Source organism: Nostoc sp. FACHB-280, from assembly GCF_014697615.1.
Lineage (GTDB): Bacteria > Cyanobacteriota > Cyanobacteriia > Cyanobacteriales > Nostocaceae > Nostoc_B.
Genome location: NZ_JACJSD010000023.1, coordinates 57,672 through 102,255, shown reverse-complemented (window position 1 = coordinate 102,255; position 44,584 = coordinate 57,672). Strand labels below are relative to the sequence as shown.

Sequence of the window (44,584 nt, the reverse complement as noted above, 5' to 3'; positions counted from 1 at the left end):
TCCAGTTTTAAGGCTTTTTGTAGTTTCTCTATTTGCTGAGAAGTTAAATGATTTTTTGCTGGCATTATTCCTTTTTTTTACTTAATTCAGCTTTCTATTATACACAATTTAAATGCTGAACAGCTTATCTCCTCGCCTGCTGAGATTCTAATTTATCTGCTATTAATTATTTTTGTCTGTACCTCACTGAGCTTATAAGCATAAGTAATACTACGTTAAGTCGAGCGATATACAGTTATTTGGTAGAATATTTACACAAATCAGCAGTAAACACAATATATAAAAATATGTCTACTGGTAAAACTCTGACTCTGACACAAAATTTGTACGAGTATCTTTTGTCTGTCTCGCTACGTGAACCAGAAGTACTTTTGCAGTTACGACAAGAAACGGCTCAACATCCCCGTGCAAATATGCAAGTTGCACCGGAACAAGGACAGTTTTTAGCGTTCTTGGTAAAGTTAATTGGTGCTAAAAAAACTTTAGAAGTAGGTGTTTTTACTGGCTATAGTTCTTTGAGTGTTGCTTTAGCATTACCACCTGATGGCAAAATTATCGCCTGTGATGTGAGTGAAGAGTTTACATCTGTGGCTCGGCGTTATTGGGAGAAAGTCGGTGTAGCAGATAAAATTGACTTGCGACTTGCGCCAGCGACGGAAACTTTAGAGTATCTTTTAGCACAAGGTCAAGCGGAAACTTTTGACTTTGCCTTTATTGATGCTGATAAAGAAAACTATTATCGCTATTACGAATTGGCGTTACAGTTAGTCCGACCTGGTGGTTTAATTGCGATTGACAATGTGTTGTGGTCGGGAAGGGTTCTGCAACCAGAACTACAAGATTCATCTACTACAGCTATTCGTGAGTTTAATAGCAAGTTAGCACAAGACGATCGCATCGATGTCAGTTTGATTGCGATCGCAGATGGGCTAACATTAGCACGCAAGCGTCATTAATTATCTCAATTGTTGCAAGACTTGGATATTCAATTCCAGCTTATTTCCCAACCATAAAGCATGGGCTGTATGATCTGTTACATCATCACCAGTCTCAGGATGAACGAGAACATCTAAACCCCCACGGTTCAACATTAACCAGGGTACAACTTGCGAAAATTGATCTGGCGCAAAAGCCACTTGATACATAGATTTGGGATGTGGCCCAACTGGCTGATCCCGCCAACGTCCCAAAATTACTTCAAATTTTACACCTAACTCTTCGCGGATTTGAGCAGCAACATCACGAGTTTCAGGATCATAGTAAATATGAGCATGAAACCCAATGATGCTGCTATTTTCTTTTATGGGCTGACTCAGATTATTTTGTGTCATATTCATCAAAATTGTTTCAACCAAGCGTTAAGCTCATCGATAAAATAAAGTTGATGTGCAGTGCTAACTACATTCAACAAGTAGCCAGATGATTAAACTCGACCAGTTTTTAAAGTTTCTAGGTATCGCCCCAACTGGCGGACAAGCCAAACTGATGATTATTAATGGTGATGTAAAAGTTAATGGGGTAGTCGAAACCCGTCGCGGACGGAAATTAGTTTCCAGCGACCAAGTAACAGTAGACGGCAAAGTTTTTACAGTTGAGGATGTACTTGAGTAGCAGGGTTATCATCTGGGGACAAAGAAGACAAGGGAGATAGAGGTTGATTGGATAACTTATTTTTTGGGATTACCTTGATGGTGTAAAATGAGCGATCGCTCACTTCTTCCAAGGTAACTTTGTCCCCATCTCGGTCAAGGCCGAGAAAATTAAATATATAATTAGCACCCCAGCACTGAGCAAAAAAATTACAATATCGTTATTCATAGTTTATCATTTTTGATTTTGTGATTTAAATCTACCAGCAACAAATTCTCGTTTATTTAAATGTTTAGTTTTGCGTTGAGTTACTCGTTCTCGCCACATCCGAAAACTAGATGGTTTCATGTGCTGACGCATTAAGGCAATTACCTGCTTTTCTTGCAGTCCAAACTGTGCCTCAATAGCCTCAAATGGGGTTCTATCTTCCCAAGCCATTTCAATAATTCGATCTATTGTTTGGAGTTCAAGATTTGGTAGTTTCATTCTTTTGCTAAGAATTTTTACTGCGGGTTAAATTTATTTTACTTTTTGATTCAGACTAATTTCCATCGCAACAATCACGAAAATTGCTCGCCTAAATCAGTTAGCTTTTTCTTCGCCAACTCCCGCACCTGTTCATCGGGGTCATTGGTGGCGCGATCGCGTAACAATGGTAATGTCTGCGGATAGTGGGGATATTGTTCGGTAATGGCTTCTAGTGCGACTTGGCGGGGATTATCTTGAAAACTATATTCTCGTGTAAAGGGGTCGTTAACAGCACAGTTATAAAATAATTCAAATAAATCAAGTTGGTCTTGAAAACCCCTGGCTAACTCCTGTACAGCCACTTGTCGCACATTCGATGATTTATCAACAATGGCGCGTTTCTTGAGAATTACCAGCGTCTCAGGGTCGTTTTTAAAACGTCTGGCTAATTCTTGCAAAGCAGCTTGGCGGACATCTGCATATTTATCAGCTGTCGCGTGTTTTTTTAAAATTGGCAGAATATCAGGGTCATTGGTGAAATTTTTGGCGAGTTTTTGCAATGCTGTGCGGCGGACATATTCATTCTCATCGGTGGTGGCGCTTTGTTTGAGAATGAGTAAGGTATCGGGATGATTTGTGAACCCTCTCGCTAATTCTTGCACAGCCGCACGCCGGACATCAGAATATTGATCTGCGATCGCTCTTTGTTGCAAAATAGACAGAGTTTCGCCATCATCTTTAAATCCCCTGGCTAATTCCTGCACAGCCGCACGTCTGACATACTGGTCATTATCCGCCGTCGTACGCTGTTTTAGCCAAGGTAAAATTTCTGGTTCATCTTTAAACCCCCGCGCCAATTCCTCAACGGCTGTTTGACGCACTCCAGAATATTGATCAGTTATGGCGCATTGTTGGAGGATGGAGAAAGTATCAGCATCGTCTTTGAAGCTTCTGGCTAATTCTTGCACAGCCGCTTGGCGGACATATTCATTCTCATCATGAATGGCGCGTTGTTTGAGTATCGAAAGAGTATCAGCATCATCTTTAAAACTTCTGGCTAATTCTTGCACAGCTGCTTGACGCACAGTCCAGTCATCATCTGTGGTGCGTTGTTTTAACCAAGGTAAAGTTGCTAAATCATCTTTAAACCCCCGTGCTAATTCTTGCACTGCTACTTGGCGCACAGTTCCAGAATTATCGGCTGTCACACGCTGTTTTAGCCAGTGTAAGATATCGGGTTTGTCTTTAAAACCCCTGGCTAATTCCTGCACAGCCGCTTGACGCACATATTCATTTTCATCACTGGTGGCGCGTGTTTGCAGCAGTGGGAGTATTTCTAAATCATCTTTGAAATTCCGTACAAGTTCTTGCAGTGCTACTTGTCTGACTGTCCAATCATTATCTGCGATCGCCCGTTGTTTTAACCATACCAAAGTATCAACATGATCTCGAAAACTTCTCGCTAATTCTTGGACAGAAATCCGGCGGACATCTTCATGTTCATCAGCATTAGCCAGTTGTTTCAACCAAACTAAAGTATCAGCATCATCTTTCCAAGTTGTCGCCACAGATGTCACTGCTTTAGTCCGAATTTCTTGGACTAATTTTGTTTCTTCCTCATCTCGATAAGGTTGATAATAATAACCAAGGTCATATTTAGTTAAATCTTTCAGCCGATTTAATAATTTATTCGCCGTTGTTGTGACTAACAAGCGATTCCGTACTTCTGCAAGACACTTAGCCGCTAAAAACAAATTAATAAACTTTTCCCCTTCTCCATCTTGCGCCATTAAATATTCGAGAATTTCGCACACAAACCTCGGCTCAATCATTCCAGTAATCAGGCGCAAAACCTCATGCCAAGTTTCATAACGCCAATGTTTACCAAACACCTCATTATTTAATTCTTTAATGGATAGTGTTTGGGTTTCCTTAAACTGCCAGACAAACTCCCAAGCACAAAAATATTCTAAAAAAGTCCGATGCACAAAAGCATAATAATCTGCGCCTAAAAAACACAACATAAAATTGCGAGTCCGTAATTGGTTAATCATCACCCGCGCCACTTTAGTTGGGTTTTCAAATTCGATATTTTTTAAATAGCGAATCAAAATCTTTTCTAAATCATGCACACTAATTAAATTGCCAGTTAAACCTTTAGCACTAGTTTGCATGTGATAAGCAACTTGACGCAACATCGCCTGCTTATCTTTATAGTCAATCGTTTTCGGATCTAGCCGCGAATCTTCTACTAAAGCGCGTTCTACATCCCATTGATGTAGCAATACTCGTGATGCTTGTTCATAAAGTGTGGCGCGATCGCGGGGCAATTCTTGGTTACGATTAAGAATTGCCATCATCGTTAATAACAGTGGATTTCCTGCCAATTCAGCTATCGATTTTGAAGTATCAATCGCTCTTTGTAACCGTTCCCGTTTCCGTAACTTATCTTCTTCATCATGAAAAGTTAATTCATGCCAACGATAGATAAAATCTTGAATTTGTTCATGCTCCAAATCTTGCAACATAAAATGCCGAAATTCGGCATCCCGCAACCTTTGTGGTTTATAGCCAATTACCCGCGAAGTTACAATTACTCGCACATTAGGATATACATTCGTAAACCGATGAATATCTGTAATCACATCTTCACGTTTTCCCAACTCAAAAACTTCATCTAAGCCATCAAACATCACCAAAGCATTTCCCGCTTTTAAATGTTCATGGAGTTGATTTTGATTCAGATGATGAACTATACCACTACATTTATGAAAAAATTCTAAGAAATTACTACACTCATTATTCTCGCGCCTTCTAATATAAGTGCGTAACTCAATCAATAAAGGAATCGGTTGAAAAACAATATTGTTCAGAGGTGTTTCTGCCCAATTCAAAGCTAAAAATTGCAATAATGTCGATTTACCCGAACCAGGATCACCTAAAATAACTATATATTTATAAACCGGATCATTAATAACATCTAATACAGAAACAATTGGTTGTTCAAAATAAACTCGGCGGTAGCCTTCTAACTCTTCTAGTAAAATTTCCGCTTCTACTTGATTGCTGTCTCGCTGCTTTTTGAGATGTTCTTTAGGTAGTTCATGTAGTTGGGGTAAAACTTGATGCACTTCCCGCACATTTTGAGCAATAAACATCCGCCATAACTTCAATTCATTATAAGCATACCCAGTCGTATCTAAACTATCTAATTTCAGATTTCCGTAACGCTCATATAGTCCTTCTTGATACTTCTGTAAATCAAAATCTGTAGGAATCCCACCTATATATTTCAAACTGCTATTTATTTCTTCTAAATTTTGGCTATCTAAAAGAGAGCGTAACTTATCTGACTCACGAATCAGAGCTTTAACTTTTTTGATATATCTTTTAGTTAATCTTTCCCATTCAAACTCCTGGGGTAAACTCGGTAAATTCATTTCATACCAAATACGGAAAAGTACTTGAGCATCTAAAGAATAACATTCTGCTTGAAAAGGATAACCAAGAATCTCCCTGAGAAACTGGTTACTAATAAACTCTTTCAGAGCTTTAGTATATTGTTGCAGTGCTATTTCTTCTATATCTACATCTTCTAATTCCTGCTGAATTAATTCTAAAAATTCCTTTAATGCTTTGCCAGCCGTAATTTCTATTTCTTCCTTTTTGAACTGCTGTAAAATGTTCTTAGGTATACATTTTAATATATCTTTAGCCCAGTCCTTTGCTACATCTTTGGCTAATTCCTCAAGAATCGGTTTAAAAGCAAATCCGACAGCTTGAGTTACGCCCCAAACAGCCAACCAATCTATTATCATAATCGCATTTACCCAAGTTTAAATTTACAAGATATGCAATCGTTACAAGGGTGAGCTAAGGCAGGTAAAAGATTATGAGCATTTTTCTCTAAAAAGTACTTTATATTTAATTGTAACTAATTAATTTTCTCGTGGAGAATGTACAAATAAATTTAGTGATGGCATTGTGCCTCAAGTAATAGATAATCTTTAATACCTGTATATATTTGATTTTTGATTATTAGTAATAACCGTAAATGAACTGATTTACACGAACAGGTAATAATTATTGAATACAAGAGACAAGGAAGACAATTACTACCTCTGGTATTTTACTAAAAATGTTTCTTAACTAAGAGTTATAAGTTTATCCGGATTAGTTAGAATTTACCGAGAACAGTTTATTGGTAGATGCACCTTGATCTTCAACTCCCCTAGCTGTTTAACATGGCTGGGGGTTTTTTTGAAAATTTTTCCGGTTAGAGACAGCCGCCAACAGAAGAACTAATTGGTAGATGCACCCTGATAACTAATTCCCCTAGCTGGTTTACACCAACTGGGGGATTTTTTTACGTATTTCAATTGTTTAAGTCAACTATTATACTTGTGACAACCAAACCAATCTTGGTGAAATAGACTAACTATTAATGCTGGTTTTGGTTATGCTTAAAACTTGCATTTGAGTATTTCTTATGTTAGAAAAGCAATCGTTTCTACTTTTTTGATATTATTGGCAAGGTTAGAGGCGCTTACGCTGGTTTAGATTATTTTCCATACTTTGTCCAAAAATATAAAGCAGAGGTCTTGTTTTGCTGATACTTTTGAGTGATGACCAAAGATTGCTGATTGCCCACCAAAGTCTAATTTTCAGATATAACCTGAATTTGGTAGTAACAAAGTTTCGAGATTAGGAAAACTCAACAATAGCTCATCTTTGAATTCATTTCATCTATACGAATATGTCTAACCAATTCTGCTTTTGTACCTTGGCTGTGGGTGAAAGGTATCGTAACCATGCAAGAATGATGGCTCAAGATATTCAACAACACATACCTGCTACCACCTTATTAATTCTCACAGATCAGCCAGAATTTTTTCAAGAATTTCCTCATGTTCTGGCATTCAAGCATCGTCTTCAAAGTGTCAAAGGATATCATGACAAACGCTTCGTCTTAGAAAAAGCTCTTTCACTATTTGAAAGCTGCATGTTTTTAGACTCTGATGTCAGAATTCTTGATGGTGTAATCGGACAGATGAATTGGTGTAGTGGAATTACAGCAAGAGCCGGTGGTAGTTTGCAGCAGCATCTGGCCGAGATGAAGAATCCCCAACAAATTCAAGTTGTAGAAGAAATAGCACAGAAACTGAATATTAATCTTCAACAAGTACAGTGGTTACATGAATTTATGTTTGCTATGAGAAGACAGTCAGGAGTAGAAAGAAAGTTTTTTCAGCTTTGGCAGACAATTTCTTACTTATTTGAACTGCGGGGAATTTATCATGGAGAAGGCTGTGCTATGGGACTAGCTGCCGCTAAAGTTGGTATGACAATCAGATTTGAACGTGAAGATAAATTTCCATTTTTTAAAGACAATATAGAGCAAGTAAGAATCAAAAAACAACAATCCAACTTAGAAGATAAAAAAATCTATATGGATGTTCACAAAAATATTGAATATCCACAGCGTTCAATTTTTAGAAAGCTCGTTGAGAAATTAATTAAAAAAATTGTGTTTTTTTATCGATTATTGCGTCTGAGAAAGTTTGCCAAAAATGATCCTGATTTTGCCAGAATTTTTGACATCACATCTCCAGGATTGATGCACAGTCCCCAGAAACTTGTAGACGCGCCAGCTGCTACCGACCAAATACCACAGAGGCATAGAGATCACGGAGAAATTAGAGTGTGAGAGTTTTTTTGCAAAATTCCAGAATCAGAAAATTTTATCCGGCTAGGGGTATCCTTCAACAGAACAAGTAATTGGTAGATGCACCCTGATAACTAATTCCCCTAGCTGGTTTTCACCAACTGGGGGATTTTTTTGTGTAATTCTAGAATCAGAAAAATTTTATCCGGTTAGAGCCAGCCGTCAACAGAACAATTAATTGGTAGATGCACCCTGATAACTAATTCCCCCAGAGGCTGCCACCACTGGGGGATTTTTTTATTGATTGCAAACATCATTGCTGCGAGTCTGATTTCCAAGGTGCAGAGATAAAAACGCAGTTGATTTGTGATAACACTCCTCAGTTATTTACCAAGAAAAAATAATAGTAAATATTCAAATTCTCACAAATCAAGCAGATTTATCTTTGCCAACCTACTAAACCCACAATTTCTAATGCTTCAGCCACTTGTGGATGCAATGTGCAGTACCAAACATCCTCAAAACTCCACTCAACCAAAATGGCAGTCGGAAATGGCGAACCATCAGAGTGAGTCGGTAAAACACAATTTAAATGTTTTGCCAGCAAATAGCCAAGCCTAGCATATTGCAAATTCACAGCCCCGTAATGGTCATAACTAGCTGCTTTGGCTAATTCCGAAGTTGTCGTAGTCCGGTTAGGGAAATGATAATGCGCCACTAACATAGCTCGGTGTCCCGGCGTAAGGCTGGCTTCAATAGTAGTAAAAGCTTCAGCATATTCTTCAGCCGAGGGGAGAAATTTATCAATGTGAGAGTCAGGAGTATCAATTACCTCTTCCATATCATCCAACGCCGCCGCAATCAGTTCGCTGCAAAAGGCGCTTTTTGTGTATCCCATCAATTGCGCCAGTTTTTCTAGGCGGGAGTGGTCTGTAGGTAAGAGTGTTACAGAAAACCTCACTGACTCTTCCTGGCACTGCAACATCTTGTGTGCTAATCTTTGAACCTTAGTCATAATGGCAAAATGCACCAAAAATAATTCATCATTTTTAACACCAGTATTTACGGTGGTCAAATTCTGGTGACATATATTTCGCAACTAGTTCCAATAGTTTTTCTGCTCTGATACCAATTCACGAAATTACTAATACAAATAACTTCCTCTGCTCACACCAGTTGCTACAACGGAGGGAAGCTCCGCAACGATTTGTATCACACTTAAAGTGAAATGGTATTACACCCATTCTTCACAGACAATCTTTGTGTGTTGCCCTATGATGGAAAAAGCCCCCCATTTTGAACTACGGGAGGCTTTTCTGAGAAATCTGCTGAGATTAACTTAATTCTTCACTGCTAATTTCAGTATTTGGGCGATCACTCCTAAGCTGTCTTCTAACAAATTCTCACGTCCCCAGCGTTGTACTTGCTGACTCAGCAGTACTTCGGCTTTTTGTTCTGAGAGTGAGCTAACTTGTTGAACTAAACCAGAAGTTTGAGCGCCACCGTGGGTTTCCATCCGCATACAACCGCCGGTTTCTGTACAAATTAAGGTGCTACAGTCGGCTTTGGGATTGGTGGAACTGAGACGTAATGCGATTAAGTCTCCGGGAATTTCGCCTACATCAGCAACGGGAACTCCGGCTAATTCGGCTTCTATTTGTTTTTGGTCTTGTGCGACAAAGCGAATCCGCAGAATATCATAGTCATCGCTTTGTTTTTGGCAGGAAATTGGCATCCATTCTAGGCGACTAGCCAGCCAACCCAAAAACAACAAGGCTTGGGCAGAGTTGCCTTTTTCATAATCCAGCATGACGCGGTCAATATCTTTTAATGCAGCACGACGGTGTGGTGGGTCGTAAGCTTCTGCTGTCAACTCTTGCCAGGCTGAGATCCGTCGCCAGTTCAGGTCAGCTAAAGGTACGTTGGTTTCGACCAATTCTTGTAAGCTGAGTAAATCGTGTTCTGGCTCGTTAAAGTTGCAGGAATCGACTATGACGTTGTTGCAAACTGCCGCCAGTCGCTTAAATAAGGTGTTGTTGGGGTCGGGAGTAGCTTTCCACCACAAAAATTTCGGTAGACCACCGATAAGTAATGCAGGAATCATCCCACCAATTCTTTCTAAAGCGGAGGTGGTACCGGAGAGGGTGATGTATTCGCAACAAACCAAGGTACTGGAAGACTGCTTCTGAATCGGGCAGTAAGCTGAAACTTGGGCCTTTACACCTTCATCTTCGCCTGCGATCGGGCAGAGGGCAATGATGCGGCAGGGGTTACGCAAAGCAATTTCATCAGCAATTTTGGGGCTGGTGACACTGAAGTTATAGGAACCGTTACCATTTTCTGTAACGACTCCATTACCTTGACGTTTGCTGTATTCTTCCCGTAGTTTGGCTAAGGTTTCTGGTGTAGTGGTGCCTGTTTCGGGCAGTTGATATTTTTGTTGCGCCAACCGCAGGGCGATGTCAGTTTGTGGCCCTAAAATCCCATCAATGGGGCCGTTATAAAATCCCAGAGATGCCAATAGATATTGAGTTTCTTCTGGTTCGTAAACCACTAAAGTAAAGGTTGTGGCACGAGTAGCGGCGGGTAGTGCGCCATCTTCACCAGTGATACCGTAACTTTGCCAAATTTGATTCAGTTCCGCTTCAATTTCTGTAAGCGAAATGTCTTTAGGGGCTTGGAGTGAAAAAATGGTAGGAGCTTGGGTCATAGTAATTTTGGATTTTGGATTTTGTCATTTGTCATTTGTCATTTGTCATTTGTTCTTACTAAGGATTAATGACCAATAACTAATGACCAGTTTTTACAGTCTGCGCCAGCGACGGCCGTCTTGGTTAATCAAAAATTCGGCTTCTGCGGGTTCCCAGGTACCTGCTTCGTACTTAGGAATGGTGGCTGGGTCTGAGGGCGCATCCCAAACGGAAAGGGCAGGAGTAACTATTTGCCAAGCTGCTTCCACTTCATCAGCCCTGGTGAATAATGTTTGGTCGCCCATCATACAATCTAAGAAGAGGCGATCGTAAGCATCGGAAGTGCCGGAAATTCCGAAGGAACCGTAGCTAAAGTCCATATCTACGGAACGGGTGCGGAATTCTGCTCCTGGCATTTTCACATCAAAACGCAAGGAAATGCCTTCGTTGGGTTGAATCCGCATTGCCAGGACGTTGGCGTTTCTTTGTTGGGCGGCGGACTGGAACATCCGTGAAGGTACTTCGCGGAAATGGATGGAAATTTCGCTGACTTTTTTCGGCATTCGTTTGCCTGTCCGCAGGTAGAAGGGTACACCTTGCCAACGCCAGTTATCTACCATAAATTTCATGGCTACATAAGTGGGTGTACCAGAGTTGGGGTCAACTCCTGGTTCTTGGTGATACCCTGGTACTGGTTGTCCTTTCATCCAACCGGCGCTGTATTGACCACGGATGGCAGAACGGGACAAGTTGTGGATATCGGCTAGACGGGTAGCTTGGAGTACTTTAACTTTTTCTGTCCGAATACTGTTAGCATCCATTGAGTTGGGTGCTTCCATTGCTGTTAAGCAATAAAGTTGCATTAAGTGGTTTTGCAACATATCGCGGAGTGCGCCGGCTTTTTCATAGTAACCAGCCCGGTCTTCTACACCTACGGTTTCAGCAACGGTGATTTGTACGTGGTCAACAAATTGACGGTTCCACAGTGGTTCAAAAATCGCATTGGCGAAGCGGAAGACTAGTAGGTTTTGAACGGTTTCTTTACCTAAGTAGTGGTCAATGCGATAGACTTGGTTTTCTTTACAATATTTCTGGACAACAACGTTGAGGCTCTGGGCGGAAGCTAAGTCTCGACCAAAGGGTTTTTCAATTACGAGGCGGTGTTTCTCTGGATTATCCAGCATTCCACCTTCTCCTAGTTGCTTGATGGCTTCGGGGAAGAAGTTGGGAGCGACGGAGAGGTAGAACATCCGATTCCCGCGTGTGCCGCGTTTCTCGTCTAATTCGTTTAATAAGGTTTTGAGTTTTTGGTAACTTTCTGGGTTATCTATATCACCGGGACAATAGAACAAACCCTGAGAAAAGTCTTGCCAAAGTTCTTCTAGTTCAACACCACCGTGTGCTTCTTCCATGCCTTTACGCATTTGTTCACGGAAGTATTCGTGGCTCCATTCCCGGCGGGCTACACCAACAATAGTGATTTCTGGTGGCACTCGCCGTTCCCGCCGTAGTTTGTATAATGCTGGAACTAGTTTGCGCCAGGTAAGATCACCAGAAGCGCCAAAGATAACTATAATTTGGGGTTCGGGCATCCCTTGCTGTTGTAGGCCAACGCGCAAGGGATTTTCTAGCAGACTGACCATAACAATTTTTCGATCTTGGAGTTGAGATTTGGATGGGTAGAAATTAAGAGTAAAAAGGGAAAAGAGTATATTTGTTTTTACTTTTGCCCTTCGGGTTCGCCATTTGCTTTATGCCGGGAAACCCGTCCACCGCAATGGCTCACCTTTTTACTTTTTACTTCTCAGACCCTACACAGGTGACAATAGCTTGACTTTGTTTTCTAAAGAGTTCATCAAGGACTTGAAAGGTTGAACGAATTTATCAATACCTTCAACTAACAGTTCATCCATTACGGTATTGATATCGATGTTGATGTCTGGATCTTTCAAGCTTTCGATGAGTTGATAAGCTTCTTTAACTTTGGTTTCCACGCGATCGCCTACATCGCAGTGGTCGGCACAAGCTGCTATTGTCGAGGGTGGTAAGGTGTTAACAGTATCGCGGCCAATTAACTCATCAACATACATCACGTCGCTGTAGTGCGGGTCTTTGGTGCTGGTACTCGCCCAAAGTAACCGTTGTACTTTTGCTCCTTTGGCTGCAAGGGCTTGCCAGCGATCGCTTTCAATAATTTTTTTGTATTCTTGATAAGCTATCTTGGCATTCGCGATCGCTACTTTGCCTTTTACGGCTGTGAGTTTGGCTTCTAGGTTAATATCATCAACGCCACGCTGCAATTTTGCATCGATTTTTGCGTCAATGTTACTATCAATGCGACTGAGGAAAAAACTGGCGACAGAAGCAATTTTGCTAATGTCTTTACCCTCAGCTACACGTTTTTCTAAGCCTCGAATATATGCCCAAGCTGTATTGATATAGCTTTGTACAGAAAATAACAAAGTAATATTGACGTTGATGCCGTCGGCTATTACCTGTTCTACGGCTGGTAAACCTGATCCTGTACCGGGAATTTTAATCATGATATTTTCCCGGCCAATTTCTTGAAAATAACGGCGGGCTTCGTTAATTGTGGCTTGAGTATCATGAGCAATAGTCGGTGGTACTTCGATACTCACATAACCATCAAGTCCATTCGAGGCTTCATATACAGGCCGCAGAATATCAGCGGCGTTACGGATATCTGCAAAAACTAAAGATTCGTAAATTTTGTAGGTTGGTAATTGAGCGCGAACACCTGCTTCTATGTCCGCATCATAAATGGCATTATTGGCGATCGCTTTTTCAAAAATCGCTGGGTTCGAGGTAATCCCGGAGATTCCTTGATTTTCTACCAGATTTTTCAATTCCCCTGATTGAATAATGTCCCGCGTCAAATTATCCATCCAGATACTTTGACCGTATTGTTGAATCTCCTGTAGATGATTGGTGGCCATAGCGATAGTTCCCTCCGTTTAATGATGTCTCCAAGTGAACTTGGCAATCCATCCAAATGATGGTGACTTTTGCATTTTGGCTTTGCCAACCACTTATTGCATCGACCAGCTGAAATAATCCCTACTTCTGTTTTTAGTAGCGAGATTTTCTCTTCCTCATCCCAAGCAGACACTAGTACAATAAGGCAAAAGGAAAAAGGCAAAAGGAAAAAGAAATAATAACGATACCACAAGCCTTTTAGCAATTTCTTCTGGTCTGTTTATTTCTGCCGACCTGTACTAGTAAACCCCGACAAAAATAACTTCACAGTAAGAAACAGTTAAAAATGAATGGTCAATGGTCAACAGTTATCAGTAAATAAACTTTACTTTTGACTTTTGACTTTTGACTTTTAACTTCTAATACTAGTGACCGTTTTGAATAAAAGACTCGACTTTTGCAACCGACTCTTTGCTACCAATAATTAGAGGTGTGCGTTGGTGTAGTTTTTTCGGCACTACGTCTAGAATGTCTACTAATCCTGTAGTTGCACGACCACCTGCTTGCTCAATCAAAAAAGCTAGAGGTGCCGATTCATACAGTAAGCGTAATTTGCCTTCTGGCTTTTGAACTGTACCTGGGTAGAGAAATACACCGCCTTGAACTAGGATTCGATGAATATCACTCACCATTGCCCCGCTATAACGAGCAGAGTAACCCTCTGTACGATGTACATAGCGCACATATTCTCTAATTGACTCTTCCCACTGCCAGAAATTGCCTTCGTTGACACTATAAACTGAGCCGTGGTTTGGAATCCGAATATTTTCTTCAGTGAGAATAAACTCTCCCAAACTAGGATCGAGCGTAAATGAATGCACCCCTTTACCTATACTATAAACCAGCATAGTGCTTGGCCCATATAGTATGTAGCCGGCAGCAATTTGCTTGCGGCCATTGGTGAGTAAATCGCTGGCTAAACCATCAGCGTCGTCTCCTTCTTGTTGGCGAATCGCAAAAATTGAACCTAAACTCAGATTGGTATCAGTGTTGGAAGAACCATCTATGGGGTCATATAACAAGGTATAACGACCTATAGGACAGTTTTCTGGGATGTAATAAGGGTTATCCATTTCCTCGGAAGCAAGGCGGCACACTAAGCCACTTTGCTTAAATACCGAGATAAATACATCGTTGGCATAAACATCCATCTTTTTCACTGATTCACCTTGGACATTTACATCCCCGGTAAATCCGAGAACCCCCTCCATTAAGCCTGCACGGCTGAGGTGACGGGCAATTAACTTACCCGCAAGGGCAATGCGATTCATCAGCGCACTCAAATCCTGGGCATCAGGGGAAAAACTTTGAAGTTGCTGAAGAACATGACGAGATAAGGTCGTACAATCACGATCCAAGCTTTTATCGGTATGATCGTTGACTGGCAACTCTAGAGATTCTGGCGCTTTAGCCATTTTGGCGTTCTCCCTAGTGACTGGTTAATAGTTGGGTGGGTAAAGTCATGCGTAGCAACTTATAGCTGCTGCTTCTATCTTAGAAAAGTAATTTGATAACCTTGATGTGGCTTTAGACAAACTAAAGAAATGGCTCAATTTTTGCTCTCATGTTTCAAGACAGAAAAGTCTCGTTGGCTGTTGAAGTGCTTGCCCTGACCAAGACTAAACAAGGTAAATTTACTTAAAGCGGTTCAGTCATCTTAAACTCCGTCACGCCAAGTTTTTGCTATCTACCAACGTTGGCAATATTACCCCAATAAGACTTACGCAGTAAGAGGACACATCAAGGGTGTTGGGAAGGGTGTAAGGGTGTGGGGTGTCAGGGTTTTGAAAAAGAACACTCCTATTGCTATAACTGAGCCGTAAAAAACCGACTGCTGGAGAGACTTGAGTTTTTAGCTCACAACAGTCGGGTAGAGTTTTCTTTGATGGTTGAATAATTACAACAATTTGTGACTAAAAAGGCTACAGTATACACATTTCAAAACCAGAGATTTAAACTATTGAACTTCTGGTTTGTAAGGTCTGCAATTGCTCTTAGTCAAATTCTTGCATTACAGCAAATCAATTTGCTACTATTGTTTTCCCTCAGTTTAGATTTCTTGTTTTTTCGCCCAACCACCTCGCCGATTATCATCCCGTCGGTTATCTTCTCGCGGTTTTGCTTTGTTGACTCTGAGTTGCCGACCCATCCATTCGGCACCATCTAACTCAGTAATGGCTGCATCTTCTTGAGCGTCTTCTTCCATTTCAACAAAAGCAAAGCCTCGCATCCGCCCTGTTTCTCGATCAGTAGGCAAGACAACTCTTTTGACCTCGCCATAGTCTGCAAATACTGCTTTTAAGTCTGCTTCAGTAGCGCGGTAGGAGAGATTTCCAACGTAAATAGTCATGTGGGATCACGTAATTGTCAACAAACAGCGGTTAGTTCAGCGAGAAAACAAAGATCAACAAACTACAAATTTTGGGTCGTGGCTTATGATTTATTTTCATTGATGGCGAACGTTGTGGCGCAGCAATCATAGTGCTAGCGTGACTTCAACTAAACTGTCCATGCGGCTGAACTTACGCTTACGCTCATAATGATAACTGATTGTGACATTTTTCAAAGTATGGGAAATTACAATCCCAAATAACATAAAATAAGCCAAACTTATATTTTTTTAGATAAAAATTGCTTGTGTTAAGATTGACTGATGTCTTTACTGATTTTGCTAGTTTTTAATACTTAATCCAAGCCAGCTTTTATACAGCTTCTTAATTCATCTTTACATAACTCTAAAAAACCAAAAATTAACCTGCAACTTTCCTATAGCTACGAGTTGGAAGTTGCAGGCACAAGGTGGTGAATTTAATTGGCAATTAGCAGCAAATTTATTCAATGGAAATTGTTTGCGGCCCTGTAGCTTTGCCATTATTGGCTTCAGTGGGAGATGAGGAGTAGCTAGTTACGCCTCTTTGTTGATCTAGCCAGCTTTTGACAGGATCATCCTTCAGGTTCAGCCTGAGTACGCCAGAGAAGAAACCACCGAGAAAGGAGACTGGGTGCTGTGTTAATTCTTTAAATATTGGTGACAATTCATCAAGAAACATTAAAATTCTCCTGGCAGTGCCAAAAAAAATTATTACTTTTTCATCAATCGTAACGTGAGATTCAAAGTCAAAAGTAAAAAAGCAAAAGTCAAAATAAATCTTTCACCTTTTTACTTTTGCTTTTTAACTTACTCCTAGTTGGGTTGTTGATCTGGGAACATACACTTATCAGAATCGCAACCACTGGGGCCTGCTTCTGTTAACTCGCCAGAGTCGTAGCGGCTGAGAACAGCGCAGAAGTCATCGGTTTTGCGTCGCGCTAACACTTCTTGAGATAAAAGTTCATAGGTTGCTTTATCTATGGGTTCAAATGGCAGACGGGGGAATGATTGTAAATCGTCAAATCTTGCCAACAGCGCGGCGGAGATATAGCCCTCATCATTTTGGATGGCTTCGTAAATACGTGTTCCCAAGGGTTCCACTTCATCAGCGCGAAGTTCTAGGGTAGCAGATGTGTTGTGGGTGACGTAATGGCGCTGCACTTGCATAACAAAATCAAATTGGGCTAAGACGGGGAATCGAGAAACATCAATTTGATCAGCACCTGGTAAATCAGCCCAAGGGACAGCCACAGGAATTTCTACTAGCCATTCACTGACGCGGGGATCGAAGGGATCGTTTAATAAGTTACCCTGTTCGTCCTTATCGGATTGGGAGGGAATGACATTGTAACCGTAGTCAATACAAGCTAAGGCTACGGGGTCATTTTTGCGGAAAGTGATGCGGCGAATAAATCTTTGGGCTTTGGGTGGGTGCCAACCAGAACTCGCGCCAGATAACAGAGATTTAGTACCGCTGGGTTGAACTGTAGTACAACGATTTGGACGTTTGAGATTATGGCGATCGCAATAATCCCACACTGCTTTGTGTACTACTTCTCTCCAAAAGCTGAGATATTTTTCTTCTTGGTGTTTAAATGCTAACCCTTGGGGAGTTGCAGGTCTGCCTTCTGCCCACCAGCGCAACCAGTCCACACCAAAAGCATGGACAAAGAAATCAAATAAGCCAGTAAAAGAAACTCCAACAATTGGGTCTAATTCCCGACTATATTGATAGCGCGGCTCCAAAAATTTATGGTTTAAAAGTGTGGCTACAGATAACGCCCCAGCCGTGAAAGCTTCCTCTTGTTCTTTGTAGTTAAATGGGTCAATTTGATTGAGATGAATCTCAGATAAATTGCAGTGGAAGTTGCTACCAATAATTTCTCCACATGGATTAAGCCCAAAACGAGCTAAACGATGTTCTAACTCATTAGCATTAATATAAGGATATTTTTGTTGCAACCAGTCTTTAGCAGTTCCCTGCTCATAAGCTTGCAAGAACTCTTTTTTCAATGCTTGAGTAGAAAGCAAATCAATGTTAGCTCTAGCAACAGCTTCACCAGCCCATTGAATTGCACCTTCGCCACTGTAATATTGTTTCTGAACAGCTGCGATCGATTCTTCTAAGGTTGGCTTGCGGTGAAATACTCTTGTATGGTTCGCCATACGTAAAGCATCGCGTTCAGGATCAATGCGCCAGTTACCGTTTTCATCTTGCTGCCAGAGGTTATCTTTAGCATTAGCCCCTAGTTCATCGTCAGCAGTAAACTGACGCATACCCGCACTGTTATGTGTTAAGTAGCCATCGCAGTAAAAACAATGAGCTTCTTCAACTTCAATGTCATAAGTTTGAACGTAATCATAGCTACCCAACCCTTTAACAGTGACGGGAATATCTAATGAAATATCAGCTTCAGCGATATAGCGTTCATAATTGGCATCTACAGTGCGAGAACCTTGGAATCCCATCTCGCGCATTTCGCTGTAAGTGTAAGCTTCGCGCATGATGACACCAGGAACGGTGAAACCATACATCTTCAAGCCTTGGCGCAGTTTTCCTTTAGCTGAATGAGGTGCAATCAAAGAGTTGTAACGTTCTTTTAAGGCTGGGATTGTCAAGTTGTACTTAACTTGCCAACCTTCTTCTTGGGGACGACTGGTGGTAAGCCTACCAGCAATTCCTAAACTGGATAAAACTGCACCAACTTGTCTAATAAATGACCGATAAACTGAAGTTAGTAGGTAAGGAGGTCGGTTATTAACTCCTCCGTCACTATCCATTAAACCAGCTAAGTAAGCGGCGCGAATGTCCACTGAACCCTGCAAGATAAAATCAGGAACTACTAAGGGGATATTGGGTTGCTTAATGTAGCGATGGAAATATTCAGCTAGACGAATAGATGAACAAATTGACTTGGCAGTATTTTCACCTTTGATAATGCCATGAGAGGCTGTTAAGCCAAATAAAGCCAAAGCCGCATCAAGTTTAGCTTGAATTCTAGCTGTGACTTCAATATCTAAACTGTTCATTGCCCATTCAACACGACCGTAGGGCTTACCGTATTTATTGCGACCAATAGCTACATAGCCGTCACCGTGGGTTAACCCAATTAGCCAAGCTACTTCAGAGGTGAGTTCTGGAACTACAAAAGATTTGGCTGTACGGCTATGTGAAGGTCGAGTTTGAGTAAAATCTGAAGGCAAATGAGTAACTGTACCGGGTAAGACTTGAGTATTGTGTAGCAGGCGATCGCCTTCAGCTAAACTAGCAATGTATTTCCAGACAATGCCGCCTTTAGCATCTGCCATCACTGCTTGTCTATGGTTTAAAGTAGCTCTGGGATAAGTACCATTGGTTTCTATTTCATAAACATCTTGAAACCCTTGGTCAAATTTATCAACAACTTGCCGAAATCCTAAAGGAGTCTGTACTAAGTCACCAACTTTTACATCACGAATTGGTACAAGACCTTTAGATGTATGAACCAAAGCATCTTCTGGCAGACAGCGCCGGATGTTACCCGCAACAATTGTTACAGCCGCTTCATCAATTAATAAGCAGCATTCTACAGAATTTAATTTTCTGCCTAAAGCTTTATTTAAGATGTCAGCACAACGTTGATACAATCCAGGCAGTTTTACAGGATTGGCAACACCGCCAAAACCGTTGAGGGTTTCTCCGGCTTGACGAACATCGCTGATATCCACAAATACTTCTACTTCACTTGTAAATCTTTCGTCTGTGGAGAGTTCCAACAAAGTTTGATAAGATGCAACCCAACCTTCGCGGCTATCACCAACATGAATGGTAACGCGGTTGCCTTCTATATCGGTTTGTGTAAATTCACGACGTAAGTTTTTTGGAGTGCTGCCAATTTCGCCTTTTACAGTAATATTGAGGCGATTGCGGATGGCAGGCAGTTGATTAATATACTGGGGTTCGATGATGGCTCCTGTACCGCAGCCCATCATAGCCAAGTCCATCATTAAACCGAAGGCTTTCCAGTCTTGGAGATTAGTGGAGGTGCAATTGTACCCGCCGGAGAAGTTCTTGGGTTTGTTTATCCAATCTGTACCGCCTACCCACAGCCAGCGGCCGCTAGGTAATGCTTTGAGTTGGTGTTGGGTTTTTTCTAGGAGGGCAATTTCTTCTGAGTTGAGCTTACCTAGTTCGATTAAACCTTGGATGGTGCGATCGCACACTTCATCCCACGATTCTCTTAATCCTACTCCCGTCCGGCGGCTATAAGTCCTGAAAAATACAGGATTGGCTGCTGGCGCAGTTTCGGGAAACTTAACACCCTGACGTTTTCTTTCAAGCTCTCGAACCATAATCCAGTCTTGTTGGTTTTGAACAGATTACGACTATACGCCAAGTGAGTTGAGGATAAAAGATTGAAAAAATGTACACTTTACGCTATGTAATCAGAATACAAATTACAACATAAACTTATGGTGTATAATCATTTTTCTAACTCATAAATCGATATGACTATGTTGTAATTGTTTTCAGTATGTAATACCGTTTCACTTTAAGTTTGATACAAATAGACCGCAGGGGAGCAGGGAGCAGGGGGCAAGGGGAACGAATAAAAAAACTGTGAATTTGTATCATTTTTTTCGTGAACTGGTATAACTTATAGAGTGATGGAAGTATAAAGCAAAGTCACTTTTTACCTGCATACATAAAACTATTGTTTGTTGAAAAAGTAAGTGGAATAAGTACCAAGGGTTACAGCTTGCTTGGGGGAAAATTCTTGTCCTTGATTCTCAAAGATTTATTGATTAAGAATCGGAAAGTAATTCTCCCCTCTGAATCAAAGCTACTTTTTATTTTGATTGATAGCTTTCAAAAGCTCTGAAACCGACTTCATCTGTATCTTGCTAAAGCAAGCCATTGCAATAATCACTGCTACTGCCACTCCTCCGTTGCTCAGTAGTATAGGTAGGTTTGCAACATCAGGGGATGGTGAATTGCTTGGCGAAGTAGGGCTTAAGTTTGTGTACTGTCTGGTAGGAGTGGTAAATGACTGAAAAATTTCAGCCTGATTGAGTCCTTTGTCTTGCATAATAGTAAGGTTGAAATAGATTTGTTTATTGCCCTCTTGGTTATGTATTACAACCAAGGGGTTTTCGTTTATGGAGTTAGGCGCTTGTTGAATTAGTAAATTCGGGTTTTTGTTTTCAAGCTCTCGAACCATAATCCAGTCTTGTTGGTTTTGAATAGATTACGACTATACGCCAAGTAGGTTGAGGATAAAAGATTGCAAAATTTTCCACTTTGCGCTACGTCTGTAGCTGTACCAATTGCAACGAAACTACATAATGTCCCTTGCTCCTTGGCGAAGTGCGATCGCTCGCGCCCTGCATCGCAACCGTAGTCTGATATACTCTCGTTACCTACAATTGGCGACAATCCGGGCAGATCATCGTCCTGCTAATCGGACTGTAGTCTTTCGTGACTTTCTCAACGATACCAATCAGCTAAAATTTATTACTGACACCCGTAGCGATAAAATTGACCAAATAAAATCTCAACCTTGGGCGGAAGCCTGCTGGTATTTCCCCAACACCCGCGAACAGTTTCGCATTGCTGGCGGCTTAACTTTGGTAGATAGTAATGATTCTTTACTGCAATCAGCCAGACTGGCTACTTGGCAAGCCCTCAGCGATGCAGCCCGGTTACAATTTGCTTGGCCCCATCCTGGTAAACCCAGAGACACAACCCCAGAGGCGTTTACACCACCAGCACCCGATCCTTTACAACCAGTTGTCAATTTTTGCTTGCTATTACTTGATCCCGTACAGGTTGATCATTTAGAATTGCGCGGCGAACCACAAAATAGAACTATTTATCAGCTTGGTGAAAATCAAGAATGGTATCGAGAAGAAGTAAACCCCTAACCAATTTTTCCAACTTGTATAAAAGTAATCTTTCTCCTGGGGTAAACCAAAAATAGATTATCCCAGTTATTTACTCACAAGGATTGTATCTCCCTTGTCTTCCTTGTCTTCCTTGTCTTCCTTGTCTCCCTTGTCTTCCTTGTCCCCCTTGTCTCCCTCTAGCTATAACCATCAAAACTCCCCACTTCCCGCCGCCCATTTCACCAAAGCTTGAGTGAGTCCTTCTAAGGTATATTCTTCAGCCTCCACATCTACTCGGCCAAATAAAGCTTGACAAGTTTTGGAAGTTTGAGGGCCGATGGAAGCAATGCAAACATCCTGTAAATTGATAACAGCATGATTCGCAAATGTGCGATCGATAATTTGACAGAAAAACTGCACAGTTTTAGAACTGGCAAAGGTAATAATATCTGCTTGATGATTTTGTAGGGCTAACTTGGCTGATTCAGGAATACCACTAGGACAACAAGATTGATAAGCTGCAACTTCGATAACTTCTGCACCTTTGGCGGTTAATTCTTTGACTAAGATTTCTCGCCCACCTGTTTCAACTCTGGGAAATAAAATCTTTTTACCAGACAAGGTTTCGGGAAAATGTTCTACTAAAGAATCGGCTACAAAGTTAGGTGGAATAAAATCTGGTTTGAGTGCTTGTTGTTTGAGAGATTGGGCTGTTTTTTCACCAACAACGGCAATTTTAACATTAGCTAAAGCGCGAGAATCTTTACCCAATGCTGTTAATCTGGCAAAAAAGTATTCCACACCATTGGTAGAAGTGAGAATTAACCAGTCGAAGTCAGATAAACTAGCGATCGCATGATCTAAATCTGCCCAACTGGAAGGCGGGCCAATTTCTAAAGCTGGCATTTCAATGACTTTAGCACCAACCGCCTGGAGGCGATCGCTAAATTCGCTCGACTGTCCCACAGAACGAGTGACTAAGATAGTTTTTCCAGCGAGGGGGAGGTGGTTGGACATAGTTGTCAGACTAGGAATAGTTGCTGTAGTGAAATCCTCAGAATTTATTTTCTCAGATTGTAAGTACTGCCGCAGCCTGACCACTTCACCAATCACAATTACCACTGGCGAGAGTGATAACCCAGTGATTTTTTCGAGGATATTGTTTAATTGACCAGTCCAAACTTGTTGATTCGGCGTTCCTGCCCAACGGATAATAGCAATGGGGGTAAGGCGCGATCGCTTACGCCGCAATAATTGATGTATGATTTCTGGCAAATGTTGTCCACCCATCAAGATTACCAAAGTCTCTAACCTTGACAGCGCCTCCCAGTCCAAAGTATCTGGTTCATGGGCGGTAAACACAGCAAAACACCGACTCATCGCCGCATCTGTTAATGGAATTCCCGCAAACAACGGCGCGGCTAAAGCGGAGGAAATTCCCGGTATAACTTCAAATTCACAACCTGCTGCTTTTAAAGCTTCAATTTCCGAAGTACAACGCCCAAAAATAAATGGGTCGCCTGATTTTAACCTGACAACTTGTTGACCAGCTTGACAGTGCTGCACCAATAATTTGTTAATTTCCCCTTGGGTTGTACTCTGTTTACCACCACGCTTACCCACATCTAATCTTAAACAATGAGCAGGTACACAGTTTAACAATTGCTCATCCACCAGAGCATCGTAGACCAGCACCTCAGCCACAGCCAAGAGATGATAAGCCTTAACCGTCAGGTACGCCACATCTCCCGGCCCTGCACCGACGAGGTATACTTTGCCTTGTTGTTTAGTCATGATCTGAGATTAATGCGATCGGGCAGAAAAATTTCATCACAGAAGGCAAGATAATTAGGGATGAGTTAGCGATCGTAGAATAATTCATATACAGATAAATTGCTTCGGCAAAGACGAAATCCTTAATCCTCAAGAAATAACCTTACTATTTACAGAAGGTTTTGTTAAGGTATGCTCCTTCTAATTTAGTTTTTTAAGGAAGTGTTGATATGAGTATCCCACTTGTAGAACAGTCCGCAGAAGAAAAACTGATAACTCTCAAAGATGTTTCTTGGGAGCAGTTTAAAGGAATTGAAGCCCAGCTATTGGATAACCACAATGTGCGATTGTCTTATTTATCAGGAATGTTAGAAATTATGTCTCCAATTGGTGAAGAACATGAATATGTGAAAAGAACTCTCGGTTATTTATTAGAAGCTTACATGAGAGAGTTGGGTATACGTTTTTATGGTCGCGGTGGCTACACTTTAGAAGAACCTGGATATGCTTCAGGTACACCAGATGAATCATATAGCATTGGAACAAAAAAAGAAGTCCCAGACATAGTTATTGAAGTTATCATCACCAGTGGAACTATTAACAGAAAAGAGTTATATAAACCTAAAAAAGTACCAGAAGTTTGGTTTTGGAAATCTAACTCTATCAAAATATTTCGCCTGAGCGAACAGGGTGAATATGAGGAAGTAGAAATAAGTGGCTTTTTTCCTAATTTAGACCCCAGTTTACTGCTACAGTATATTGCCATACCTGACCAGTATGATGCTGTACAGCAATTTATTCAAGCTATCCGCCATGAACCATAGAAACTCAATTTAAAATGATTAATCAATCTCAAGTTGATTTAGCATTGATTTTTGCCAATAACTGAGCAACTTTTTGGGCTTTTTCTGGTTGACGTTTTTGAAATAACTTTTGGGCTGTTTGCAGATTAGTTTTAGCTGCTTCTGGTTGATTTTGCTGCATTAACACATTGGCTAGGCGCAAGTAAGCTTCGGGGTTTTTGGGACTGCGGCGAATAACTTCTTGGAATAATTCTGTGGCTTCGGAAATTCTATCTTGCTGATATATAACATCTCCTAAAAATAGGCGCACGACATCATTAGTAGAGTTGATAGCAATCACTTTGCGAAACTCTGCTTCTGCACCTGCATAGTCTTTTTGCTGATAAAGATTGATGCCTTTTTGAAAGTAGTTGGAGGTGATTAAGGTTTTCACAGCAAAATAAATCAGTAGGAAAACACTCGCAATCACTACCAACGTGGCAAGAATATCAATTACTGGAGGGGTGTCTAGCATTGTGTTAAGCCAACAAACAACCGATGGGGAATATTAAATATTCTAAGAAAAAGAGTTTCCAAATGAATTGATAAAATTGGGCGATCGCACGTTTATCTTGTAAGTCTACCGTTAAACTGCGAAACCACATCCCACACAGCAATACTAAGTGGGTAATCACCAAAAATGCTGAGTTGACAGCTTCTAGCCGCAATACACCCGCCAACATCATCCCCAAATAGCAGAGGGTGAGTACCCAAAGTGCTAAGTTAAATACAGATTGCGTGCCGAGTTGAATTGTAAAAGTAGAGATATTGTAAAGGCGATCGCCTTCGATATCAGGGATGTCTTTAAAAATCGCGATCGCAAAGGTAAACACCAAGATAAATATCGTCAGTACCCACACGGCTGGCGGAATTAATTCGTTGCTTTGCAGTACCCAATTAAAATGCAAAAATAAACCCAAATTCACAATTGTTCCACGTACCGAGAAAATGCACAGTGCTGCCCAAAATGGAAACTGTTTCAAGCGAATTGGTGGTAAAGAATAAGCTGTACCGATTGCCAAGCTTAATGCTACCATCCCAAACAAAAATGGGCCATTTAACCAGGCAATTACTAAAGCTAAAATCCCCGTAGTTATAACTATAAATTGTCCTAAACGGCGAGAAAATTCCCCAGATGCTAGTGGTAAATGCGGCTTATTAATTTTATCTATCTCTACATCTTCTAGCTGATTTAAGCCGACAATGTAAACATTGCCACACAAGCAAGCTATCCATGCACCTAAAACTGGCGAAAGGGAATTGGAAATTGGCAATAGGGAATCAACTCGATGACTAATGGCAATGGCAATAAAATATAAACCCAAAACACTCAGACTTGTGCCAATAATTGTGTGTGGACGAGAAAACTTCCAAAAAGCGTATAACCAATTAAATGGCTGCGGTTTGCGTGCTAAAGGTGGGGTTTGAGAACTCTGGCTCATGGGTAGCTGAGATTAAGTATTCTGGCTTATTGTTAATCATTGTCACAGAATTAGCCGATTAACAACAGTCTCAGGTGGAAAGCAGTTGCCTGGATGGAAATATTGAGGGATGATAAATTTCAGACTAAGCTCAAACATCTCTCATATTTCATCACCACCTGTAAAGTCCTTCCTGAGTCATTGGTGATTGCATACCAGCTAACTAGAATTCATCACAGCAATTTTCTAATTCAACATTAATCTCAGTATTATTGCTGTGGTCGATTGTAATTTAACACAGTATCATCGCCCGTTTTTGGCATCTCAGGTTATTAATAATACACTATATTATCAGTAATAATTGGTAATAATTTCAGCTATGCCATGTAAAATAAAGACTTGGTAAACTAACGGTTAGAAGCAATGTATATTGGACACTAATGGATACTGATTACGTCATCTTGAATTGACGGTATGAATTCTATCTGAGTTTCTCCGGTGCAGAAGTTCGATGTGCAGCATTGAATGAACAACTACCAATTAACCATTCCTCTAGTAAACACGAATACTTCAAGGCTATATGGCTAATAAATTCCATCACAAAAACCAGCGATGGCGTGAGTGGGTAGGTGACAAATCATTCAACCCGATGAAACTCTTTACTTTCCCAGGTTTGGGGCGCAAGCTAAAACGGCTGGTGCCTGTGCTGATGTTGGTCTCTTTCGTGGCAGTATTGGTAGTAGATGGTTTAAAACCAGCGATCGCACAACTACCACGCCAAGAAATTCGCGGTGTGTGGATGACTAACAATGATTTTAATGTTCTGCGCGATCGCGCCAAGGTGCAGGAAGCTGTAAAACACCTACAACGCCTCAACTTCAACACTATCTATCCTGTGGTGTGGAACTCTGGTTATGCAATGTATCCGAGTGCAACCGCCCAAAGTGCAGGTATTCAACCTTTTATTACCCGTGGTTTAGAGGGGCAAGATATCCTCGCAGACTTAATTAATCAAGCCCATCGTCAAGGTTTATTAGCTATACCCTGGTTCGAGTTTGGGTTTATGGCTCCGCCAACATCCGAGTTAGCATTAAATCATCCAGAGTGGTTAACGCAAAAGCGCAATGGTAGCGAAACTTCTATCAGCGCGGCGGGTGAAGTTGTCTGGTTGAACCCTTTCCATCCCCAAGTACAGCAGTTCATCACCAACTTGGTACTAGAAGTCGTCACCCAATATGATGCGGATGGTATTCAGTTTGACGACCACATGAGTTTGCCCCATGAATTTGGTTATGACAAATATACGGTAGCTTTATATACTCAAGAAACCAAAAACAATCCCCCTGCAAACCCTAATGATTCAGCTTGGGTAAAGTGGCGGGCAGATAAAATTACCGCTTTCATGGTAAGACTCAACCAAGCAGTAAAAGCCAGAAAACCCGATGCAATTTTCTCGGTTTCACCAAATTATTATGACTTTGCTTACAAGTTCCATCTGCAAGATTGGCTGGCTTGGATCAGACAAAATATTGTAGATGAGCTAATTGTGCAAGTTTATCGTCCTAATCTGCAAAGTTTTATCGCCAATATCGGACGTGGCGAAATTCAAGAAGCACAACAAAAAATTCCTACCGGAATCGGAATTATGGCCGGGTTACGCAATAACCCAGTCCCAATGCAACAAATTAAGGCTCAGGTACGGGCTGTTCAAGAACGGGGTTTAGGTGTAGCCTTTTTCTATTATGAAAGCTTGTGGGATGTTGCCCCTGAAACAGTAGCAGAACGTCAGGAAGGATTTAAGCGGCTGTTCCCTTATCCAGTAGTTCGCGCCAAACTCTGACAAGTAGGTTGACATTTAGCCATGAGAAACAAGATCCCCGACTTCTTCAAGAAGTCGGGGATCTGAACTTTAAAACAGTTTTTGATATATGCTATCAGTTGAGTCAAATCAATGCGATCGCATTTTACTAGGCTTCAATTTCACTATTCCTCACAAGTTCCTCAAATTTTAGCTTTATAAGAAATTTTACGGGTGATATCACGAAATTAGGTATGCTCACGACTCCTTTTCTTGCAAGCACACATGGAGACGGCTATGATTCGCTTACTTGTGAGTATTTTAGTATTCGTCATCAATACTATTTATCGCGATCGCCCTTATCCTCGCTTTTATGTTTTAGAAACCGTAGCGCGTGTCCCTTACTTTTCTTATCTCTCGGTGTTGCATCTGTACGAAACTTTGGGATTATGGCGCAAAGCTGATTGGCTGAAGGTTCATTTTGCCGAATCCTGGAATGAACTCCATCACCTATTGATTATGGAATCCTTGGGTGGAGACGCATTTTGGGGAGATAGAATCTTAGCAAAAACCACAGCATTAATCTATTACTGGATTATCACTTTTTTGTATTTCATTAAGCCTCGTTCTGCCTATCATTTTATGGAATTGGTAGAAAAACACGCATACATCAGCTATCACAAATTCTTGACAGCAAACGAGGTTGAATTAAAAGCACAAACACCACCAGTTATCTCAATCCGTTACTATCGTGACGGCGATTTATATATGTTTGATGAGTTTCAAACATCTCATACACCCGCCGAACGCCGCCCTACAATCGAAAATCTTTATGATGTGTTTGTGGCAATTCGAGATGATGAAATGGAACACGTCAAAACTATGCAGGCTTGTCAAAAAGCTAACGCACAACTTTCATTTAAGAGTCCGCATACATTGGAAATGAAGATAGTTGCAACTAAATTTGATGTTGATGTTAACTAAGCTCGAATTTATCCATTTTTGAGAATATGAGGGGGCAAAAGGAAGATGACTGGAAGTGTATCCGCGATCGCGTAATTTGGTACTATCGGTATTTTGATAGTGAATTGGCGCGTGATAAGCCGCTAAATCCAAATCTGTGGGAGTTTGGGCAACTCCTTTCAAATCTGTTAAAGTCCCAAGGGCAATTGCTACCATCATCCCCATCGCCATCAGCAAAACTTTTTTCCCAATCATCTTTTCTCACCCTGGATGATCAATCAAACTCAGGATGACAGCAGATATTTAAGAACTGATTTGAATCAAGTTAAAAATATCTAAAAATAAAGGAGACTAGTGAGAAGCTGATGGTACAAATATAAAAGCTAAAGTTGCTGAAAGACATCACATCAGTAAAAAGTCTTAGCCTGAATAAAAGCCAGTCAGCAATTTTAAACATAAAAAAAAGGTAGATAAATCTACCCTTTCAATTACTGGGGCGCTAGGATTCGAACCTAGGGATGGCGGGACCAAAACCCGCTGCCTTACCACTTGGCGACGCCCCATCGCTTCACCTCTGTTAATATAGCAGTCGGAGGTGGGTGAGTGTCAAGTGTTTTGCTAGGAAATTTTGGAAAAATCTTGAAGATACTTATTGATTAGAAATGGTTCTAGCAATCTTTGGCAGTTACTTCACCCTGTCTTCTATAGGAAAACTGTACCAGCTATACCAGTGACGAACTGCTAACCACACTGCTGACAACAAAGCTGCTCCACTTAAGGTTAAACCACTAAATGGAACTAACAATCCAAACACAGGTAACACCGCCCCAGCAATTGAACAGATGATAACTGCAATAGCAGCGATGCGGTTTGAGCCTAATCCCCAACTCAGTGTGAGAAAGATGAGGGAAATCATTGTCCAGGCTAGTTCAGGATTCATGAAGCGAGCCAGGTAGGTCAAGGTTAAAATGCAGGCGAAAAACATCCCAGAGGCGATCGCCACATTTTTCAAGCTCATGGGTACTGATAAATATAACAGCAAGATCCACCAGAGAAATATTGCTGGTGCTAATAATAACAACCTAGGTATAATCCCAGTATTACGGATAGGTGCGGTGTTAGTAAAAACTCCAAAGGGATTTTTTACCGCAACATTGTCATTGAATATCCAACTATACTGAGTGCTACGACCATCAGCTTTAATTTCGTTAGGTACAATCCCACTCGCAAATTCCACAGGCGCAAAATTCGCAGTTGCTGTCAGGCGAAAATTGGTCAGCATTTGTCCCGTAGCATTGTAAACCCAACGCGGCCCACTTTGAGCTTGATAGGTAACGCGAAAGTTAGCAGTTTCTCCCGGTGACAAACGAAAGGGAAATGCGTAGTCGCCAGGGTTAGGCGGTTCCAGTCGAGTCCCGGAACGTTCGACTTTGTAGTTAGCCAGTAGTGAATAGCCGTCGGGTGGTGGTGCTTCAAAGAAAAAACTTTGATTATCTTTGAGCCGATTGACGACTTTATAATCTGCGCTGTAATCTATGCGATAAACCGCGCTACGACCTTGCACATCTGTGTTCTGCTCAAGTTTGACTTGAATCTGCGAGCCTGCCAAGGCCAAAAACCGGGTAACTTCCCTTGTATCATTGACCTTGACGATTTTGCCGTTGACTTGGTTGTTATAGGTGAATGGCTCTTGAATTACATAGCGGACTTGGGGTGCAACTTGTTCTAATTTATCCCCATCCACTGTTTGAGCAACTTGCACAACCTTGGCTTGTTCCCAGTGATGATAGCGATTACCTAAAGTTGAACAAAGAAAAAATCCGACTACCAATAGAACTAATACCAAGGTGAGGTGTTGTAACCCCCGTAAAATTTGGGAGTAATGCACCACCCACTGATCAAGAAAAATTACATTTTCTTGCTGATGGCGACGCAAGGCGAAACTCATTAGTGCGATCGCCACACCCAAAGCTATCACTAAAAAAACTAATAAAATTGAGGCTTTGAGCAGTTGGTTGCCAAACTGGAGTAGTTCTATTGGATGAGTCAGATCAGGTAATCCAGGAATACCCTGATTAGAAGATGACATTGATATTTTTATTACAGAATTTGAAACCTCAGACTGATGAAATCTCGGAAAAGTTTCATTTTATGGATGCTTACTGATTACCTTCTTTACTGGCGGTTTGACAAACAATCTCCATCGAATTAGCTTCGGGAGTTCCAGGTTGGGGTGTAAATTCTTGCTTAGTTGGTTTCTCGCTAATTAACTGGCCATCTGCACTGTAGTTAGCAGCTGTTTCAGAAAACAAGCGCCCCTCAGCACAAGAGGCACGAAAAGTAGTTTTTGTTATACCATTACCTTGTTTTTGCAAGATCGTATATTCACTTCCTTGCACCGATCCTGCATCTAAAATAATTGGATTACCATCATTATCAGAGCCTACTTGTATATGAAACGCTAACTGGGTATCAGTAGTTTGAGCAATAGCTGTATTACCTACTAACAATGTCATTGCTACTACAACGCCACCAAAGCTCTTTAAAAACATAGACTGTAAATTTGTTGAACTATATATTCTTTTTTATTCATACTTTCTTGATTTTTGGTGCGGTAAAATCACTGGATAATTTGTTTAGACAAATATATTTGTGTGCAGAATTGCGCTGTTTTTAGCTATCAAATTGCCTTTTTTAATACATTTAAAACCAAGCAAACTTAAGTCTTTTCACGCAATATTTCACATAATAAAAAAACCGTAGGGGAACTGCTACGGTTTTCTATGTAGATTACTGAACTCTAACCCTATTTAAAAAGCTGATATCTTACAACTTCAGCTCTTTACCTAATCTCTAATCTCTTGCAAAACAGTTTAACTGCTTTGGATTCATTCGTCATCACAGTCGTTACAGACAGAGTTTAGTGAAAATTTCATCAATGACTACCGTGAATTTGTGTTGATTGTGTGAACTTTATGTGTTTACGTTAAAAGTAATTTAAGTAGTTATACTAGCTATTGCTGATTCAACTATACTTATTTAAGTAATTTTTTTATTAAAATGTTAACTTAAATACAAAGATATTTACGAAAAAATTCCGTGAGCAACTATAAAAAAAGATTCATAGTCCAGGTACTTCAGTAGAAAATACACCGAATAATATTGTGGCAGAGAGAAGAGGACAAGGAGCAGGGAGCAGGGGGAATTGGGAAATATTCTCCTCGCTACCCTACCTCTTTTGACCTAAATCATGAAAAAACCCCGCCAAATTGTCGGGGTAATAGCTGCGATAATTTTTGGGGTAGTTTGATTATTTAAGCTACCAAGTACACAGCAATGCGATCGCAGAAAATTAGACCTTGGCTTCCAAAGACTTGAGTAACTCAGTATTCACACCAGATTCACGAGTCAGAGAGATTTTACCAGTCCGGGCTATTTCCTTAAGACCAAATTTTTGTAGCACTTGGACAATAGCTACCATTTTTCCAGGATCTCCCACCACTTCTAAAGTGAGGGAATCTTCAGCGACATCTACAACTCGCGCTCGGAAAATCTGAGCCAGTTCAATGACTTCAGAACGGTGGCTGCTATTCGCATTCACCTTCAAAAGCATCAACTCTCGCTCTACACAAGGAGTTTCCGTAATATCCTGAACTTTGAGGACGTTGACCAGCTTATATAGTTGCTTGGTGATTTGCTCGATTATGCGATCGTCACCAGCGACAACCATTGTAATGCGGGAGACTCCTCCCTGTTCAGCTTGACCAACAGCAAGGCTTTCTATGTTATAGCCACGGCGGGCAAACAAACTAGAAATGCGGGAAAGAACACCCGCTTCGTCTTCTACCAGAACAGAAAGGGTATGTTTCATCTTTGCCAACACAGGCTCAGGTAGCATTATGACTAACGCAAACACTAGCTAATGGCTACCCTACACGTACTGTTAAACTAAATGTTTTGATAAGTGTGATTTTCTATTTTAAACTTATACCTGCACTCACTACACGCTCTACAAAGAAGTTTTCGGTAAATCATACCCAAAGTGGCAAGCCTGATGAAGACAAATCTTTTCCTTGACAGATGAAGATGATGAACAAAACCCTTTATCTTCATAATGTTATGGAATTTTCATCGGAGATTAGTACTTATGGGTTGGTTAAAAAGATTATTTGGCTTAGAAAAACCACAAAATGCCCAAGTTAATCCTGCTCCACAAGCAGTACCACAAGCTGCTACTGCTGCACCAACAGCAACTCAATCTATCCCCCCAGAACGGATTGGCTTGAATGGCGAATATGACCAAAGTGGTTTAGCCAAGCGTGTTGCATTAGCATTTGATCAAGACCAGCAGCTTGATGATGTAGATACGCTATGGGTGGCTCAGACTGGTGGTACTGTGGTTCTTAAAGGCAAAGTCCCTAGCCAAGAAATTCTGAATAAAATGGTTTCTGTTGCTCGTACTGTGAATGGAGCCACAAACGTTGACACCAACCAAGTTCAGATAGGCTAAATATGCTGCCTTAATTTTATGGCTGGCGATCGCCAAAACAACGAGTCATCCAATCTAAAATAACTTGGTTGACTTGTTCAGGACACTCATCATGGGGACAATGCCCAACATTCTCTAAATTGAGTAGTTCTAATTTTTCGTTGTATTGAGCAAATTGACTAGCCAATATAGGCGGTACAAATCGGTCTTTTTGTCCCCAAATTAACAGCATTGGAATTGTTAATGTTGGCAATACAGCTTTGACACTAGGACTAAAATTAACACCGATCGCCGCTTTAAATAAGGCACTAAAAGCCCGCGCCGAACCTCTATCTTGGGGAGGGCCAGCTAAAATTTCGATTAGTTCATCGGTAATAGCTTCGGGATTTGCATAAGCCAAACTCGCCCAGCGCCGCAAGACGCTGGGTTGACGCACAAACTTAAATACTGGCTGCAATATCAATGGGGAAGCCACAATATTTTTGATAGTTTTGACCAATGGTCGCAAAATCGGGGGTATGGCTTCTTGTTCTAATGATGGGTCAGGTAAACTCATCATCACAATTCCCTGCACCATATCAGGATGAGCCGCCGCCGCCGCCAAAGAAATTAATGAACCATTAGAATTACCTATCAATACAGTAGGTTTTCTGATAAATGCTTTCCAAAACTCATACACCTGTTCAACCCAGAGTTCAATGCTGTAATTGGCTGGGGCTTTTTCGGAAGCGCCAAAGCCCAGCATATCTAAAGCATAAACTGTATGACATTCACCTAAAATTTCTAAATTATGTCGCCAATGCCCAATGGAAGCACCAAACCCATGTAGCAAAATCAAAGGCGTTGAATTAAGGTCTGTGTTACTAGGGCGGATGTAGGTATAACGCGTTTGCCAACCTCGCCAAACCCAATCTCGTTGATTACCAACTCGTTGCTGCCAGTGTATCGCTGTTGTCAAGTTTACCTCCGTAGAAAGTAGTTAGGGGCTAGGGGCTGGGGACTAGGAAGTTAAGGGATGAGAGAGTGTAAGGGTATAAGGATTGATGGGACAACTGTATTTATTAAGCCACGCCCTAGCCTCTAACCCCTAGCCCCTACACCCTCACTCTAACAAATGTATATTTATACCAATTTGTCAATAATCGAGAAAATAATTGTTAAAATGGATAACACTGCGCTTAATTGTGTAATTTAAGTTAACTATTGCAGAGAAATTCTCTTCATTATGAGTAGAATGACAAATACAGCCATTAGTAACTAGGCTATAGATTAGTTACTCTTGAGTCCAAAACCCGTTGTTAAGTCCTCAGTTATTTTAAGTATTGTGCTTCTGAGGCATACCAAGCAAAACCAAACCACATTCTAAAAAGAGAGCTTCCAAAAATCATAATGCCTGTGATTGAGAAAAAAAGAACTCGCGATCTGCCCCAAATCAACGAAAGAATCCGCTTCCCTAAAATTAGAGTCATTGATACTGATGGCTCCCAATTAGGAATTATCACTCCTCAGGAAGCACTGCAATTAGCTGAAGAAAAAGAGCTAGATTTAGTGCTGCTGAGTGATAAGGCTGACCCGCCAGTTTGCCGAATTATGGACTACGGGAAATACAAGTTTGAACAAGAGAAGAAGGCGCGGGAAGCCCGGAAGAAGCAGCACACGGCCGATGTCAAGGAAGTAAAGATGCGCTACAAAATTGAGGAACACGACTATAACGTGCGTGTGAAACAAGCAGAGCGTTTCTTGAAGGACGGTGATAAAGTTAAAGCGACTGTCATGTTTCGGGGTCGGGAAATTCAACACAGTGACTTAGCCGAAGATTTACTCAAGCGTATGGCGACAGACTTAGAACCCTTTGGTGAAGTGCAGCAAGCACCGAAAAAAGAGGGGAGAAATATGATGATGCTGATTTCGCCCAAAAAGTAACCTTTAACTTTGCGAAACACAACGGATAATTCACTGTAAACAATAGCATAAAGACCTAAAGGTCACAGAAGTTTATCAAAAATTGATAGTCCTGAGAGCTGAGTGGGAAACATAATACTCAGTTGCTCAGGACTCTTGCTTTTTAGGTGCTGAGTGCAATTTTCAATTGAATTGTTGCAGGGTGATATCAGAAAGCTAAACTGCATGGAACTGAAAAATTACTCGTTGGTTGTTAATAAAGGTTTTGTTTCACGACTGCTACAGTGGGTAAATCTGCGGCCAGAGGAAGGCGAACGAACTTTGATTATGTTTGCCTTTTACACAACTGTATCTATTGGGTTGCGATGGGCTGAGGATAGTACGGTAGCACTGTTTTTAGATCAATATGGTGCAGGGCCGTTACCTTGGATGTACATTGCTAGTGCGGCGATGGGTGCAGGGTTAGTTTTTGTTTATTCTTGGTTACAAAAGATTTTTCCGTTGCGCTGGGTGGTAGTAGCGATCGCACCTTGTATGGTTGTACCGCTGATGTTCTTGGTATTATTGCGTGAAGGATTACATCTTTCTTATGTAGCCGTAATTTTAGTATTCATCCTGCGACTGTGGGTCGATGGACTTTATGTAGTTAACGACCTCAACACCTCTATTGTTGCTAATCAAATTTTCAATATCCGTGAAATTAAACGTACTTACCCACTAGTTAGCAGTGGCTTATTAGTAGCGGATGTGATGAGTGGCTTTAGTTTGCCGTGGATTTTGCAATTCGTCAAACTAGAGAAGGTGATCCTGATTGCTTGTGTATTGATTGTTTTAGGGTCAGCTATCTTAGCTTATTTAAGTAACCAATATCGCACCGCTTTTCCTGATGCACCGCAACGTCAAGTTCCCCATGAACAAGCTTCGCGATATCGGCGGATTCAAGCGCCCCTACGCCGCTATACATGGCAGTTATTTGCCTTTGTGGGGCTGTTACAAGTTATTGGATTGTTGGTTGATTTTCAATATCTCCGCGAACTGAAATCTAATTTAGGCGATCGCGACCTTGCTAGTTTTTTAGGTATATTTGGCGGAATTGTCGGTTTATGTGAGTTAGGAACTCAATGGTTTGTTTCTAGCCGCCTGATTGAAAGAATCGGTGTATTTTTCACAGCTGCACTTTTACCAATTAGTGTTGGTTTCGTTGTTCCTGCGGCGATCGCTTTATTAAATATATTCCCGGCTTTGCATTCCTATGGCATTTTTTGGGGATTGGTCGGGTTAAAATTCTGCGATGAATTGCTACGCTACACCTTTGTTGTGAGTAGTGGGCCAGTTTTATACCAACCCATTCCCGAACGGCTACGCAGCCACGCACAAGCATTATCTGGGGGAACAGCCGAAGCCATTGCGACAGGTGGAGCGGGATTACTGATTTTGGCGACTTTGTTCGTGTGTAATCGATTTGTTCCCCCTGGTTTACAAGAATGGGTATTTGTGGGTGAAACAGTATTGGCGGCTGCTACTTGTTTAAGGGTGGTTTGGGTACTGCGATCGCGTTATGTTGATTTGTTAGTTTTAAGTGCCGAACGGGGAGAACTAAGTGCTTCTAATGTTGGCTTGCGTATCTTTAAACAAGGGGTAGTCAAAGCTTTAGGCGAAAAGGGCAGTACCACAGATAAACATTCTTGTATTGAACTTTTAGCACAAATTGACCCACATGGAGCCGCCGAAGTTTTAGCCCCACTGCTGTTAAAGCTACCACCAGAATTGCAGCGCCAAAGTTTGGAAGTAATGTTTATTGGTGGGGCGAATCCTGCTTATGCTGGGGATGTGCGGTTGGTAATTGAACAGCCCCCAGAAAAAATTGATCCAGAAGTGCTGGCTTTGGCGTTGCGTTATGTGTGGCTGGCGGAAGACAATCCTAACTTGAGTCAATTAGAAGAATATTTACAGGCGCGACACCATTCTTTGATTCGCGCTACCGCAGCCGCTTTAATTTTGCGTCAGGGAACGCCAATTCAAAAGGTAGCAGCCACCAAAACTCTGCAAAGAATGTTGACCCATAAACAAGAAAGAGAACGCATTAATGGAGTCAAAGCCCTCAGAGAAACAATATACCTCCAAGCCTTGCGGATTCATATCCCGAATTTGTTGCAGGATGAATCTTTGCGGGTGCGCTGTGCTGTGTTGGAAATGATTGCAGCCACTCGCTTAGAAGATTACTATTCCGCCTTAATTGCCGCACTCTACTATAAATCAACTCGCACCACGGCGATGCGTGCCTTAGCCAAACTGGAAAATGATGCTTTGGATATGCTGTTGCATTTGGCGACGGATACTTATAAGCCGGAAATAGTACGGATGTATGCGTGGCGAACAATAGCCCAAATTCCTACCCTACAAGCAACAGAAGCCCTGTGGTTACATTTAGAAAAATCTTGGGGTGCAACGAGATATCAAATTTTGCGTAGTTTACTCAAAGTCCAAAAACAACCAGAAACTAACAGCCGAGTAGACCGTTTTTATCAAACACGAGTCGAAACTTTAATAGACCAAGAGTTGAAGTTTTTAGGAGAAATTTACGCTGCTTATTTGGACTTACAAAAACCACAAACTCTCGATAATTATGCCACATCCCAAAGAGCCGCAATTGTTTGTGATTTATTACAAAAAGCGTTGTTAGAACTAGAAATTGATGGACGAGAACGGTTATTGTTGCTGTTAAAATTGCTTTATCCAGCAGAAAAAATGCAAGCCGCCGCCTTTAATTTAAGGTCTAATTCTGGGGTGAACATTGCACGGGGTTTAGAAATTTTAGAGCATACAGTGACACTGCCCGTCAAATCTTTGTTGTTGAATATTTTAGATAAGAGATCGCACCAAGAAAAACTGCATTATCTCGTAGAAGCCGAATTGGTAAAATATGAACCAATGCCAGTCAGTGAACGATTGCGGAGAATGCTAAGTTTAGATAATTTCCTGTCTGATTGGTGTTTAGCCTGCTGTTTGCATTTGGCGCAAGTTAGCCGCATTCGCTTAACTAGTCACGAAATTTTACTAGCTTTACGTCATCCTACTGGCTTTGTGCGCGAAGCTGCGATCGCATATTTAAATGCAGTTTCCCATCGCGTGCTTTTAGAAATCCTGCCAAAATTACAACAAGATACACATCCATTAGTAGCTACTCAAGTCAAAGAATTAATGAAAAAATACGCCACTCGCCGTCCTTCTGCTAGTCACAAGGATGCGACTGTAACTAAAAACTGAGCAATTTGCGTGACAATATAATTAGCCTGTATGATGCGCCAGCTTACAAAGCCGAATCAAAAATTTGTTGTGCTGTCAATTTGAGTTGGGGAAATAAAGGCGAGATAATCACATCATTGCCCCTAAACACAGTCATTTGATAATCTCCATCAACTAAATTACAAATGGTAATAGTTTGTTGTTTAGGATTACCAGTAAATCTTTTGCCACCGAGTGCAGCATAGTCCACAATCCAATACTCAGGAATTCCCATTTCTTCGTAATCTCTGAACTTGTCGTAGTAGTCATCTCGCCAATTGCTGCTAACGACTTCGATAACAATTGGTACAGATGCAGCTTGAATCACAGTCGATTGCTTGCTCCACAGAGGTTCATTCACAAGATTGTCGTGATTTAATACTAAAATGTCGGGAGAATAGGTTGAGTTATTGCCCTCAATTTTGATCAAGGCAGTTTTGGGAATGCGAAACGGAAGTCCCATTTGTAAAAACTGAAAAGTAATCTGTGCTGCTAAAAATCCAACAACATTTTCGTGTTCACCTGTTGGGGGCGGCATTTCAACAATAACTCCTTGATGTAGCTCATATTGCACCCCGTTTGAGGGATACCAATCAATAAATTGTTCAAAGGTTGCTAACTTGGGTAGGGTTTGAGTCATAGTTCCCACTTCCACATATATTTGACTTTATCATCGCTACTGCGAGATGGTGCCGCAAGATAAAAACTGGCTAACCCACCAAATACCGCCCAATCGGGGAATCTATCGCTGCAAGTTTTTATTGATAGAATCGCTATGGTGATATTTAAATCTATCTCAGCCTGATGAAAAGCGATCGCACACAAAACCCACAAACTTCTTTTCAACGTCCTGAACTACTTGCGCCAGCAGGTAACTGGGAATGTGCTAAGGCTGCTGTTGAAAATGGGGCTGATGCGATTTACTTTGGTTTAGATAGGTTTAACGCCAGAATGCGGGCGCAAAATTTTACTGAAGCTGATTTACCGCAATTGATGCAGTTTTTACACCTGCGGGGTGTAAAAGGCTATGTTACTGTAAATACCCTGATATTTCCGCAAGAATTAGCCGAGGCACAGCAATATCTCCGCACAATTATTGCGGCTGGGGTAGATGCGGTAATTGTGCAGGATGTCGGTATTTGTCGTCTGATTCGTCACCTCTCACCAGATTTTCCTATCCATGCTTCCACTCAGATGACTATCACCAGTGCGGCTGGAGTGGAATTTGCTAAATCTCTCGGCTGTCAGTTGGTAGTGCTGGCGCGGGAATGTTCTATTAAAGAAATTCAGAAAATTCAACAAGCAACTACTTTACCATTAGAAGTTTTTGTTCATGGTGCTTTGTGTGTCGCCTATTCTGGTCAGTGTTTGACGAGTGAAGCTTTGGGTGGACGTTCGGCAAATCGGGGTGAGTGCGCCCAAGCTTGTCGGATGCCTTATGATTTAATCGTTGATGGTGAAATTGTTGATTTGCAGGAACGCAAATATTTACTCAGTCCCCAAGATTTGGCAGGGTTAGATGTATTACCAGATTTGGTCAAGGCTGGGGTAACTAGTCTCAAGATTGAAGGGCGGTTGAAAGCACCGGAATATGTTGCAAATGTCACCCGCGTTTATCGAGAAGCTTTAGATAAGGTGATGGCGGAGTTGGAAAGACCTAACCCCCTAACCCCCTTCCCTCCCAGGGAAGGGGGAAATAAGATTCCCCTCTCCGCTTCGGAGAGGGGTTGGGGGAGAGGTCAAGAACAATACAACTTGGAAATGGCGTTTTCCCGTGGGCTATATACTGGCTGGTTTAAGGGAATTAATAATCAAGAATTAGTTCATGCGCGGTTTGGGAAGAAGCGCGGGGTTTATTTGGGTGAAGTTACCCGTGTTCGTCACGAACAGGTGACGATTAAGTTAGAAGCACCAGTCAAACCAGGAGACGGAATTGTATTTGACTGCGGTCATCCAGAGGCGAAGGAAGAAGGCGGTCGAGTTTATACGGTGACACCCAAAGGTCTGGAAGTTATACTCACTTTTGGCAAAGATAGCCTCAACTTCCGCCGGGTGCATGTGGGTGATAAGGTGTGGAAAACCAGCGACCCCGAATTGGATAAACAACTGCGTCAAAGTTTTGCTGGTGACAACCCGCAATTTCAGCGTCCGATATCGTTGGAAATTTATGGCGAAGTTGGGCAATTATTGATAGCGATCGCCCGCGATGAACTTGGTAATATCGTACAAGTAGAATCTGCGATCGCACTAGTCGAGGCGCACACTAAACCTTTAGATACAGACCGTTTGCGAGAACAGTTCGGTCGTTTGGGTAACACTCCCTTTTGTTTGGGAACTTTAACTAATCATCTCCAGGGCGCTGTCATGGTTCCCGTGAGTGAGTTAAACCGGATGCGTCGAGAAATTGTCGCCCAGTTAGAAGAGTTACGCAGTCAACCCAAACGCTGGGAATTGCGTTCGGATGTATCTTTACAAAACTTACTTCCGGCTATCTCTCCCCCATCTCCCACATCTCCCGCACTCATAGTTCTAGTCCGCAACCTCAAGCAACTCCAAGCCGCCTTGAATACTGGTGTGGAAACTCTCTACTGTGAATTTGAAGACCCCCGCACCTACCGCCAAGCCGTAGAACTAGTACATCAATTTCCCACTCCCCACTCCCCTCAAATATGGGTTGCACCTCCCCGCATTACCAAACCTGGGGAAAACTGGATTTTACAGCAAGTACGGGCGGCAAATGCTGATGGTTATCTGGTGCGTAATTATGATCAGTTACAATTCTTTGGTGCAGATAGATGCGTTGGCGATTTCTCACTCAACGTTGCTAACCCTTTAACAGCAGATTATTATCAGCAGCACTTTGGTTTAGAAAGACTAACTGCATCCTACGATTTAAATATTAATCAATTAGAAGACTTACTGAGCAGTTGTCCACCACAATGGTTTGAGGTGACAATTCACCAGCGCATACCAATGTTTCACATGGAACATTGTGTTTTTTGTGCTTTTCTTTCGGAAGGTACTGATTATACCAACTGTGGCAGACCTTGTGAGCAACATGAAGTGAAATTACGCGTAGACGCGAAGCGGCTTGTCGATAGACATCGCGTTGGTAGTGAACACATCCTCCAAGCCGATGCCGGTTGTCGAAACACCGTATTTAATGGTACAGCCCAAACTGGAGCCGAATACGTACAGCGTCTGGTAGAACTGGGGTTACGTCATTTCCGCATTGAGTTTGTCAATGAAACACCAGAACAAGTGACAAAAACTATACAGCGTTACCGTCAGCTACTCCAAGGCGAAATTTCTGGTTCTCAACTTTGGCGAGAGTTGCAATTACAAAATCAGTTGGGTGTCACTCGTGGCCCCTTGGGTTTATCTCCAGTTGGCGGCGGTAGGAAGTTGTAGTAGAAGGCAGGAGTTCAAAGTCACACTAGTAATGGCTTTAGAGCTTTTTTGCTAAAAAATATCGCTGATGACCGGGGGGAAAATCTTCTAGAACACCAAATATTTGATAGCCGAGACGTTGGTAAAAACCCAAGGCTTGGAAACTAAAGGTATCTAGGTATACGTTGCCACAACCGCGTTGTTTCGCTGTTTTTTCAGCCTCTAGCATCATTTTACTGCCATATCCTTGACCTCGCAGTGTTTCGGAAACCCAAAGATGCGAAATATACAGCCATTCCCAATTTGTTTTACCAATTAATCCAGCCACAATAGTACTGTCAGCATCTCGCACCCAAATAGCTAAAGGCTCGTGTACATCTGGCTGTGTTTGACTGTTGTTATATTCCACCAGATGGCTGATGACAGTACGAATATCTTTTGCATCGGGTTGATGATCGATTGTAATTTTTAGATCACTCATCTGCGTCATTCGTACTAAATGGCGCTAGAATAACACGGAATCGCACTGCCGTAACTTTGGTCTTTCCGTGTAAAGCCTTTGTAAATCCTTCAACTATCTCAAGGTAGAGGTTTAGTAGCGGATTTGACACTATACCCAAATTAGGTTTGTAGCATCTATAACGCTAGTAAGATTTTTATGAATTCCCGGATTCGCTTTTTAATGTGTCCTCCTGACCACTATGATGTAGATTATGTGATTAATCCTTGGATGGAAGGGAATATTCACAAATCCTCACGCGATCGCGCTGTTGAACAGTGGCAGGGTTTATATCAAATTCTCAAAGAACATGCCATTGTAGATTTAGTTACACCGCAAAAAGGCTGGCCTGATTTAGTTTTTACCGCCAACGCTGGTTTAGTTCTGGGGGAAAACGTCGTTCTCAGCCGCTTTTTACACAAAGAACGCCAGGGAGAAGAACCATATTTCAAACAATGGTTTGAGGAAAATGGTTATAAAGTATATGAACTGCCCAAAGATTTACCATTTGAAGGCGCGGGTGATGCACTTCTAGACAGAGAAGGGCGTTGGTTATGGGCGGGATATGGTTTCCGTTCTGAATTAGATTCGCACCCATATCTGGCCAAGTGGCTGGATATTGAAGTGTTATCTCTGCGTTTAATTGATGACAGGTTCTATCACTTAGATACTTGCTTTTGTCCCTTAGCGAATGGCTATTTACTGTATTATCCCGGCGCGTTTGATTCTTACTCCAACCGCTTAATTGAAATGCGCGTCGCCCCAGAAAAGCGCATAGCCCTTGCTGAAGCCGATGCTGTTAACTTCGCTTGCAATGCAGTGAATGTTGAGAGTATCGTGATTATGAATAAAGCCAGCGATGCTTTAAAATCTCGCTTGGCAGAAGTTGGTTTTCGAGTTCTAGAAACACCCCTCACCGAATTTCTCAAAGCTGGTGGTGCAGCTAAATGTCTCACTTTACGGGTGACAGAACCAGTCCGCGACGAAGTTCATGCCAATGTTTCTGTCGAAAGTCGGATTATTCGTTTAGAAGGACATTTACTAGATTCTGGTTTAATTAACCGCGCCCTAGATTTGATTGTTGATACAGGTGGAAGCTTCCAAGTATTGAATTTCAACTTGGGAGAACAGCGCCAAAGTACCTCTGCGGCTGAAGTCAAAGTATCAGCACCATCTCACGAGGTGATGGAAGAAATCATCTCTCTGTTAATTGATTTGGGTGCGGTAGACTTACCCCAAGATGAACGGGATGCGAAACTGGAACCTGTGATTATGGCTGGTGTCGCCCCTGATGATTTCTACGTCAGCACCATTTATCCCACAGAGGTGCGGATAAACGGGCAATGGGTGAAGGTAGAAAATCAACGGATGGACGGTGCGATCGCCATTACTCAAAGTGCTAATGGTATAGTAGCAAGATGTAAAATTCTGCGGGATTTGGAAGTGGGGGAACAGGTAGTTGTCGATGTACTTGGTATCCGCACCATCCGCAAAACCGAATCACGGGAACAACGCAACGCCCAAGAATTCAGCTTTATGTCCGCCGGGGTTTCCAGCGAACGCCGCGTCGAATTGGTGGTGGAACAAGTCGCTTGGGAATTACGTAAAATCCGCGATGCTGGCGGTAAAGTAGTTGTCACGGCTGGCCCTGTGGTGATTCATACTGGCGGCGGTGAACATCTTTCTCGCTTGATTCGAGAAGGTTATGTACAAGCTTTACTGGGCGGAAATGCGATCGCAGTCCACGACATCGAGCAGAATATCATGGGGACATCCCTGGGTGTAGATATGAAGCGGGGTGTTGCAGTGCGTGGTGGACATCGCCATCACCTAAAGGTAATTAATAGCGTTCGTCGTCATGGCAGCATTGCCAAGGCTGTCGAGGCAGGGGCAATTAATAGCGGTGTGATGTATGAATGCGTCCGCAATAACGTGCCGTTTGTCTTGGCTGGTTCCATTCGGGATGACGGGCCTTTGCCTGATACCCAAATGGATTTGATTAAAGCACAGGAAGAATATGCCAAACATCTTGAAGGTGCAGAGATGATTTTAATGTTGTCATCGATGCTGCACTCGATTGGCGTGGGGAATATGACCCCATCTGGTGTGAAAATGGTTTGTGTGGATATTAACCCGGCTGTGGTGACTAAATTGAGCGATCGCGGTTCGATTGAATCAGTTGGTGTGGTTACAGATGTGGGTTTATTCCTCAGTTTGTTAATCCAGCAGCTTGATAAGTTGACAAGTCCTTATCGTGCGGTGGTAGGTTAAAAGACGAACCACAGAGACGCAGAGGGCGCAGAGGAATGATTAGAGTAGCTTTCACAAGAGAGTTGCAAGTTAATTGGGTCAGTTTTATTGCTGATTTTTTGCTGGCGGGGATGGTTTTCGGCCCGCCAGTCGCGCCTTTCTTAGCTGCGTCTGGAGTCTGGTTACTTGGGGGTATTGCGAACATCATCTATTTCATGGGAAATCATGTATGTCCGCAACCAGAAATGGGCTTAGATTTAGCACCCCCATTTATCATGGCTGTTTGTATGCGCTGTTATGGCACTGTCACAGGTTTGTTAGTTACC

At 41.8% G+C, this 44,584-nt stretch carries 35 protein-coding genes and 1 tRNA gene (1 of these 36 running past the window's edge); 13 read left to right on the top strand and 23 right to left on the bottom strand.

Annotated features, from left to right (window positions below):
- Window positions 1-287 precede the first annotated feature (287 nt).
- Window positions 288-956, top strand: coding sequence for a class I SAM-dependent methyltransferase (locus H6G75_RS18005; protein ID WP_190981381.1), 669 nt, complete (start codon window positions 288-290; stop codon window positions 954-956).
- On the opposite strand, the gene H6G75_RS18000 is transcribed toward H6G75_RS18005, so the two are convergent.
- Entirely contained in the window at window positions 957-1,331 is a 375-nt protein-coding gene (locus H6G75_RS18000; protein ID WP_190981380.1) for a DOPA 4,5-dioxygenase family protein, read from the bottom strand.
- A gap of 88 nt (window positions 1,332-1,419) precedes the next feature.
- On the opposite strand from H6G75_RS18000, the gene H6G75_RS17995 reads away from it, so the two are divergent.
- On the top strand, window positions 1,420-1,611 hold the full coding sequence (locus H6G75_RS17995; protein ID WP_190981379.1) for an RNA-binding S4 domain-containing protein: 192 nt from the start codon (window positions 1,420-1,422) through the stop codon (window positions 1,609-1,611).
- A gap of 213 nt (window positions 1,612-1,824) precedes the next feature.
- Here the strand turns inward: H6G75_RS17995 and H6G75_RS17990 are convergent, their stop codons facing one another.
- Window positions 1,825-2,076, bottom strand: coding sequence for a TIGR03643 family protein (locus H6G75_RS17990; RefSeq protein ID WP_190981378.1), 252 nt, complete (start codon window positions 2,074-2,076; stop codon window positions 1,825-1,827).
- 74 nt (window positions 2,077-2,150) lie between these two features.
- On the bottom strand, window positions 2,151-5,876 hold the full coding sequence (locus tag H6G75_RS17985; RefSeq protein ID WP_190981377.1) for a HEAT repeat domain-containing protein: 3,726 nt from the start codon (window positions 5,874-5,876) through the stop codon (window positions 2,151-2,153).
- Window positions 5,877-6,814: 938 nt separating this feature from the next.
- Here H6G75_RS17985 and H6G75_RS17980 point away from each other — a divergent pair.
- Window positions 6,815-7,765, top strand: coding sequence for a hypothetical protein (locus H6G75_RS17980; RefSeq protein WP_199337925.1), 951 nt, complete (start codon window positions 6,815-6,817; stop codon window positions 7,763-7,765).
- A gap of 397 nt (window positions 7,766-8,162) precedes the next feature.
- Here H6G75_RS17980 and H6G75_RS17975 read toward each other — a convergent pair whose 3' ends face one another.
- From H6G75_RS17975 to H6G75_RS17935, 9 genes are all read right to left on the bottom strand, one after another.
- Window positions 8,163-8,798 (bottom strand): hypothetical protein, encoded by a 636-nt coding sequence (locus H6G75_RS17975; RefSeq protein ID WP_242048158.1) that lies wholly within the window; start codon window positions 8,796-8,798, stop codon window positions 8,163-8,165.
- A 264-nt stretch (window positions 8,799-9,062) separates the two neighbouring features.
- The gene (gene opcA, locus H6G75_RS17970; RefSeq protein WP_190981376.1) at window positions 9,063-10,433 is read right to left on the bottom strand and encodes a glucose-6-phosphate dehydrogenase assembly protein OpcA; all 1,371 of its coding nucleotides are present in this window, start codon (window positions 10,431-10,433) and stop codon (window positions 9,063-9,065) included.
- A gap of 93 nt (window positions 10,434-10,526) precedes the next feature.
- On the bottom strand, window positions 10,527-12,056 hold the full coding sequence (zwf, locus tag H6G75_RS17965; protein WP_190588020.1) for a glucose-6-phosphate dehydrogenase: 1,530 nt from the start codon (window positions 12,054-12,056) through the stop codon (window positions 10,527-10,529).
- A gap of 168 nt (window positions 12,057-12,224) precedes the next feature.
- Window positions 12,225-13,370, bottom strand: coding sequence for a transaldolase (gene tal, locus H6G75_RS17960; protein WP_190981375.1), 1,146 nt, complete (start codon window positions 13,368-13,370; stop codon window positions 12,225-12,227).
- Window positions 13,371-13,775: 405 nt separating this feature from the next.
- Complete coding sequence (gene fbp / locus H6G75_RS17955; RefSeq protein WP_190981374.1) at window positions 13,776-14,825, bottom strand: class 1 fructose-bisphosphatase; 1,050 nt, start codon at window positions 14,823-14,825, stop codon at window positions 13,776-13,778.
- Window positions 14,826-15,460: 635 nt separating this feature from the next.
- On the bottom strand, window positions 15,461-15,760 hold the full coding sequence (locus H6G75_RS17950; protein WP_190981373.1) for an RNA-binding protein: 300 nt from the start codon (window positions 15,758-15,760) through the stop codon (window positions 15,461-15,463).
- A gap of 481 nt (window positions 15,761-16,241) precedes the next feature.
- Entirely contained in the window at window positions 16,242-16,460 is a 219-nt protein-coding gene (locus H6G75_RS17945) for a hypothetical protein (protein ID WP_190981372.1), read from the bottom strand.
- Between the two features lie 134 nt (window positions 16,461-16,594).
- The gene (gene nrdJ, locus H6G75_RS17940) at window positions 16,595-20,113 is read right to left on the bottom strand and encodes a ribonucleoside-triphosphate reductase, adenosylcobalamin-dependent (RefSeq protein WP_190981371.1); all 3,519 of its coding nucleotides are present in this window, start codon (window positions 20,111-20,113) and stop codon (window positions 16,595-16,597) included.
- 491 nt (window positions 20,114-20,604) lie between these two features.
- Window positions 20,605-20,982: a hypothetical protein gene (locus H6G75_RS17935; RefSeq protein WP_190981370.1), complete on the bottom strand. Its 378-nt coding sequence runs from the start codon at window positions 20,980-20,982 to the stop codon at window positions 20,605-20,607.
- A 124-nt stretch (window positions 20,983-21,106) separates the two neighbouring features.
- On the opposite strand from H6G75_RS17935, the gene H6G75_RS17930 reads away from it, so the two are divergent.
- Window positions 21,107-21,685 carry an Npun_F5749 family FMN-dependent PPOX-type flavoprotein gene (locus tag H6G75_RS17930; RefSeq protein WP_190981369.1) on the top strand — a complete coding sequence of 193 codons (579 nt, stop codon included), beginning with the start codon at window positions 21,107-21,109 and terminating at the stop codon, window positions 21,683-21,685.
- A 171-nt stretch (window positions 21,686-21,856) separates the two neighbouring features.
- On the opposite strand, the gene cobA is transcribed toward H6G75_RS17930, so the two are convergent.
- Window positions 21,857-23,440 (bottom strand): uroporphyrinogen-III C-methyltransferase, encoded by a 1,584-nt coding sequence (cobA, locus tag H6G75_RS17925; RefSeq protein WP_190981368.1) that lies wholly within the window; start codon window positions 23,438-23,440, stop codon window positions 21,857-21,859.
- A gap of 209 nt (window positions 23,441-23,649) precedes the next feature.
- Between cobA and H6G75_RS17920 the strand changes: the two genes are divergently transcribed.
- Window positions 23,650-24,243 (top strand): Uma2 family endonuclease, encoded by a 594-nt coding sequence (locus tag H6G75_RS17920; RefSeq protein ID WP_190981367.1) that lies wholly within the window; start codon window positions 23,650-23,652, stop codon window positions 24,241-24,243.
- 28 nt (window positions 24,244-24,271) lie between these two features.
- Here the strand turns inward: H6G75_RS17920 and H6G75_RS17915 are convergent, their stop codons facing one another.
- Together H6G75_RS17915 and H6G75_RS17910 are read right to left on the bottom strand one after the other, a co-directional pair.
- Window positions 24,272-24,736: a M48 family metallopeptidase gene (locus H6G75_RS17915; protein WP_190981366.1), complete on the bottom strand. Its 465-nt coding sequence runs from the start codon at window positions 24,734-24,736 to the stop codon at window positions 24,272-24,274.
- Window positions 24,737-24,740: 4 nt separating this feature from the next.
- Window positions 24,741-25,703: a homogentisate phytyltransferase gene (locus H6G75_RS17910; protein ID WP_190981365.1), complete on the bottom strand. Its 963-nt coding sequence runs from the start codon at window positions 25,701-25,703 to the stop codon at window positions 24,741-24,743.
- A gap of 628 nt (window positions 25,704-26,331) precedes the next feature.
- Here H6G75_RS17910 and H6G75_RS17905 point away from each other — a divergent pair.
- Both H6G75_RS17905 and H6G75_RS17900 read left to right on the top strand, forming a co-directional pair.
- Window positions 26,332-27,522, top strand: a complete 1,191-nt coding sequence (locus H6G75_RS17905; RefSeq protein ID WP_397332259.1) for a glycoside hydrolase family 10 protein — start codon at window positions 26,332-26,334, stop codon at window positions 27,520-27,522.
- Between the two features lie 255 nt (window positions 27,523-27,777).
- Window positions 27,778-28,464, top strand: a complete 687-nt coding sequence (locus H6G75_RS17900) for an alternative oxidase (protein ID WP_190981363.1) — start codon at window positions 27,778-27,780, stop codon at window positions 28,462-28,464.
- On the opposite strand, the gene H6G75_RS17895 is transcribed toward H6G75_RS17900, so the two are convergent.
- The 5 genes from H6G75_RS17895 to ilvN all read right to left on the bottom strand — a co-directional run bounded on the left by H6G75_RS17895 (window position 28,396) and on the right by ilvN (window position 32,314).
- The gene (locus H6G75_RS17895; protein ID WP_190981362.1) at window positions 28,396-28,698 is read right to left on the bottom strand and encodes a hypothetical protein; all 303 of its coding nucleotides are present in this window, start codon (window positions 28,696-28,698) and stop codon (window positions 28,396-28,398) included. The genes H6G75_RS17900 and H6G75_RS17895 overlap by 69 nt on opposite strands.
- A gap of 236 nt (window positions 28,699-28,934) precedes the next feature.
- Window positions 28,935-29,006, bottom strand: a tRNA-Gln gene (locus tag H6G75_RS17890).
- Window positions 29,007-29,128: 122 nt separating this feature from the next.
- On the bottom strand, window positions 29,129-30,532 hold the full coding sequence (locus H6G75_RS17885) for a hypothetical protein (protein WP_190981361.1): 1,404 nt from the start codon (window positions 30,530-30,532) through the stop codon (window positions 29,129-29,131).
- Between the two features lie 70 nt (window positions 30,533-30,602).
- The gene (locus H6G75_RS17880) at window positions 30,603-30,995 is read right to left on the bottom strand and encodes a hypothetical protein (RefSeq protein ID WP_190981360.1); all 393 of its coding nucleotides are present in this window, start codon (window positions 30,993-30,995) and stop codon (window positions 30,603-30,605) included.
- A gap of 800 nt (window positions 30,996-31,795) precedes the next feature.
- Complete coding sequence (gene ilvN / locus H6G75_RS17875; RefSeq protein ID WP_190981359.1) at window positions 31,796-32,314, bottom strand: acetolactate synthase small subunit; 519 nt, start codon at window positions 32,312-32,314, stop codon at window positions 31,796-31,798.
- Between the two features lie 276 nt (window positions 32,315-32,590).
- On the opposite strand from ilvN, the gene H6G75_RS17870 reads away from it, so the two are divergent.
- Window positions 32,591-32,953: a BON domain-containing protein gene (locus H6G75_RS17870; protein WP_190981358.1), complete on the top strand. Its 363-nt coding sequence runs from the start codon at window positions 32,591-32,593 to the stop codon at window positions 32,951-32,953.
- Between the two features lie 16 nt (window positions 32,954-32,969).
- Here the strand turns inward: H6G75_RS17870 and H6G75_RS17865 are convergent, their stop codons facing one another.
- Window positions 32,970-33,890, bottom strand: coding sequence for an alpha/beta fold hydrolase (locus H6G75_RS17865; protein ID WP_190981357.1), 921 nt, complete (start codon window positions 33,888-33,890; stop codon window positions 32,970-32,972).
- 431 nt (window positions 33,891-34,321) lie between these two features.
- Here H6G75_RS17865 and infC point away from each other — a divergent pair, with 431 nt between their 5' ends.
- Window positions 34,322-34,855: a translation initiation factor IF-3 gene (gene infC, locus H6G75_RS17860; protein WP_015111888.1), complete on the top strand. Its 534-nt coding sequence runs from the start codon at window positions 34,322-34,324 to the stop codon at window positions 34,853-34,855.
- Between the two features lie 204 nt (window positions 34,856-35,059).
- Window positions 35,060-38,101, top strand: a complete 3,042-nt coding sequence (locus H6G75_RS17855) for an MFS transporter (protein ID WP_190981356.1) — start codon at window positions 35,060-35,062, stop codon at window positions 38,099-38,101.
- A 43-nt stretch (window positions 38,102-38,144) separates the two neighbouring features.
- Here H6G75_RS17855 and H6G75_RS17850 read toward each other — a convergent pair whose 3' ends face one another.
- Window positions 38,145-38,759 (bottom strand): Uma2 family endonuclease, encoded by a 615-nt coding sequence (locus H6G75_RS17850; protein ID WP_190981355.1) that lies wholly within the window; start codon window positions 38,757-38,759, stop codon window positions 38,145-38,147.
- 164 nt (window positions 38,760-38,923) lie between these two features.
- On the opposite strand from H6G75_RS17850, the gene H6G75_RS17845 reads away from it, so the two are divergent.
- Window positions 38,924-41,530, top strand: coding sequence for a U32 family peptidase (locus tag H6G75_RS17845; protein ID WP_190981354.1), 2,607 nt, complete (start codon window positions 38,924-38,926; stop codon window positions 41,528-41,530).
- A 37-nt stretch (window positions 41,531-41,567) separates the two neighbouring features.
- Here H6G75_RS17845 and H6G75_RS17840 read toward each other — a convergent pair whose 3' ends face one another.
- A complete protein-coding gene (locus tag H6G75_RS17840) occupies window positions 41,568-41,990 on the bottom strand; it encodes a GNAT family N-acetyltransferase (RefSeq protein ID WP_190981353.1) in 423 nt (140 codons plus the stop codon).
- Window positions 41,991-42,167: 177 nt separating this feature from the next.
- On the opposite strand from H6G75_RS17840, the gene H6G75_RS17835 reads away from it, so the two are divergent.
- Together H6G75_RS17835 and H6G75_RS17830 are read left to right on the top strand one after the other, a co-directional pair.
- Window positions 42,168-44,279, top strand: a complete 2,112-nt coding sequence (locus tag H6G75_RS17835; RefSeq protein ID WP_190981352.1) for a TIGR00300 family protein — start codon at window positions 42,168-42,170, stop codon at window positions 44,277-44,279.
- Window positions 44,280-44,314: 35 nt separating this feature from the next.
- A protein-coding gene (locus tag H6G75_RS17830) for a DUF2085 domain-containing protein (protein WP_190981351.1) crosses the window boundary here: on the top strand, window positions 44,315-44,584 show its 5' portion. 243 nt of this gene lie beyond the right edge of the window; only the first 270 of its 513 coding nucleotides appear in the window; the start codon lies at window positions 44,315-44,317; the stop codon falls past the right edge of the window.

What these genes read in the sequence shown, in the direction of transcription:
- H6G75_RS17990 (WP_190981378.1), bottom strand. Translation starts at nt 2,076, where the DNA reads ATGAAACTACCAAATCTTGAACTCCAAACAATAGATCGAATTATTGAA.
- H6G75_RS17910 (WP_190981365.1), bottom strand. Translation starts at nt 25,703, where the DNA reads ATGAGCCAGAGTTCTCAAACCCCACCTTTAGCACGCAAACCGCAGCCA.
- infC (WP_015111888.1), top strand. Translation starts at nt 34,322, where the DNA reads ATGCCTGTGATTGAGAAAAAAAGAACTCGCGATCTGCCCCAAATCAAC.
- H6G75_RS17945 (WP_190981372.1), bottom strand. Translation starts at nt 16,460, where the DNA reads ATGTTTCTTGATGAATTGTCACCAATATTTAAAGAATTAACACAGCAC.
- H6G75_RS17905 (WP_397332259.1), top strand. Translation starts at nt 26,332, where the DNA reads ATGAAACTCTTTACTTTCCCAGGTTTGGGGCGCAAGCTAAAACGGCTG.
- H6G75_RS17995 (WP_190981379.1), top strand. Translation starts at nt 1,420, where the DNA reads ATGATTAAACTCGACCAGTTTTTAAAGTTTCTAGGTATCGCCCCAACT.
- fbp (WP_190981374.1), bottom strand. Translation starts at nt 14,825, where the DNA reads ATGGCTAAAGCGCCAGAATCTCTAGAGTTGCCAGTCAACGATCATACC.
- H6G75_RS17900 (WP_190981363.1), top strand. Translation starts at nt 27,778, where the DNA reads ATGATTCGCTTACTTGTGAGTATTTTAGTATTCGTCATCAATACTATT.
- H6G75_RS18000 (WP_190981380.1), bottom strand. Translation starts at nt 1,331, where the DNA reads ATGACACAAAATAATCTGAGTCAGCCCATAAAAGAAAATAGCAGCATC.
- H6G75_RS17855 (WP_190981356.1), top strand. Translation starts at nt 35,060, where the DNA reads ATGGAACTGAAAAATTACTCGTTGGTTGTTAATAAAGGTTTTGTTTCA.
- H6G75_RS17835 (WP_190981352.1), top strand. Translation starts at nt 42,168, where the DNA reads ATGAATTCCCGGATTCGCTTTTTAATGTGTCCTCCTGACCACTATGAT.
- nrdJ (WP_190981371.1), bottom strand. Translation starts at nt 20,113, where the DNA reads ATGGTTCGAGAGCTTGAAAGAAAACGTCAGGGTGTTAAGTTTCCCGAA.
- opcA (WP_190981376.1), bottom strand. Translation starts at nt 10,433, where the DNA reads ATGACCCAAGCTCCTACCATTTTTTCACTCCAAGCCCCTAAAGACATT.
- H6G75_RS17870 (WP_190981358.1), top strand. Translation starts at nt 32,591, where the DNA reads ATGGGTTGGTTAAAAAGATTATTTGGCTTAGAAAAACCACAAAATGCC.
- H6G75_RS17880 (WP_190981360.1), bottom strand. Translation starts at nt 30,995, where the DNA reads ATGTTTTTAAAGAGCTTTGGTGGCGTTGTAGTAGCAATGACATTGTTA.
- H6G75_RS17935 (WP_190981370.1), bottom strand. Translation starts at nt 20,982, where the DNA reads ATGGTTCGAGAGCTTGAAAACAAAAACCCGAATTTACTAATTCAACAA.
- cobA (WP_190981368.1), bottom strand. Translation starts at nt 23,440, where the DNA reads ATGACTAAACAACAAGGCAAAGTATACCTCGTCGGTGCAGGGCCGGGA.
- H6G75_RS17850 (WP_190981355.1), bottom strand. Translation starts at nt 38,759, where the DNA reads ATGACTCAAACCCTACCCAAGTTAGCAACCTTTGAACAATTTATTGAT.
- H6G75_RS17985 (WP_190981377.1), bottom strand. Translation starts at nt 5,876, where the DNA reads ATGATAATAGATTGGTTGGCTGTTTGGGGCGTAACTCAAGCTGTCGGA.
- zwf (WP_190588020.1), bottom strand. Translation starts at nt 12,056, where the DNA reads ATGGTCAGTCTGCTAGAAAATCCCTTGCGCGTTGGCCTACAACAGCAA.
- H6G75_RS18005 (WP_190981381.1), top strand. Translation starts at nt 288, where the DNA reads ATGTCTACTGGTAAAACTCTGACTCTGACACAAAATTTGTACGAGTAT.
- ilvN (WP_190981359.1), bottom strand. Translation starts at nt 32,314, where the DNA reads ATGAAACATACCCTTTCTGTTCTGGTAGAAGACGAAGCGGGTGTTCTT.
- H6G75_RS17845 (WP_190981354.1), top strand. Translation starts at nt 38,924, where the DNA reads ATGAAAAGCGATCGCACACAAAACCCACAAACTTCTTTTCAACGTCCT.
- H6G75_RS17915 (WP_190981366.1), bottom strand. Translation starts at nt 24,736, where the DNA reads ATGCTAGACACCCCTCCAGTAATTGATATTCTTGCCACGTTGGTAGTG.
- H6G75_RS17885 (WP_190981361.1), bottom strand. Translation starts at nt 30,532, where the DNA reads ATGTCATCTTCTAATCAGGGTATTCCTGGATTACCTGATCTGACTCAT.
- tal (WP_190981375.1), bottom strand. Translation starts at nt 13,370, where the DNA reads ATGGCCACCAATCATCTACAGGAGATTCAACAATACGGTCAAAGTATC.
- H6G75_RS17895 (WP_190981362.1), bottom strand. Translation starts at nt 28,698, where the DNA reads ATGATTGGGAAAAAAGTTTTGCTGATGGCGATGGGGATGATGGTAGCA.
- H6G75_RS17920 (WP_190981367.1), top strand. Translation starts at nt 23,650, where the DNA reads ATGAGTATCCCACTTGTAGAACAGTCCGCAGAAGAAAAACTGATAACT.
- H6G75_RS17840 (WP_190981353.1), bottom strand. Translation starts at nt 41,990, where the DNA reads ATGAGTGATCTAAAAATTACAATCGATCATCAACCCGATGCAAAAGAT.
- H6G75_RS17980 (WP_199337925.1), top strand. Translation starts at nt 6,815, where the DNA reads ATGTCTAACCAATTCTGCTTTTGTACCTTGGCTGTGGGTGAAAGGTAT.
- H6G75_RS17950 (WP_190981373.1), bottom strand. Translation starts at nt 15,760, where the DNA reads ATGACTATTTACGTTGGAAATCTCTCCTACCGCGCTACTGAAGCAGAC.
- H6G75_RS17930 (WP_190981369.1), top strand. Translation starts at nt 21,107, where the DNA reads ATGTCCCTTGCTCCTTGGCGAAGTGCGATCGCTCGCGCCCTGCATCGC.